64 protein-coding genes and 3 pseudogenes (2 of these 67 cut by a window edge) are annotated in these 52,336 nt (G+C 62.8%); 17 read left to right on the top strand and 50 right to left on the bottom strand.

All coding sequences use genetic code 11. From position 1 onward, the window contains the following. Positions 1 to 357, bottom strand: partial view of a hypothetical protein gene (locus PSK12I2_RS0117865; protein ID WP_007158404.1) — the 5' portion only. 48 nt of this gene lie to the left of the window's left edge; 357 of the gene's 405 nt are visible here — the first part of the coding sequence; the start codon lies at positions 355 to 357; the stop codon falls past the left edge of the window. Positions 358 to 458: 101 nt separating this feature from the next. After that, positions 459 to 1,487, bottom strand: a complete 1,029-nt coding sequence (locus PSK12I2_RS0117860) for an RNA methyltransferase (RefSeq protein WP_027599440.1) — start codon at positions 1,485 to 1,487, stop codon at positions 459 to 461. Positions 1,488 to 1,572: 85 nt separating this feature from the next. Here PSK12I2_RS0117860 and PSK12I2_RS0117855 point away from each other — a divergent pair, with 85 nt between their 5' ends. Beyond that, a complete protein-coding gene (locus tag PSK12I2_RS0117855; protein ID WP_017640573.1) occupies positions 1,573 to 1,875 on the top strand; it encodes a DUF1883 domain-containing protein in 303 nt (100 codons plus the stop codon). 35 nt (positions 1,876 to 1,910) lie between these two features. On the opposite strand, the gene PSK12I2_RS0117850 is transcribed toward PSK12I2_RS0117855, so the two are convergent. From PSK12I2_RS0117850 to metH, 3 genes are all read right to left on the bottom strand, one after another. Next, entirely contained in the window at positions 1,911 to 3,038 is a 1,128-nt protein-coding gene (locus PSK12I2_RS0117850) for a PQQ-dependent sugar dehydrogenase (protein WP_027599439.1), read from the bottom strand. 127 nt (positions 3,039 to 3,165) lie between these two features. Next, positions 3,166 to 3,516, bottom strand: a complete 351-nt coding sequence (locus PSK12I2_RS0117845; protein WP_027599438.1) for a hypothetical protein — start codon at positions 3,514 to 3,516, stop codon at positions 3,166 to 3,168. Between the two features lie 87 nt (positions 3,517 to 3,603). Next, positions 3,604 to 7,320, bottom strand: coding sequence for a methionine synthase (gene metH / locus PSK12I2_RS0117840; protein WP_177324656.1), 3,717 nt, complete (start codon positions 7,318 to 7,320; stop codon positions 3,604 to 3,606). 227 nt (positions 7,321 to 7,547) lie between these two features. Between metH and PSK12I2_RS0117835 the strand changes: the two genes are divergently transcribed. The 3 genes from PSK12I2_RS0117835 to nfuA all read left to right on the top strand — a co-directional run bounded on the left by PSK12I2_RS0117835 (position 7,548) and on the right by nfuA (position 10,183). Further along, the gene (locus PSK12I2_RS0117835) at positions 7,548 to 8,549 is read left to right on the top strand and encodes a response regulator (RefSeq protein WP_027599436.1); all 1,002 of its coding nucleotides are present in this window, start codon (positions 7,548 to 7,550) and stop codon (positions 8,547 to 8,549) included. Positions 8,550 to 8,551: 2 nt separating this feature from the next. Then, on the top strand, positions 8,552 to 9,517 hold the full coding sequence (locus PSK12I2_RS0117830; RefSeq protein WP_007158398.1) for a diguanylate cyclase: 966 nt from the start codon (positions 8,552 to 8,554) through the stop codon (positions 9,515 to 9,517). An 81-nt stretch (positions 9,518 to 9,598) separates the two neighbouring features. Beyond that, the gene (gene nfuA, locus PSK12I2_RS0117825) at positions 9,599 to 10,183 is read left to right on the top strand and encodes a Fe-S biogenesis protein NfuA (protein WP_027599435.1); all 585 of its coding nucleotides are present in this window, start codon (positions 9,599 to 9,601) and stop codon (positions 10,181 to 10,183) included. Positions 10,184 to 10,242: 59 nt separating this feature from the next. On the opposite strand, the gene PSK12I2_RS0117820 is transcribed toward nfuA, so the two are convergent. Continuing rightward, entirely contained in the window at positions 10,243 to 10,653 is a 411-nt protein-coding gene (locus PSK12I2_RS0117820; protein ID WP_007158396.1) for a PA2817 family protein, read from the bottom strand. 142 nt (positions 10,654 to 10,795) lie between these two features. Between PSK12I2_RS0117820 and PSK12I2_RS0117815 the strand changes: the two genes are divergently transcribed. Genes PSK12I2_RS0117815 through queF form a run of 3 tightly spaced genes read left to right on the top strand, consistent with a single transcriptional unit; the run spans position 10,796 to position 13,345 of the window. Further along, entirely contained in the window at positions 10,796 to 11,728 is a 933-nt protein-coding gene (locus PSK12I2_RS0117815; protein WP_027599434.1) for an ABC transporter ATP-binding protein, read from the top strand. Further along, positions 11,725 to 12,504 carry an ABC transporter permease gene (locus PSK12I2_RS0117810; protein ID WP_027599433.1) on the top strand — a complete coding sequence of 260 codons (780 nt, stop codon included), beginning with the start codon at positions 11,725 to 11,727 and terminating at the stop codon, positions 12,502 to 12,504. The genes PSK12I2_RS0117815 and PSK12I2_RS0117810 overlap by 4 nt, the downstream gene beginning before the upstream one ends. A gap of 13 nt (positions 12,505 to 12,517) precedes the next feature. Further along, positions 12,518 to 13,345, top strand: a complete 828-nt coding sequence (gene queF / locus PSK12I2_RS0117805; RefSeq protein ID WP_027599432.1) for an NADPH-dependent 7-cyano-7-deazaguanine reductase QueF — start codon at positions 12,518 to 12,520, stop codon at positions 13,343 to 13,345. On the opposite strand, the gene PSK12I2_RS0117800 is transcribed toward queF, so the two are convergent. Continuing rightward, positions 13,346 to 13,615, bottom strand: coding sequence for a DUF4404 family protein (locus tag PSK12I2_RS0117800; RefSeq protein ID WP_027599431.1), 270 nt, complete (start codon positions 13,613 to 13,615; stop codon positions 13,346 to 13,348). Positions 13,616 to 13,832: 217 nt separating this feature from the next. Here PSK12I2_RS0117800 and PSK12I2_RS0117795 point away from each other — a divergent pair, with 217 nt between their 5' ends. Continuing rightward, positions 13,833 to 14,459, top strand: coding sequence for a VacJ family lipoprotein (locus PSK12I2_RS0117795; RefSeq protein ID WP_371100691.1), 627 nt, complete (start codon positions 13,833 to 13,835; stop codon positions 14,457 to 14,459). 57 nt (positions 14,460 to 14,516) lie between these two features. On the opposite strand, the gene PSK12I2_RS0117790 is transcribed toward PSK12I2_RS0117795, so the two are convergent. Continuing rightward, positions 14,517 to 14,816: a PilZ domain-containing protein gene (locus PSK12I2_RS0117790; protein WP_027599429.1), complete on the bottom strand. Its 300-nt coding sequence runs from the start codon at positions 14,814 to 14,816 to the stop codon at positions 14,517 to 14,519. A gap of 204 nt (positions 14,817 to 15,020) precedes the next feature. On the opposite strand from PSK12I2_RS0117790, the gene rssB reads away from it, so the two are divergent. Together rssB and rssC are read left to right on the top strand one after the other, a co-directional pair. Continuing rightward, positions 15,021 to 16,205 carry a two-component system response regulator RssB gene (gene rssB, locus PSK12I2_RS0117785; RefSeq protein ID WP_007158389.1) on the top strand — a complete coding sequence of 395 codons (1,185 nt, stop codon included), beginning with the start codon at positions 15,021 to 15,023 and terminating at the stop codon, positions 16,203 to 16,205. After that, positions 16,202 to 16,684, top strand: a complete 483-nt coding sequence (rssC, locus tag PSK12I2_RS0117780) for an anti-sigma factor antagonist RssC (protein ID WP_027599428.1) — start codon at positions 16,202 to 16,204, stop codon at positions 16,682 to 16,684. The genes rssB and rssC overlap by 4 nt, the downstream gene beginning before the upstream one ends. Positions 16,685 to 16,696: 12 nt before the next feature. Here rssC and tal read toward each other — a convergent pair whose 3' ends face one another. Both tal and dusA read right to left on the bottom strand, forming a co-directional pair. Further along, positions 16,697 to 17,623: a transaldolase gene (tal, locus tag PSK12I2_RS0117775; RefSeq protein ID WP_027599427.1), complete on the bottom strand. Its 927-nt coding sequence runs from the start codon at positions 17,621 to 17,623 to the stop codon at positions 16,697 to 16,699. Positions 17,624 to 17,670: 47 nt separating this feature from the next. Beyond that, positions 17,671 to 18,681, bottom strand: a complete 1,011-nt coding sequence (gene dusA / locus PSK12I2_RS0117770; protein ID WP_027599426.1) for a tRNA dihydrouridine(20/20a) synthase DusA — start codon at positions 18,679 to 18,681, stop codon at positions 17,671 to 17,673. 102 nt (positions 18,682 to 18,783) lie between these two features. On the opposite strand from dusA, the gene PSK12I2_RS0117765 reads away from it, so the two are divergent. Further along, a complete protein-coding gene (locus PSK12I2_RS0117765; protein ID WP_027599425.1) occupies positions 18,784 to 19,902 on the top strand; it encodes a site-specific integrase in 1,119 nt (372 codons plus the stop codon). Here the strand turns inward: PSK12I2_RS0117765 and PSK12I2_RS0117760 are convergent. From PSK12I2_RS0117760 to PSK12I2_RS0117725, 8 genes are all read right to left on the bottom strand, one after another. Beyond that, the gene (locus tag PSK12I2_RS0117760; protein ID WP_027599424.1) at positions 19,899 to 20,168 is read right to left on the bottom strand and encodes a pyocin activator PrtN family protein; all 270 of its coding nucleotides are present in this window, start codon (positions 20,166 to 20,168) and stop codon (positions 19,899 to 19,901) included. The genes PSK12I2_RS0117765 and PSK12I2_RS0117760 overlap by 4 nt on opposite strands. Then, positions 20,165 to 20,407 carry a hypothetical protein gene (locus PSK12I2_RS0117755; RefSeq protein ID WP_027599423.1) on the bottom strand — a complete coding sequence of 81 codons (243 nt, stop codon included), beginning with the start codon at positions 20,405 to 20,407 and terminating at the stop codon, positions 20,165 to 20,167. Before PSK12I2_RS0117755 ends, PSK12I2_RS0117760 begins: the two co-directional genes overlap by 4 nt. Positions 20,408 to 20,481: 74 nt before the next feature. Next, positions 20,482 to 23,319: a toprim domain-containing protein gene (locus tag PSK12I2_RS24105; protein WP_037007831.1), complete on the bottom strand. Its 2,838-nt coding sequence runs from the start codon at positions 23,317 to 23,319 to the stop codon at positions 20,482 to 20,484. 2 nt (positions 23,320 to 23,321) lie between these two features. Continuing rightward, complete coding sequence (locus PSK12I2_RS0117745; protein WP_027599422.1) at positions 23,322 to 23,561, bottom strand: hypothetical protein; 240 nt, start codon at positions 23,559 to 23,561, stop codon at positions 23,322 to 23,324. A 74-nt stretch (positions 23,562 to 23,635) separates the two neighbouring features. Then, positions 23,636 to 23,992, bottom strand: coding sequence for a hypothetical protein (locus tag PSK12I2_RS0117740; RefSeq protein WP_027599421.1), 357 nt, complete (start codon positions 23,990 to 23,992; stop codon positions 23,636 to 23,638). Further along, positions 23,989 to 24,342 (bottom strand): hypothetical protein, encoded by a 354-nt coding sequence (locus PSK12I2_RS0117735; RefSeq protein ID WP_027599420.1) that lies wholly within the window; start codon positions 24,340 to 24,342, stop codon positions 23,989 to 23,991. Before PSK12I2_RS0117735 ends, PSK12I2_RS0117740 begins: the two co-directional genes overlap by 4 nt. 105 nt (positions 24,343 to 24,447) lie before the next feature. Further along, positions 24,448 to 24,930: a YmfL family putative regulatory protein gene (locus PSK12I2_RS0117730; RefSeq protein ID WP_027599419.1), complete on the bottom strand. Its 483-nt coding sequence runs from the start codon at positions 24,928 to 24,930 to the stop codon at positions 24,448 to 24,450. Beyond that, positions 24,927 to 25,175 carry a hypothetical protein gene (locus tag PSK12I2_RS0117725; protein WP_027599418.1) on the bottom strand — a complete coding sequence of 83 codons (249 nt, stop codon included), beginning with the start codon at positions 25,173 to 25,175 and terminating at the stop codon, positions 24,927 to 24,929. The genes PSK12I2_RS0117730 and PSK12I2_RS0117725 overlap by 4 nt, the downstream gene beginning before the upstream one ends. A gap of 81 nt (positions 25,176 to 25,256) precedes the next feature. Here PSK12I2_RS0117725 and PSK12I2_RS0117720 point away from each other — a divergent pair, with 81 nt between their 5' ends. The 3 genes from PSK12I2_RS0117720 to PSK12I2_RS24100 all read left to right on the top strand — a co-directional run bounded on the left by PSK12I2_RS0117720 (position 25,257) and on the right by PSK12I2_RS24100 (position 27,470). Then, a complete protein-coding gene (locus tag PSK12I2_RS0117720; protein WP_027599417.1) occupies positions 25,257 to 25,607 on the top strand; it encodes a helix-turn-helix domain-containing protein in 351 nt (116 codons plus the stop codon). A 122-nt stretch (positions 25,608 to 25,729) separates the two neighbouring features. Further along, a complete protein-coding gene (locus tag PSK12I2_RS0117715; protein ID WP_027599416.1) occupies positions 25,730 to 25,954 on the top strand; it encodes a hypothetical protein in 225 nt (74 codons plus the stop codon). A 424-nt stretch (positions 25,955 to 26,378) separates the two neighbouring features. Continuing rightward, a complete protein-coding gene (locus PSK12I2_RS24100) occupies positions 26,379 to 27,470 on the top strand; it encodes a DUF4238 domain-containing protein (RefSeq protein WP_059314907.1) in 1,092 nt (363 codons plus the stop codon). A 155-nt stretch (positions 27,471 to 27,625) separates the two neighbouring features. Here the strand turns inward: PSK12I2_RS24100 and PSK12I2_RS24950 are convergent, their stop codons facing one another. From PSK12I2_RS24950 to imm45, 3 genes and pseudogenes are all read right to left on the bottom strand, one after another. Continuing rightward, positions 27,626 to 28,402 carry a hypothetical protein gene (locus tag PSK12I2_RS24950; protein ID WP_156428950.1) on the bottom strand — a complete coding sequence of 259 codons (777 nt, stop codon included), beginning with the start codon at positions 28,400 to 28,402 and terminating at the stop codon, positions 27,626 to 27,628. A 148-nt stretch (positions 28,403 to 28,550) separates the two neighbouring features. Then, a pseudogene (locus PSK12I2_RS0117710) lies at positions 28,551 to 28,790 on the bottom strand (phage late control D family protein); the annotation flags it as partial. Positions 28,791 to 28,821: 31 nt separating this feature from the next. Beyond that, the gene (gene imm45, locus PSK12I2_RS24690; RefSeq protein WP_256203997.1) at positions 28,822 to 29,160 is read right to left on the bottom strand and encodes an Imm45 family immunity protein; all 339 of its coding nucleotides are present in this window, start codon (positions 29,158 to 29,160) and stop codon (positions 28,822 to 28,824) included. Positions 29,161 to 29,267: 107 nt separating this feature from the next. Between imm45 and PSK12I2_RS24095 the strand changes: the two genes are divergently transcribed. After that, a complete protein-coding gene (locus PSK12I2_RS24095; protein WP_051398751.1) occupies positions 29,268 to 29,672 on the top strand; it encodes a DUF4113 domain-containing protein in 405 nt (134 codons plus the stop codon). A 47-nt stretch (positions 29,673 to 29,719) separates the two neighbouring features. Here the strand turns inward: PSK12I2_RS24095 and PSK12I2_RS24945 are convergent, their stop codons facing one another. From PSK12I2_RS24945 to PSK12I2_RS0117635, 17 genes and pseudogenes are all read right to left on the bottom strand, one after another. Further along, the gene (locus tag PSK12I2_RS24945; protein ID WP_156428949.1) at positions 29,720 to 30,427 is read right to left on the bottom strand and encodes a hypothetical protein; all 708 of its coding nucleotides are present in this window, start codon (positions 30,425 to 30,427) and stop codon (positions 29,720 to 29,722) included. Continuing rightward, on the bottom strand, positions 30,420 to 31,223 hold the full coding sequence (locus PSK12I2_RS24940) for a hypothetical protein (RefSeq protein WP_156428948.1): 804 nt from the start codon (positions 31,221 to 31,223) through the stop codon (positions 30,420 to 30,422). Before PSK12I2_RS24940 ends, PSK12I2_RS24945 begins: the two co-directional genes overlap by 8 nt. Positions 31,224 to 31,522: 299 nt before the next feature. Beyond that, positions 31,523 to 31,650 (bottom strand): annotated as a pseudogene (locus tag PSK12I2_RS25310) (arsenical resistance protein ArsH); the annotation flags it as partial. 15 nt (positions 31,651 to 31,665) lie between these two features. Then, positions 31,666 to 32,937, bottom strand: a complete 1,272-nt coding sequence (locus PSK12I2_RS0117700) for a phage late control D family protein (protein ID WP_027599414.1) — start codon at positions 32,935 to 32,937, stop codon at positions 31,666 to 31,668. Beyond that, positions 32,934 to 33,377 carry a phage tail protein gene (locus PSK12I2_RS0117695; RefSeq protein WP_027599413.1) on the bottom strand — a complete coding sequence of 148 codons (444 nt, stop codon included), beginning with the start codon at positions 33,375 to 33,377 and terminating at the stop codon, positions 32,934 to 32,936. The genes PSK12I2_RS0117700 and PSK12I2_RS0117695 overlap by 4 nt, the downstream gene beginning before the upstream one ends. 5 nt (positions 33,378 to 33,382) lie before the next feature. After that, entirely contained in the window at positions 33,383 to 36,388 is a 3,006-nt protein-coding gene (locus PSK12I2_RS0117690; protein WP_027599412.1) for a phage tail tape measure protein, read from the bottom strand. Beyond that, positions 36,378 to 36,497, bottom strand: coding sequence for a GpE family phage tail protein (locus PSK12I2_RS24685; RefSeq protein ID WP_027599411.1), 120 nt, complete (start codon positions 36,495 to 36,497; stop codon positions 36,378 to 36,380). Before PSK12I2_RS24685 ends, PSK12I2_RS0117690 begins: the two co-directional genes overlap by 11 nt. Before the next feature lie 8 nt (positions 36,498 to 36,505). Then, positions 36,506 to 36,811, bottom strand: coding sequence for a phage tail assembly protein (locus PSK12I2_RS0117680; RefSeq protein WP_027599410.1), 306 nt, complete (start codon positions 36,809 to 36,811; stop codon positions 36,506 to 36,508). 62 nt (positions 36,812 to 36,873) lie between these two features. After that, on the bottom strand, positions 36,874 to 37,389 hold the full coding sequence (locus PSK12I2_RS0117675; protein ID WP_027599409.1) for a phage major tail tube protein: 516 nt from the start codon (positions 37,387 to 37,389) through the stop codon (positions 36,874 to 36,876). A 54-nt stretch (positions 37,390 to 37,443) separates the two neighbouring features. Further along, entirely contained in the window at positions 37,444 to 38,610 is a 1,167-nt protein-coding gene (locus tag PSK12I2_RS0117670; RefSeq protein WP_027599408.1) for a phage tail sheath protein, read from the bottom strand. A 151-nt stretch (positions 38,611 to 38,761) separates the two neighbouring features. Next, a complete protein-coding gene (locus PSK12I2_RS25090) occupies positions 38,762 to 39,697 on the bottom strand; it encodes a hypothetical protein (RefSeq protein WP_177324655.1) in 936 nt (311 codons plus the stop codon). A 104-nt stretch (positions 39,698 to 39,801) separates the two neighbouring features. Then, a complete protein-coding gene (locus PSK12I2_RS24085; RefSeq protein WP_051398750.1) occupies positions 39,802 to 40,485 on the bottom strand; it encodes a tail fiber assembly protein in 684 nt (227 codons plus the stop codon). 11 nt (positions 40,486 to 40,496) lie between these two features. Next, a complete protein-coding gene (locus tag PSK12I2_RS24930; RefSeq protein WP_051398749.1) occupies positions 40,497 to 42,974 on the bottom strand; it encodes a phage tail protein in 2,478 nt (825 codons plus the stop codon). Further along, positions 42,974 to 43,540, bottom strand: a complete 567-nt coding sequence (locus PSK12I2_RS0117650) for a phage tail protein I (protein ID WP_027599407.1) — start codon at positions 43,538 to 43,540, stop codon at positions 42,974 to 42,976. The genes PSK12I2_RS24930 and PSK12I2_RS0117650 overlap by 1 nt, the downstream gene beginning before the upstream one ends. Continuing rightward, positions 43,533 to 44,435 carry a baseplate J/gp47 family protein gene (locus PSK12I2_RS0117645; protein ID WP_027599406.1) on the bottom strand — a complete coding sequence of 301 codons (903 nt, stop codon included), beginning with the start codon at positions 44,433 to 44,435 and terminating at the stop codon, positions 43,533 to 43,535. The genes PSK12I2_RS0117650 and PSK12I2_RS0117645 overlap by 8 nt, the downstream gene beginning before the upstream one ends. Further along, a complete protein-coding gene (locus PSK12I2_RS0117640; protein ID WP_027599405.1) occupies positions 44,432 to 44,776 on the bottom strand; it encodes a GPW/gp25 family protein in 345 nt (114 codons plus the stop codon). Before PSK12I2_RS0117640 ends, PSK12I2_RS0117645 begins: the two co-directional genes overlap by 4 nt. Continuing rightward, on the bottom strand, positions 44,776 to 45,333 hold the full coding sequence (locus PSK12I2_RS0117635) for a phage baseplate assembly protein V (protein ID WP_027599404.1): 558 nt from the start codon (positions 45,331 to 45,333) through the stop codon (positions 44,776 to 44,778). Before PSK12I2_RS0117635 ends, PSK12I2_RS0117640 begins: the two co-directional genes overlap by 1 nt. A 100-nt stretch (positions 45,334 to 45,433) precedes the next feature. On the opposite strand from PSK12I2_RS0117635, the gene PSK12I2_RS24925 reads away from it, so the two are divergent. Next, complete coding sequence (locus PSK12I2_RS24925; protein ID WP_156930161.1) at positions 45,434 to 46,129, top strand: hypothetical protein; 696 nt, start codon at positions 45,434 to 45,436, stop codon at positions 46,127 to 46,129. Beyond that, positions 46,126 to 46,824, top strand: coding sequence for a hypothetical protein (locus tag PSK12I2_RS24920; protein ID WP_156930160.1), 699 nt, complete (start codon positions 46,126 to 46,128; stop codon positions 46,822 to 46,824). The genes PSK12I2_RS24925 and PSK12I2_RS24920 overlap by 4 nt, the downstream gene beginning before the upstream one ends. Before the next feature lie 28 nt (positions 46,825 to 46,852). Here the strand turns inward: PSK12I2_RS24920 and PSK12I2_RS0117630 are convergent, their stop codons facing one another. The 12 genes and pseudogenes from PSK12I2_RS0117630 to PSK12I2_RS0117575 form a co-directional block, all read right to left on the bottom strand. Continuing rightward, a complete protein-coding gene (locus tag PSK12I2_RS0117630) occupies positions 46,853 to 47,302 on the bottom strand; it encodes a phage virion morphogenesis protein (protein WP_027599403.1) in 450 nt (149 codons plus the stop codon). Then, complete coding sequence (locus tag PSK12I2_RS0117625; protein WP_027599402.1) at positions 47,295 to 47,825, bottom strand: phage tail protein; 531 nt, start codon at positions 47,823 to 47,825, stop codon at positions 47,295 to 47,297. Before PSK12I2_RS0117625 ends, PSK12I2_RS0117630 begins: the two co-directional genes overlap by 8 nt. Next, positions 47,822 to 48,079 (bottom strand): Rz1-like lysis system protein LysC, encoded by a 258-nt coding sequence (gene lysC, locus PSK12I2_RS25150; RefSeq protein ID WP_218186274.1) that lies wholly within the window; start codon positions 48,077 to 48,079, stop codon positions 47,822 to 47,824. Before lysC ends, PSK12I2_RS0117625 begins: the two co-directional genes overlap by 4 nt. Continuing rightward, positions 48,003 to 48,356 (bottom strand): annotated as a pseudogene (locus tag PSK12I2_RS25305) (LysB family phage lysis regulatory protein); the annotation flags it as partial. The pseudogene PSK12I2_RS25305 and the gene lysC, both read right to left, overlap by 77 nt. Further along, a complete protein-coding gene (locus PSK12I2_RS0117610; RefSeq protein WP_027599399.1) occupies positions 48,353 to 48,559 on the bottom strand; it encodes a hypothetical protein in 207 nt (68 codons plus the stop codon). The gene PSK12I2_RS0117610 and the pseudogene PSK12I2_RS25305, both read right to left, overlap by 4 nt. Then, positions 48,556 to 49,380, bottom strand: a complete 825-nt coding sequence (locus PSK12I2_RS0117605; RefSeq protein WP_027599398.1) for an N-acetylmuramidase family protein — start codon at positions 49,378 to 49,380, stop codon at positions 48,556 to 48,558. Before PSK12I2_RS0117605 ends, PSK12I2_RS0117610 begins: the two co-directional genes overlap by 4 nt. Then, positions 49,377 to 49,691: a phage holin, lambda family gene (locus tag PSK12I2_RS0117600; RefSeq protein WP_027599397.1), complete on the bottom strand. Its 315-nt coding sequence runs from the start codon at positions 49,689 to 49,691 to the stop codon at positions 49,377 to 49,379. Before PSK12I2_RS0117600 ends, PSK12I2_RS0117605 begins: the two co-directional genes overlap by 4 nt. Before the next feature lie 22 nt (positions 49,692 to 49,713). Further along, complete coding sequence (locus tag PSK12I2_RS0117595; RefSeq protein ID WP_027599396.1) at positions 49,714 to 49,938, bottom strand: tail protein X; 225 nt, start codon at positions 49,936 to 49,938, stop codon at positions 49,714 to 49,716. Then, positions 49,938 to 50,399, bottom strand: a complete 462-nt coding sequence (locus tag PSK12I2_RS0117590; protein WP_027599395.1) for a head completion/stabilization protein — start codon at positions 50,397 to 50,399, stop codon at positions 49,938 to 49,940. The genes PSK12I2_RS0117595 and PSK12I2_RS0117590 overlap by 1 nt, the downstream gene beginning before the upstream one ends. 102 nt (positions 50,400 to 50,501) lie before the next feature. Continuing rightward, positions 50,502 to 51,203 (bottom strand): phage terminase small subunit, encoded by a 702-nt coding sequence (gene gpM, locus PSK12I2_RS0117585; protein WP_027599394.1) that lies wholly within the window; start codon positions 51,201 to 51,203, stop codon positions 50,502 to 50,504. Positions 51,204 to 51,206: 3 nt separating this feature from the next. Beyond that, positions 51,207 to 52,223 carry a phage major capsid protein, P2 family gene (locus PSK12I2_RS0117580; protein WP_027599393.1) on the bottom strand — a complete coding sequence of 339 codons (1,017 nt, stop codon included), beginning with the start codon at positions 52,221 to 52,223 and terminating at the stop codon, positions 51,207 to 51,209. Between the two features lie 28 nt (positions 52,224 to 52,251). Then, positions 52,252 to 52,336: the 3' portion of a GPO family capsid scaffolding protein gene (locus PSK12I2_RS0117575; RefSeq protein WP_027599392.1), read on the bottom strand. It continues 761 nt past the right edge of the window; the window shows 85 of its 846 coding nt (coding positions 762–846); the start codon falls outside the window, past its right edge; it ends in the stop codon at positions 52,252 to 52,254.

The following is a 52,336-nucleotide window of genomic DNA, read 5'->3' as shown; positions in this document are numbered from 1 at the left end:
GGGAAAGATGTCGATGCCCAGCGCCGACTTGAGCAGATAGAGCAGCAGCAGACCCACCAGGCCGCAGGCCAGCAGGATCACCGCCAGCACCGTCGCCTTGCCGAGCAGGGACAATTCCTGCTCCAGGCGGGAGAGTTGACGGTAGTTGCGACCGGCGAGGAAGACGAAGTAGTAACGGCGGTGCCAGAATTTGACGGTGCCGCGCAGATCGACGCTGTGCTTGCCCCAGCTGCGGGTGCCGAAGGCCAGCTTGAGGGCTTCCAGCTGCTCCTCGGTAAAGGATTCGCGCAGCTCTTCGGGCAGGCGTTCCTTCAGACCGGCGATGAAGGGGTCGTGGCGTTTGATGCGATCCTGCATGGAAAAAGCTTCCCTCTGAATGGTGCGAGTGCACTCTGAGAGGCCGCCCGGCCTGGCGTTCCGCCAGATCTGATGGGCGGGGCCAGTCGCAGGACGATCGGTCAGACGCTGACGCGCACCGGGCGCAGCACCTCGGCCCGGGCCCGCAACTGGCCACAACCGCCATCGACATCCTGGCCCGCGGAGTTGCGCACCTTGGTCAGCAGACCGCGGCTGTGCAGGTAGCGAACGATCTGCACGATGCGCTCGCCAGTGGGCCGCTGGTAGTCGTCCACTTCCAGGCTGTTGTAGGGAATCAGATTGAGCACGCCGTACTTGCCCTTCATCAGCCGCAGCAGTTCGTCCATCTCGTCCTGGCTGTCGTTGATGCCGGCGAGCAGCGTCCACTGGTACTGGATCGGATAGCCGATCAGTCGGGCGTAGGCTTCCCCCTGCTCGATCAGCTCGCCGGGTTCGTACCGGGGCGCCTTGGGCAGCAAGCGGGCCCTTCGCTCGGCATGGGTGCTGTGCAGCGACAGCGCCAGGGCCGGCCTGACCGCCTGCTGCGGCAGTCGCTCGAATACCCGCGGATCGCCGACGGTGGAAAACACCAGGTTGCGATGGCCGATGCCACCGGCCGTGCCCAGCAGGTCGATGGCTTCCAGCACGTTGTCCAGGTTGTGCGCCGGCTCGCCCATGCCCATGAAGACCACCTTCTTGACCGGCCTGATGCGTCGCGCCAGGGCCACCTGGGCGACGATCTCGGCGCTGCCCACCTGACGCAGGAGGCCGCTCTTGCCGGTCATGCAGAACACGCAGCCCACCGCGCAGCCGACCTGGGACGACACGCAGAGTCCATCACGGGGCAGCAGCACGCTTTCCACCGCCTGGCCATCGCCGAGGGTCACCAGCATCCGCGCCGAACCGTCGGCGCCCGGGTGCTCCGAGGTCACCCGGGCCAGGCCTTCCAGTCGCGCGGTCAGCGCCGGAATGGCGTGGCGCACCTCCAGGGGCAGGAAGTTTTCCGCCTGCTGGCGCCGGGTGCCGGTGTCCAGGGGCAGCCCCTGACACCAGGCGCGCAGGATGCGGGCGCTGTGCTTGGGCTTGGCGCCGGCATCGGCGAGCAACTGGACGACATCGGAGATACGCATGGGAAAAGGGCAGGTCGAGGGCGGGCGGCGATAATAGGACAGGGCAGGGATGCTATCCTAGTCCTTTGCAAGACGAGGACCCGTCATGAAGTTCATCCACCAGCGCGAGCATCTCAACGAGGGCGACCTGGTCGTCATCCAGAGTTCGGGGGTGTGCAACATCCGCCTGATGAACGATGCCAATTTCCGCAGCTTCAAGAATGGCGGCCGCCACACCTATCACGGTGGCGCCTTCGACACCTTTCCGGCGCGCATCACGGTACCGAGCACTGGCTTCTGGAACATCACCCTGGACACCGTCACCAAGCGGCCGATCAGCGTGACCCGCAAGCCCGAGATCAAGCACTCGATCAAGATCGTTCGCCGCTCGCCTTCCGAGCTGCGCTGAGCCGGCGGTCACCCGTCCCTGGGTGACTCCTGCCGCTACTTCGGCTGCAATTCGAGCAGTCGCGCCTTGGCACCGTCTTCCAGCACCCAGAGGCTGCCGTTGGGGCCTTCCTCGACGTCGCGGATGCGCGTGCCCATGGCATAGCGCTCGACCTCGCGCGCCTCTTCGCCCTTGAGTTCGATCCGCACCAGCGCCTTGGACGACAGCCCGCCGATGAAGGCATTGCCCTTCCAGGCGGGGAAGCGGTCGCCTGCGTAGATCATCAGGCCGGCCGGCGAGATCACTGGCGTCCAGGTGATCTTGGGCGGGATGAATTCCGGGCGGGTGTCATGATCCGGAATCGGCTTGCCGCCATAGTGGTCGCCATTGGAGACCTCGGGATAGCCGTAGTTGCCGCCGCGCTGGATCAGATTCAGTTCGTCGCCACCCTGGGGGCCCATTTCCTGTTCCCACAGCCGGCCCTGGGCGTCGAAGGCGATACCCAGCGGATTGCGATGGCCCAGCGACCAGACCTGGGCCGCGACGCCGCCTTTCTGGGCGAAGGGATTGTCGGCCGGCGTGCTGCCATCGTCGTTGAGGCGGATGAGCTTGCCCAGGTTGCCGCTCATGTCCTGGGCCGGGGTGAATTTCTGCCGTTCCCCCGAGGTGATCCATAGCTTGCCGTCCGGACCGAACCTCATGCGATGGCCATAGTGACCGTTGCCGGTGACCTTGGGCGTCTGCCGCCAGATCACCTTGAGATCGCCCAGCGAACCACTGCCGTCCTCCTTCAGGGTCAGCTTGGCCCGGGCGACCGCCGCGCCCTGGGTGCCGTCTTCGCCGGCCTCGGCATAGCTGAGGTAGATCAGCCCGTTGCTGGCGTATTGCGGATGCAGGATGACATCGCCCAGCCCGCCCTGGCCGGCGGCGACCACCTTGGGTACCCCGCTGATATCCTGGGTCTTGCCGGTCTGCACGTTCAGGTGCTTGAGGACGCCGCCTTTCTCGGTGACCAGGGCGGTGCCGTCCGGCAGGAAGGCGATGGCCCAGGGTGCGTCAAGGGTGGCCCGTGGGGTGGCGGTGAAGGGCCACTGAGCTTCACTCAGCGCCTGGGGCGCGGCACTGGCATTCAGGGTGGCGAGACCGAGCAGGAGACTGCCGGCGGCTAGGGTAAGGCCTTTCATGGGCACGCGGTCCTCGTCGATGGAAGTCCCTACACCCTAGTAGGGACGCCCGGGAAAAGGGCCGCGTTTTTGTTACCTGAGGCGTCTAGCGAAGACGTTAGAAGGCGTCAGATGGGACCTGAATAGCCTATTTCGCAGTTCCAAATCCGTTAATGGCTGCCCTGGCTCGCGCTTCGTATATGGCCATCAGTACGGGATCCGAATCCTCCATGTGCGTATAGAGGTACCACTGAGTTGGAGGTGAGGACAGGATCCGATATACCTCGAAAGGCTTTTTGCTGTTCAACCTCGACCCTAGGGTTGTCTGGTCCATAAGAACTTGAGCTTTATCAATCGCGTGTGATGCGAGTGTCGCTTCATATGCCTGATTGATGATGTCCTGATTGCCGCGCTGTCCGCGACGATGTTCGCGATGGAAGACATAGCTTACGGCCAGGGAAAAGACTGTAACGAGAGTGAAATACGCAATGTCAGACATGGCGAGATCTTTGATCCGGGATAACCGGGTATTGCGACAGGGTCAACCAAGGCCATAGCGACGACCTTGGTTGATCGACCCTTTGGGTCAGTTGTCGTACCCAAGATTCGGCGCCAGCCAGCGCTCCGTCACCGCCAGCTCCTGGCCCTTGCGCTCGGTGTAGCTGTCCACCTGATCCCGGTCGATCTTGCCCACGGCGAAGTACTGGGCCTCGGGATGGGCGAAGTACCAGCCACTGACGGCGGCGGCGGGGAACATGGCGTAGTGCTCGGTGAGAAAGACGCCGCTGCGACCGGCCTCGTTGAGGCGGGCCTCGGGGTCCAGCAGCTTGAAGAGGGTGGCCTTCTCGGTGTGGTCGGGGCAGGCCGGGTAGCCGGGAGCGGGGCGGATGCCCTTGTACTGCTCGCGGATCAGCGCCTCGTTGTCCAGGGTCTCGTCCGCTGCATAGCCCCAGTGCTCCTTGCGCACCCGCTCGTGCAGCCACTCGGCACAGGCTTCGGCGAGACGATCGGCCAGGGCCTTGACCATGATGGAGTTGTAGTCGTCGCCCTTGCGCTCGTAGTCCTTGGCCAGCTCCTCGGCGCCGATGCCGGCGGTGACGATGAAGCCGCCCATGTAGTCGGTGACGCCGGTTTCCTTGGGTGCGACGAAGTCGGCCAGGGACAGGTTGGGCTTGCCCTCGGGCTTGATCGTCTGCTGGCGCAGGTGGTGCAGGGTGGCCAGCGGCTGGCCGTCCTCGCCATAGACTTCCAGGTCGTCGTCACGCACCTGGTTGGCCGGCCAGAAGCCGAACACGGCGCGGGCCTTGATCAGCTTCTCGTCAATCAGCTTCCTGAGCATGGCCTGGGCGTCGTGGAACAATGCGGTGGCCGCTTCCCCCACGACCTCGTCGGTGAGGATGCGCGGGTACTTGCCGGCCAGGTCCCAGGAAATGAAGAAGGGCGTCCAGTCGATGTACTCGGCTAGGACTGCCAGGTCGATGTCTTCCAGCACCCGGGTGCCGGTAAAGCTGGGCGTGGGCGCCTGGTAGCCGAGCCAGTTGAAGGTCGGCTTGTTGGCCACCGCCTTGGCATAGGACAGGCGTTCGGTGCGGGCGCTGCGATTGGCGGTGCGCTCGCGGACCTCGACGTAGTCGGCGCGGGTGCGCTCGACGAAGCCGGCCTTGAGTTCCTTGGACAGCAGCTGAGTAGCTACGCCCACGGCGCGGGAGGCATCGGTGACATAGACCACGGCATCGTTCTTGTACTGCGGCTCGATCTTGACCGCGGTATGGGCCTTGGAGGTGGTGGCGCCGCCGATCATCAAGGGCAGGGTGAAGCCCTGGCGCTGCATCTCCTTGGCGACATGGACCATCTCGTCCAGCGAAGGGGTGATCAGACCGGACAGGCCGATGATGTCGCACTTCTCGGCGATGGCGGTCTGCAGGATCTTTTCCGCTGGGACCATGACGCCCAGGTCGACGATGTCATAGCCGTTGCAGCCCAGCACCACGCCGACGATGTTCTTGCCGATGTCGTGGACGTCGCCCTTGACCGTGGCCATGAGGATCTTGCCCTTGGCTTCGGGCTTGTCGCCTTTTTCCGCTTCGATGAAGGGAATCAGGTGCGCCACCGCCTGCTTCATTACCCGGGCGGACTTGACCACCTGGGGCAGGAACATCTTGCCCGAGCCGAACAGGTCGCCGACCACGTTCATGCCGCTCATCAGCGGGCCTTCGATGACCTCGATGGGCCGCGCGCACTGCTGCCGGCATTCCTCGGTGTCCTCGACGATATAGGTGGTGATGCCCTTGACCAGCGCATGCTCCAGGCGTTTGTCCACCGGCAGGCCACGCCATTCCTCGGTCTCGGCCTCCTTGACCGCGCCGCCGCCCTTGTAGTCGTCGGCGATGGCCAGCAGGGCATCGGTGCCGGCCGGGGTACGGTTGAGCACCACGTCTTCGACCCGCTCGCGCAGGGCGGCCGGGATCTCGTCATAGATCTCCAGCTGGCCGGCGTTGACGATGCCCATGGTCAGGCCGTTCTGGATGGCGTGGTAGAGGAAGACCGAGTGGATGGCCTCGCGCACCGGGTTGTTGCCGCGGAAGGAGAAGGAGACGTTGGACACGCCACCGGAGGTCAGGGCGTAGGGCAGGTTGTCGCGGATGAAGGCGCAGGCGTTGATGAAGTCGACCGCGTAGTTGTTGTGCTCCTCGATCCCGGTCGCCACGGCAAAGATGTTGGGGTCGAAGATGATGTCTTCCGGCGGGAAGCCGACCTGGTTGACCAGGATGTCGTAGGAGCGCGCGCAGATCTCGTTCTTGCGCGCCTCGGTGTCGGCCTGGCCGTCTTCGTCGAAGGCCATGACCACCACTGCTGCGCCGTATCTCTTGCACAGCTTGGCGTGATGGATGAAGGCCTCGACGCCTTCCTTCATGGAGATGGAATTGACGATGCCCTTGCCCTGGATGCACTTGAGACCGGCCTCAATCACCTCCCACTTGGAGGAGTCGATCATGATCGGTACCCGGGAAATATCCGGCTCGGAGGCGATCAGGTTGAGGAAGGTGACCATGGCCGCCTTCGAATCCAGCATGCCCTCGTCCATGTTGATGTCGATGACCTGGGCGCCGGCTTCCACCTGCTGCTGGGCCACTTCCAGGGCCTCGGCGTAGTTCTCTTCGCGGATCAGTCGGGCGAACTTGGCCGAGCCGGTGATGTTGGTGCGCTCGCCGACGTTGACGAACAGCGACTCGCGGCTGATGGTGAAGGGCTCCAGGCCGGAGAGGCGGCAGGCCTTGGGAATCTCGGGCAGCTGGCGCGGCGGATGCTTGGCGACCGCCTCGGCGATGGCCTGGATATGCGCCGGGGTGGTACCGCAGCAGCCACCGACGATGTTGAGCAGGCCGCTGGCGGCGAATTCCTCGACCACCGCCGCCATCTGCGCGGGGCTTTCGTCGTATTCGCCGAAGGCATTGGGCAGGCCGGCGTTGGGGTGGGCGGAGACGAAGGTGTCGGCCTTGGTCGCCAGTTCCTCGACGTAGGGCCGCAGCTCCTTGGCCCCCAGGGCGCAGTTGAGGCCGACGGAAATCGGCTGGGCGTGCCGCACCGAATTCCAGAAGGCTTCGGTGGTCTGGCCCGACAGGGTACGGCCGGAGGCGTCGGTGATGGTGCCGGAGATCATGATCGGCAGCTCGACGCCAACCTCCTCGAACACACCCTGGACCGCGAAGATGGCCGCCTTGGCGTTGAGGGTGTCGAAGATGGTCTCGATCAGGATGAGGTCGGCGCCGCCTTCGATCAGGCCGCGGGTGGCCTCGGTGTAGTTCTCCACCAGCTCGTCGAAGGTGACATTGCGAAAGCCGGGATTGTTGACGTCCGGAGAGATGGAGCAGGTCCGACTGGTCGGGCCGAGCACCCCGGCGACGAAACGCGGGCGATCCGGGGTCTCCAGGGTCTTGGCGTCGGCCACCTCGCGGGCGACCCGGGCGCCGGCCAGGTTCAGCTCATAGGTGATGGCCTCCATGCCGTAGTCGGCCTGGGAGACGCGCGTGGCATTGAAGGTGTTGGTTTCCAGGATGTCGGCGCCGGCATCCAGGTAGGCCTTCTCGATCTCGGCGATGATCTTCGGCTGGGTCAGCAGCAGGAGGTCGTTGTTGCCCTTGACGTCGCTCGGCCAGTCGGCGAAACGCTCGCCACGGTAGTCCGCTTCTTCCAGCCGATAGCTCTGGATCATGGTGCCCATGCCGCCGTCGAGGATGAGGATGCGCTGCGCGAGGGCGTGGCGGAGGGCGGCGAGGCGAGAGCTGCGATCGGTCATGGGCATTCCACAGAGATGAAGAGACGCTGGACAAAGGGTGGCAGCATAGCAAAAGCCGGCGCCTGCCCCGGTATTGGCGACGGTCCATGATGAACAGCGCTCATGCAGGGCCGGCGAGTCTTTCATGGCGAAAACGTCTGACGATCTGGCGCGCCTGGTGGGCAAGCCCTTCAAGTGCTGCTTTACTGGCAATTGACCGACGTTTACTGTGCGTCAAAACAGTGTCATGGAAGGTGGCCGTGATTCCTCTGGTGATATGCGACGACTCGAACATGGCGCGCAAGCAGCTGGTTCGCTCCCTGCCCGAAGGCTGGGCGGTATCCATCACCCAGGCCACCAACGGCGAGGAAGCCCTCAAGGCGCTGCGCCAGGGGCTGGGTCAGGTGATGCTGCTGGACCTGACCATGCCGATCCTGGACGGCTACGGCACCCTGGCGGCCATCCGCAACGAAGGCCTGGCGGTCAAGGTGATCGTCGTCTCCGGCGACGTCCAGGACCAGGCGGTGGCCAGGGTGCGCGAACTGGGCGCCCTGGACTTCCTGCGCAAGCCGGCCGATCCCGCCGAACTGGCCGCGGTGCTCGAGCGCCATGGCCTCTATAGCCCCAGCCCTGCGGCGCGGCCGGAACCGGTCGCGCGTCCCGAGCTGGAGGTGAGCTTCCGCGACGCCTTCCGCGAGGTGGTCAATGTCTCCATGGGTCGCGCCGGCGCGCTGCTGGCCAAGGCGCTGGATGTCTTCGTCCAGCTGCCGATTCCCAACGTCAACATTCTGGAAGTCAGCGAGCTGCACATGACGCTGGTGGACGCCCAGCGCGAGGATCGCCTCAGTGCGGTCTGCCAGGGCTATATCGGCGAGGGCATCGCCGGCGAGGCGCTGCTGATCTTCCACGACTCCGAATTCGATGACATGGCCAAGCTGGTGCGCTGGCGCGAGGCAGGGGAGTCCGGTGACATCGAGATGCTGCTGGATCTGTCGAGCATCATCATCGGCGCCTGCCTGGCCGGCATCGCCGAGCAGTTCGACATCCGCTTTTCCCAGGGTCATCCGACCATCCTCGGCCACCATGCGTCCATCGACGAACTCATCGTCGTCAACAAGACCCGCTGGAAGAAGACCCTGGCGGTCGAACTCAGCTACAGCCTGGAAGGCCATAACGTCCACTTCGATCTGCTGCTGCTGTTCACCGAGGATTCTGTGAAGCGCATCACCCGCAAGATCGGCTACCTGATGAGTTGAGCATGGCGGCACAGATCGATATCAACGAACTCCACTGGCTGCTGGACATCGTGCAGAACATCGATGTCGGCGTGGTGGTGCTGGACCTCGACTACCGCATCGAGGTCTGGAACAGCTTCATGGAAAACCATTCCGGACGGATCCTCAGCGAGGTCAGCCAGCAGTCGCTGTTCGCCGTCTTTGCCGAAATCGACGAGGCCTGGTTTCGCGCCAAGGCCGAGAGCGTGGTGCTGCTGGGCACCCGGGCCTTTTCCATCTGGGAACAGCGGCCCTACCTGGTCCACTTCAAGAGCTACCAGCCGATCACCGGCGTGGAAGCCTTCATGTACCAGAACGTCACCCTGCTGCCGCTGCGGGATTCCACCGGTGCCATCGCCCACATCTGCGTGGTGATCTACGACGTCACCGATGTCGCCATCAACAAGCGGCAACTGGAGCTCTCCAACGACAAGCTGCAGGAACTGTCGCGTACCGATCGCCTCACCGGTCTGGCCAACCGTGGTTACTGGGAAGAGCGCCTCACCGAGGAATTCGCCCGCCACCAGCGCTATGGCGGTCGCCTGGCGCTGATGATGCTCGACATCGATCACTTCAAGCGCATCAACGACACCTATGGTCATGCCGTCGGCGATCAGGCGATCAAGGCGCTGGCCGGGGTGATCAAGACCCATGTGCGCAATGCCGACATCGCCGGACGCTACGGCGGCGAGGAATTCGGCGTGGTGCTGCTGGACACGGCGGTGGAAGGCGCCCGGTTGCTCGCCGAGCGCCTGCGCGAGGCGGTCGAGGCCATGCGGCTCGACGTGCTGGGGACGCCCATCGCCTTCACCATCAGTGTCGGCATCACCGATCTGTCGGTGCCCCTGGGCAACCACGAGCAGATGATCCAGCAGGCGGACAAGGCCCTGTACGAGTCCAAGCACAACGGGCGCAACCGAGTGACCAGCTTCGTGCAGCGGCTCGACTGAGACGATTATCCGACTGTTTCACTAGGGCTTTCGTCGAGGGGTGGGGTGGCGTAAACTTGTCACACCTGTTGAGGAGTGACCATGAGCGCCATCACCATTACCGACGCGGCTCAGGATTACCTGGCCGACCTGTTGGAAAAGCAGAACACCCCCGGGATCGGTATCCGGATCTTCATTACCCAGCCCGGCACCCAGTACGCCGAGACCTGCATCGCCTACTGCAAGCCCGGCGAAGAGAAGCCCGATGACCAGCCCATCGGGCTGAAGAGCTTTACTGCCTATATCGACGCCATCAGCCAGCCCTTCCTGGAAGACGCCCTGGTGGACTACGCCACCGACCGCATGGGCGGCCAGCTGACCATCAAGGCGCCCAACGCCAAGGTGCCCATGGTCAACGAGGACAGCCCGCTCAACGAGCGCGTCGACTACTACCTGCAGACCGAGATCAATCCGGGGCTCGCCAGCCACGGTGGCATGGTCAGCCTGGTGGACATCGTCGACGACAATATCGCGGTCCTGCGCTTCGGCGGCGGCTGCCAGGGCTGTGGCCAGGTCGATCTGACCCTCAAGGATGGCGTCGAGCGCACCCTGCTGGAGCGGATCCCCGAGCTCACCGCCGTGCGCGACGTCACCGACCACACCAACCGCGAAAACGCCTACTACTAGAGATAGCGCGTGTTGCGGGTACGAAGGGCTATCGACCGATTCGATAGCCCTTCGGCGTTTCAGTGGCGCGCGGCGTCGTCCGGCAGGGCCATCAGGCGCTGTTCCTGCGCCCAGTCGAAGGCCTCGCCGCGGGATTCCGCTTCGTGGCGACGCTCGTCCAGTCGCTGGTAGAGCGCCAGCTCTTCGTCCGGCATGAAGTGCAGGCAATCGCCGCCAAAGAACCACAGCAGGTCGCGCGGCACCCGATGAGCGATCTGCGGATAGCGGCTGAAGATCTGGCTGAGCAGGTCCTGGCCGAGATAGGCGTACTCTTCGGGCGCCTGCGGCAGGCCGGCGACCAGTTCGTCGAAGCGGTCGAGGAACAGCGCGTGATTCTCCGAGGGCACCTGCTCGGCCGCGCCGACGTCGGCCAGGACCGCACGCAGCTGGGCGAGGAGGGCGACGTGGTGGGCGAGATAGGAAGTGGCCATGGGTGTCTCCTGAAAAAGCGGCTGCGCAGTATAGGGGCACTGTCCGACATTGTCTGGTTCGACTAGGATCGAACCTTTGCCCTCTGCCGGGGTTATAGGAAGTAGCACTTTTCTTTGCGAATCAGTTCTTGCCGGGAGGCACATGAGTCTAGCTCTCTCCATTCGTGGTCTGACCAAGACCTACAACAACGGCTTCACCGCGCTCAAGGGCATCGACCTCGACGTGGTCGAAGGTGATTTCTTCGCGCTGCTCGGTCCGAACGGAGCGGGCAAGTCGACCACCATCGGCATCCTCTCGACCCTGGTCAACAAGTCCGGCGGCGAGGTCTCGGTGTTCGGCAATGACCTGGACAAGGATCCGGCGGGCCTCAAGCGCTGTCTCGGCGTGGTGCCCCAGGAATTCAACTTCAACCAGTTCGAGAAGGCCTTCGACATCCTGGTGACCCAGGCCGGCTACTACGGCATCCCGGCGCGGATCGCCGGCGAGCGGGCCGAGGAGTACCTGACCCAGCTCGGCCTGTGGGACAAGCGCGACACCCCCTCGCGCATGCTCTCCGGTGGCATGAAGCGGCGCCTGATGATCGCCCGCGCCCTGATCCACAAGCCGCGCCTGCTGATCCTCGACGAACCTACCGCCGGCGTGGACATCGAGCTGCGCCGCTCCATGTGGAATTTCCTCACCGAGCTGAACGGGCAGGGGACCAGCATCATCCTCACCACCCATTACCTCGAAGAGGCCGAACAGCTCTGCCGCAACATCGCCATCATCGACCATGGCGAGCTGGTCGAACACACCAGCATGCGCAAGCTGCTGCAGAAGCTCAATGTCGAGACCTTCATCGTCGACGTGGTCCAGCCGCTGACGGCGGCGCCGCAACTGGAAGGCTATCCGACCCGGCTGCTGGGCGATCACTCCTTCGAGGTGGCCATCGACAAGGCCAGCGGGGTCAATGCCCTGTTCCGCCAGCTGGACGCCGCCGGCATCCAGGTGCAGAGCCTGAGAAACAAAGCCAATCGCCTGGAGGAGCTGTTCGTCTCCCTGGTGGAAAAGAATCTAGCCAAGGTCGCCCGATGAGTACCGAATTCCAAGCCAATCTGGTGGCGCTGCGGACCATCGTCCATCGCGAAGTCCGCCGCTTCACCCGCATCTGGGCGCAGACGCTGCTGCCCCCGGCGATCACCATGGTCCTGTACTTCGTGATCTTCGGTAACCTGATCGGCAATCGCATCGGCGGCATGGGTGGCTTCACCTACATGCAGTACATCGTGCCGGGCCTGATCATGATGTCGGTGATTACCAACGCCTACAGCAACGTGGTCTCCAGCTTCTTCAGCAGCAAGTTTCAGCGCTCGGTGGAAGAACTGCTGGTCTCGCCGGTGTCGCCCCACGTCATCCTCATCGGCTATGCCATGGGCGGCATCCTGCGGGGCCTGGCCGTGGCCGCCATCGTCAGCGTGCTGTCGCTGTTCTTTACCCACATGCAGGTGCACCACCTGGGCATCATGCTGCTGGTGATCATCCTCACCGCGGCGATCTTCGCCCTGGGCGGCTTCATCAACGCTGTCTACGCGCGCAACTTCGACGACATCTCCATCGTGCCGACCTTCGTGCTGACGCCCCTGACCTATCTGGGCGGGGTCTTCTATTCCATCGACCTGCTGCCCGCCTTCTGGCAGAAGGTGTCCCTGGTCAATCCGATCCTGCACATGGTCAACGCCTTCCGCTACGGCATCCTCGGGGTGTCCGACATCCGCATCGGGGTGGCGATCGCCTTCATGCTGGTCGCCGTGGTCGTGCTTTATCTGGTCAGCATCCGTCTGCTCGTGAGCGGGCGCGGCATGCGTCATTGAGTGTGTGAGCGTCATGCATAGCGTAGAACAATCGCCCCTGGGCAAAAGCACCGAGTACGTCAGCCAGTACGCCCCGGAGCTGCTGTATCCGATCCCGCGGGCGCCCAAGTGGGCGGAGCTGGGCCTGGACGGCCAGGACCTGCCGTTTCGCGGCGTGGACGTCTGGACCTGCTACGAGCTGTCCTGGCTGCTGCCGTCCGGCAAGCCGGTGGTGGCCATCGGCGAATTCGCCATTCCCGCCGATTCGCCGAACATCATCGAGTCCAAGTCCTTCAAGCTCTACCTCAATTCCCTGAACCAGTCGGCGTTCGCCAGCCTGGCCGACGTCGAAGCCGTGCTGGTCAGGGACCTGAGCGCCGCTGCCAGGGGGACCGTCGGTGTCAGCCTGGTGTCGCTGGACGACTGGGCGGCCCGTGGTGTGCAACGCCCCGATGGCCAGTGCGTCGATGAGCTGGATATCAGCCTGGATCGCTACGCCCACCCGCAGGCGGATCTGCTGAGCGTGGGTGGAGCCCGGGATAGTCAGAGGTTTTACAGCCATTTGCTCAAGTCGAATTGCCCGGTCACCGGTCAGCCGGACTGGGGCACCGTGGTGATCGAGTACGAAGAGGGGTTGGCACTGGAGGCGGCGAGTCTGCTGCGCTACCTGGTCGCCTTCCGCCAGCATGCGGATTTCCACGAGCAGTGCGTCGAGCGCATCTATCTGGATCTGTGGCGGCTGGTCAAGCCGGCGAAGCTGACCGTGTTCGCCCGCTATGTGCGGCGTGGCGGGCTGGACATCAATCCCTACCGAAGCAGTGACGCCATCCAGCCCGCCGCGGAGCGTTACGTCCGGCAGTGATCAGATGCCCATGCTGCTCAGGCTGTTCATGATCGAGCGGAGCGTGCCGGCCATGGTCGGGTGACTGACCTCGAAGCGCTCCACCGCCAGATTGACGCCTTCCACCAGACTGCCATCCCGGGTATGGGTGGCGTCTTCGTTGGCCAGCTGGAATTCGATGTCCCGGATCAGCAGTTCCAGTTCCTCCCGGTCCTCGGTCGAGGCGGGTGGGTCCTGGTCCAGCTGGTGGCGGAGGTGGTCGAGTTGTTCCTGCAGATGAGAGGTGGTCATGGCGTTTCTCCTGTGTCCGGACTCTTTGACCGCAACGTTGGGTCAAAGATCGAGTGACTGAGCCTGGCCCTAAGCCAAACTGGCAAAGCTATGACTATAATCGGCGCCTTTCAGGCGTCTGAGTTCAACGAGGAGAGAAGCGATGACGGTCGAGCGACGTGGTTCCAGGGTCTGGGGAGCGCTCCTTGCAACGGCCCTGACGTTTGCCGGTCAGGCGATGGCGGCCGAAGCCGAGAATCCCGATCCCTGGGAAGGCTTCAACCGCAAGATCTTCGTGTTCAACGATACCCTGGACACCTATGCCCTCAAGCCGGTCGCCCAAGGCTATCAGCGCTTCACGCCCGGCTTCGTGCAGACCGGCGTGAGCAACTTCTTCAACAACCTGGGGGATGTGCGCAACCTGGCCAACGATCTGCTGCAAGGCAAGATCGAGCACGCCGGGGTCGATACCGCGCGCCTGCTGATGAACACCACCCTGGGTGGCCTCGGCCTGGTCGACGTGGCCACCAAGGCCGGCCTGCAGCGCAACGACGAAGATTTCGGCCAAACCCTGGGCAAGTGGGGTGCGAGCAGCGGTCCCTACCTGGTCCTGCCGTTCTTCGGCCCCAGCAGCGTGCGTGACGGCCTCGGTCGCATCCCGGACAGCTACACCAGCGCCTATCCCTATGTGGATGATGTCGCCGTACGCAACAGTGCCTTCGCCCTCAGCACCGTCGACACCCGTGCCGGTCTGCTGCAGGCCGAGCGCCTGATCACCGGCGACAAGTACGTGTTCATTCGCAACGCCTACCTGCAGATCCGTGAGTTCAAGGTCAAGGATGGCCAGGTGGTCGACGACTTCTAGTCCCGGCCCCAATGAAAAAGGCAGCCCTGAGGCTGCCTTTTTTGTTGGCCAGGGCGCCTAGCGCATTTCCAGCACCGACAGGCCCAGCAGCTGCTTGCCCGACTCGGTGGCCTGGACCCGCAGGACCTCGGCGTCCGCTTCCAGGCCGGGGAGTTCGGCATGGCTGGAGGGGATGAGCACGGTTACCTTGTCGCCGACCTGCAGGCGGGTGGCGGCCTCGATCTGGAAACCGGTGCTGGACAGATCGACGCAGCGCGCCTCGAAGGAGGCGTCGCCGACCTTCAATACGGCCTTGGAGTCGACGTGCATGCGAATGAAATCGCGCTTTTCACTGTAAGAACGGTCGATGGTACTCATGGCAATCCTACTGCTTGGGAGGATGGAAGGCGGTTTGTTGGAGGTATAAACTCCATAAAGGCACCCTGTAAAGAAATTCCATCCGGTTGGCAAGCTTGAACGCCCCGGTGGATGGGAGTAGTGTCTCCGCCGTGTCGTAATCACCGTGGCCCGTGTCGGATCCTGTCCGCCGGTTTGCCGTTCGGGTGCATGCCTGGATCCTCTATGTCTAATTCGCCTGCCACGCTCTTGATCATTGACGATGACGAGGTGGTTCGCCTCAGTCTCGCCGACTATCTCGAAGACAGTGGCTTCAATGTCCTGCAGGCCAGCAATGGCCAGCAGGGCCTGGAAATGTTCGAGCGCGAACAGCCCGACCTCATCATCTGCGACCTGCGCATGCCGCAGGTCGATGGGCTGACGCTGCTGCGCCGCATCAGCGAGCTGTCCATCGATACGCCGGTGCTGGTGCTGTCCGGCGCCGGCGTCATGAGCGACGTCGTGGAAGCCCTGCGCCTGGGCGCCGCCGATTACCTGATCAAGCCGCTGGAAGACCTGATGGTGCTCGAGCACTCAGTCAACCGCGCCCTGGATCGCGCACGCCTGCGCCTGGAAAACGATCGCTACCGGGTCAAGCTGGAAAACACCAATCGCGAGCTGCAGGCCAGCCTGAGCCTGTTGCAGGAAGACCAGAACGCCGGACGCCACGTGCAGATGAACATGCTGCCGGTGACGCCCTGGGAAACCGAGGGGCTGAACTTCGCCCACGAGATCATCCCGTCGCTGTATCTGTCCGGCGATTTCGTCGACTACTTTCGCATCGACGAGCACCGCGTCGCCTTCTATCTGGCCGACGTCTCCGGACATGGCGCGTCCTCGGCCTTCGTGACCGTGCTGCTCAAGTTCATGACCACGCGCCTGCTCTACGAGTCCAAGCGCAACGGCACCCTGCCCGAATTTAAGCCCTCGGATGTGCTCGGCCACATCAACAGGGGTCTACTGGATTGCAAATTGGGCAAGCACGTGACCATGCTGGGTGGCGTGATCGACGAAACCACGGGTACCCTGGCGTACAGCATCGGTGGCCATCTGCCCTTGCCGGTCCTGCATACCCCGGAAGAAACCCGGTTCCTGGTCGGCAAGGGGCTGCCGGTCGGCCTGTTCCAGGAGGCGACCTACAATGACCACCAGATGGATCTGCCCGAGCGTTTCAGCCTGACCCTCTTTTCGGATGGCATCTTCGACCTGCTGCCGGGAGACAATTTGAAAGAGAAAGAACACAGCTTGCCCGACTACGTCCGCCGCGCCGGCGGTACACTGGCAGGCCTGAGCGAAGCCCTGGATCTGGCATCCGTCACCGAGATGCCCGACGATATCGCTTTGCTGGTGTTGAGCAGGAACCTGGCATGAGCACCGGAAAAATCCAATTTGCCGAGCAGGATGGCACCTTCGTCCTGAAGTTTACCGGCGAGGTGCGTCTGACCCTCTGCTCGGCGCTGGACGCGACCATCGAGCACATCTTCTCGTCGTTGAATTTCTCGTCCATCGTCATCGATCTGACCGAGACGCAGAGCATCGACAGCACCACCCTGGGCCTCTTGGCCAAGCTGTCGATCCTGTCGCGGCAGCGCATCGGGCTGCTGCCCATGCTGACCACCAACAACCCGGACATCCTGCGCCTGCTGGATTCCATGGGGTTCGATCAGGTGTTCAACATCGTCGAGACCGTACTGCCTTGCCCGGATTGCCTGACCGACCTGCCACCGCAGGACCAGTCCGAAGCCGAGGTGCGCAATCGCGTGCTTGAAGCCCATCGGGTGTTGATGGGCCTCAATGAATCCAACCGCAATGCCTTTCGCGATCTGGTCAGTGCCCTCGAAAGGCACTGACCGCGTCAGCTCTTAGCGCTTGCCGGGCAGCAGCACTTCCAGCTTTTCCTGATCGCGCGCGAACTGGCGAATGCCTTCGGCCAGCTTTTCGGTGGCCATGGCGTCTTCGTTGTGCGCCCAGCGGAAGGCCGCCTCGTTCAGCTGCTGCTTGGGCTCACCGCCCTTGCTGTCGGCGGTCAGCACGCGCGGCAGGTCGCCCTGGGCTTCCGACAGCTGCTGCAGCAACTCGGGGCTGATGGTCAGGCGGTCGCAGCCGGCCAACTGCTCGATCTGGTTCAGGTTGCGGAAGCTGGCACCCATCACCACGGTGTCGTAGCCATTGGCCTTGTAGTACTGGTAGATGCGGGTCACGGACTTCACGCCCGGATCTTCCGCGCCTTCGTAGTCACGGCCTTCGGCCTTCTTGTACCAGTCGTAGATGCGACCGACGAAGGGCGAGATCAGGAACACACCGGCGTCGGCGCACGCGGCGGCCTGGGCGAAGGAGAACAGCAGGGTCAGGTTGGTCTGGATGCCTTCCTTCTCCAGTTGCTCGGCGGCGCGGATGCCTTCCCAGGTGGAGGCGATCTTGATCAGCACGCGATCCTTGCCGATGCCGGCCTTCTCGTACAGCTCGATCAGGCGGTGGGCGCGATCCAGGGTGGCGCTGGTGTCGAAGGACAGGCGCGCGTCCACCTCGGTGGAGATGCGACCGGGGATCAGCTTGAGAATCTCGCCACCGACGGCCACGGCGAAGCGATCGCAGGCCAGGCCGATGTCACCATTGGCGCCGCTGAAGGCGGCCTGCAGGTGCTCTTCGTAGCGGGGCAGGGCAGCGGCCTTGAGCAGCAGCGACGGGTTGGTGGTGGCGTCGTAGGGCTTGAGGCGGGCGATGGCGTCCAGATCGCCGGTATCGGCGACGACCGTGGTGTATTGCTTGAGTTGTTCCAGCTTGCTCATGGCAGGTCTTTCCTTCGGTTAGCGAATGGACATCGTGGAGACGTGACTCAGTGGCCCCTGAGAAGTTCAGTGGCCTCGTCATACAGGCGCAGCGGTTCAGCGCTGCGATGCAGATCGGTGGACAGCAGTTGACGGAAGCGCCGCGCGCCGGGAAACCCCTGCGCCAGGCCCAGGATATGGCGGGTGACGTGGTGGATGAGGCCACCCTGTTGCAGATGCGCCTCGACATAGGGTCGCAGCTGCAGCATGACGTCATGGCGGGTCAGTTGAGGACGGTCGCAGCCGTAGAGCGCTGCGTCCACCTCGGCCAGCAGATAGGGATTCTGATAGGCCTCGCGACCCAGCATCACCCCTTCGAACACCTCCAGCTGCTCGCGGCAGGTGTCCAGGGTCTTGATGCCGCCATTCAGGATGAACTCGAGGTCCGGAAAATCCTGCACCAGTTGCGCGGCGACGTCGTAGCGCAGCGGCGGGATCTCGCGATTCTGCTTGGGCGACAGCCCTTCGAGGATGGCGATGCGCGCATGCACGGTGAAGCTGCGGCAACCGGCCTCGGCGACCTGGCCGACGAAGTCCCGCAGGGCGTCGTAGCTGTCCCGCCCGGAGATGCCGATGCGGTGCTTGACCGTCACCGGAATGGCCACGGCATCGCGCATCGCCTTGACGCTGTCGGCCACCCGCTCGGGATAGGCCATCAGGCAGGCGCCGATCATGTTGTTCTGCACCCGGTCGCTGGGGCAGCCGACGTTCAGATTGATCTCGTCATACCCCGCCTGCTCACCCAACCGCGCCGCGGCCGCCAGCTCGGCCGGCACGCTGCCCCCCAGCTGCAGCGCCAGGGGATGCTCGGTTTCGTCATGACGCAGGAATCTCTGGGCGTCGCCATGCAGCAGGGCGCCGGTGGTGACCATCTCGGTATAGAGCAGGGCGTGCTGGGACAGCAGGCGGTGGAAATAGCGGCAGTGACGGTCCGTCCAGTCCATCATGGGCGCCACGGAAAAGCGGCGGGACGGCTCAGGGCGCGTGGTTGCTGGGTTTGAGGCGGTTTCGGCAAGCATCTCGGTACGTCTGTTCTAGGCTCGTTTTGCTACATTTCAGACGGTTTTTAGAGGTGCGTTGCTACAATGTAGCAATCGCAAACGGTCATGTAGCAAATCGAAATGGGGACGATAACGTCACGCCGCCGGAAGGATGGCAGCACGGGCTATACGGCCCAACTCCGCATCATGCGGGATGGAGTTCGAGTCTATCAGGAAAGCCAGACTTTCGACCGGAAGCAGACCGCGCAGGCTTGGCTGAAAAAGCGAGAAACTGAGCTCGCGCAGCCAGGGGCTCTGGAGCGTGCGAAGCGGAAGGGGTCGACCGTCCAGCAGATGATCGCCCGCTATGTGGAGCAGTTCGGTACCACGCTCGGCCGGACCAAGGAGGCCACGTTGAAAGCCATTGGCGAGACGTGGCTCGGTGACCTGGAGGACCGCGAGCTCAGCAGCCAGCGTCTGGTGGAATATGGTCAGTGGCGCATGGGCCCCGAAGGTGGTGGTGTACAGGCGCAGACGGTAGGCAACGACCTTTCGCACCTGGCGGCCGTACTGTCGATCGCTCGGCCGGCATGGGGCTATGAGATTGATCCGCATGCCATGGCCGATGCCCGGCGGGTGCTCAAGAAAATGGGCATGATCAGCAAGAGCAAGGAGCGCGATCGGCGTCCCGAGCCCCAGGAGCTGGACCTGCTGCTGAAGCACTTCTTCGAGATGCAGCGGCGCCGGCCGGCGTCGATCAACATGCCCAAGGTAATCGCCTTCGCCATCTTCTCCACCCGCCGCCAGGAAGAAATCACTCGGATTCGATGGGACGACGTGGACGAGCGCCGGCAGGCGGTGCTGGTGCGCGACATGAAGAACCCGGGGCAGAAGATCGGCAACCACGTCTGGTGCCACCTCCCAGAAGAGGCCTGGGCCATCCTGCAGTCGATGCCGCGGGAGTGCGAGCGGATCTTCCCCTACAACGGTGACTCCATCTCGGCGTCGTTCACCAAGGCCTGCCAGTTTCTCGGCCTGCAGGATCTGCGCTTCCACGACCTGCGGCATGACGGCGTCAGCCGGCTATTCGAGATGGACTGGGACATTCCGCGCGTGGCCAGCGTGTCGGGCCATCGGGACTGGAATTCGATGCGGCGCTATACGCACCTGAAAGGCCAGGGCGATCCCTATGCGGGATGGCCCTGGCTGGAGAGGATCATCGCGGCGCCAGTGGTGCTCGGCGCACGCGTGCCGCGCTAGCTCGCCCGGTTGTGCAGTTTGTCGTTCTCGCGGACAGCCCGCTCACGCTGCACGTCCAGGTAACGAGCCAGGTCCGTCAGGTGCACGCCCTGGGCGGCTTTCTGGCTGTTCTCGATCCGCACCAGCGGCAGGTCGATGACGCCGGCCACGATCTTGCTGCGCAGCTTGGCGGGCGTCAGATGGCTGAAGTAGTCAGCGCAAAGACGCTCCAGCGGGATGACCGCTGCGCCTTGGTACTGAGCCATGAGTAGGAACGTCGTGTTCAATGGGCGCCTCCAGTGCGGTCCAGGGTCTGGTTGATGACGCTGGCGTCCTGGTCCGTGAGCGCGCCGAGCGTGTTGGCCATGCTGGCCAGGGCCAGCAGGTGGATGCGATCGTCCAGGGCGTTGCTGACCTGGTAGCGGATCAGCGCCTCGCCAAGCAGCGCGGTGGCCCGGCACCGGCGGACGAGGGTCGGATGGAGCGTGATAGGCTGTTGGGTGGTGCTGCTCTGAGTCATTGGCATGATGAATCTCCAGGGGTGGTGGCAGGGCCTGGGGGAGTTACCGCTCTCCCGGGCCTTTTCGTTTCTGGTGTCTGTCAGCGGGTTCTGCTGGCCTTGTCGGCAGGTTGGTAGTGGGGGTTGCTGAAGACCCAGCAGCGAACCTTGCTGGGCCGGTTGTCGAGCGGGGCGGCGGCACGCTGCAGCTCGCGAATGCGGCTGTCGACGGCCTTGTTGTCGAGGTAGCGGAACTGGCGGGAATCCTTGAGCAGCTCGCGCAGGGTGCTCATGTCAGCCAGGCGCTGACGGTGCTCAGCGGCGCGCTCGATGAATTCGTTGAGGTTGATGGCCACCTCAGCCGGGTTCTTGCTGTGGTTGACGACCGGGTGCTCGCTGAGCGACTGCAGGTAGTCGTAGACCTGCCAGAACTCAGTCACCACCGGGTTATCCGCGCTGATGGCCGCCTGGCGTTCCAGGGCGATGCGGACCATGGTGCGCTGAGTTTGGCGGACCATGTCCTCGGGGATGGCGACCACCAGGGCGAGGCAGTCGAGCAGGGCCAGGAACATGGCGTGGTTCTTCACGATCCGCTCGATGCGCAGGTGGCCGACCAGATCGCTCTGGCAGCTGCTGCAGCGATGGCTGTCGCCGCTCAGGCGGGTGCCGCAGCAGAAGCAGGTGTCGCCCAGGCGGCGGAGCTTGGCCTCGTAGCGCGGGAAGAGCTCGTGGAAGCGGGCCAGGACCTCGGCCTCCTTGCGGGTGGCCAGCAGCAGGAAGTGGCTCAGGGCCTCGCCATCCATGCGGCTCAGCGTATCGGCCGCGGCCCGGCTCTCGTCGGTCAACACCGGGCGGGTGAAGTGGAGCTTTACAATCCGGGTGAGGATGGCCTCGGAGGCGCTGACTGGGGCGTTCTGGCTGATGGCGATGGTGCCGCGGAACGGGGGCTCGTAGGTCTCGTTGCCCGCGGTCTTCATGCCGCGGGTGCGCAGGGTGCCGCCGCCGAAGAAGTCCTTCAGTTCGTCCCAGTCGAAGCTCTTGGCGTGGGCCTTCTCCGGATCGTTGCGATCGCCCTCGATCAGGACGATGGGCATGCCGGCGACCTGGCCCATTGCGCGGCTGCGGCCAGCGGTTGAGGACTTGGACGGGTCGAAGCCTTCGTAGCCGGCGCGGCCGAACAGCTTCCAGAGGAAGGTCAGCAGGGTGGTCTTACCGGCGCCGGCCTCGCCGGTGGCTTCCAGGAAGGGGAAGGATTGGTAACGGGCGCGGATCTGCTCGGCGAACAGCGAGCCGAACCAGAAGGTGAGGGCGGTCAGGCCGTTGGCGCCGAAGCAGGTCCAGAGCAGTGGCAGCCAGTCACTGCGGTAGTCGCCGGCGGCGGGGTTGGGCTTCAGGCCGATGGTCTTCTGCAGGGTCTTGAGGCGCAGCTTGCCGAAGTCGAAGTAGTCCTCGTCGTTGACCTGGTGCAGCTGGCCCTCGCGCACCGCCAGGTCGCCGAAGACATAGCAGCCGTGCTCGCGGCTGTAGCCAACGTAGTCCATGGTCTCCACGGTTTTCAGGCCGAAGAGCTGGTCCTTCATGATCTTGTCCAACTGGGTGCCGCTGCCGGTGAAGACGGCGCCAGCGGCCATGCTGAGCAGGCGCTTCTTGAACTCGCTGGCGGCGGCGACCTGGGCCCCGGTGAAGGTGTTCTTCACCGGGGCGCCGTCGTGGGGAAACTCGACGCGGAAGTAGTACCAGGACTCGTCGGTGACCTCGTTGCGCTGGAAATACAGGGCCTGGGGCGCGCAGTTGGCGATCTCCACCACGTTGCCGGCCAGGCGCATGGCCTTATCGCGCTGCTGCTTGGTGGTCAGCTCGCGGTCTTCGTCGCGCTCGGATTCCTCGATGTGGGTGAGGGCCTTGTTGTACTTGTCCAGGTCGAGCTTGAACCAGTAGAGGCGGCTCTCGAAGGTGAAGTGGAATTCGTGGCGCTCGCGCCATTCGTACATCAGCACCGCCTTTTCCGCGGCGGTGTCGGCCAGCAGCAGGGCACCGTGGTACCGCGCCTCCTTGAGGTCCTGATCGCGGCGCTCCTCGCGCTTCGCCTCGTCCGGCTCGAAGGCCCAGCGCTGGTGCAGGTCGTTCCAGTCGACCTTGCGGCTGCCCGGTTGCGGGATCTGCGCGGCCTCGCACTTGAAGCCCAGCTCGCGGGACTGGCGAGCCCAGCGGCGGGTGTAGCGGTGAGCGCCGGGCTCGTTGTCCAGCGCCCAGACCAGTTTCGGCAGCTTGCCTTGGCGGGTGCTGGCCAGGGCCTTGAGCGATTCCTCGGGGTAGGCGTTGCTACTCATGGCCGAGACGGCAGCGATGCCGTGGTGGGTCAGGGCGATGGAGTCGAAGATGCCCTCGACGATCCAGAGCTCCTGAACCGTCTGCAGATCCAGGCTCGGCGGGCACCACCAGACGCCGCGGTAGCTGGCCCCCGGCTGGAAGCGGGCCTTCTGTTTGCCGAAGCGCGAGGGTCGATCGATCAGCCGTTCCCAATAGCCGCCCTTGGCCAGCGGGAAGCGCACGGTGGCCGAGCCGAGGCCCTGGGTGCGATCCCAGTAGTTTTCCTGGCTGTACCAGCCCTTGATCAGACTCAGGTCGAAGCCGCGGGCGAACTGGAGGTAGCCGTCAGCGCTGGCAGGCGGCGCGTCGCTGGTGGGCTTGAAGCGCTCGGACCAGTCCTCGAACAGGTCGCTATAGAGCTCCTTGACGTGCCAGGTCTGGCCGCACTTCGACTCGCGTCCGCATTTGAGCACCCAGGGCGCGCGGTGATCGGTGAACAGCTCGCGCTTGTGGCAGGCCGGGCACTCGCCCTTGCGCATGTAGTTCGTCCCGGCGATGTGCCGCATCCCGAGGTCGCCCTCGAGGCGCTGCAGCACGTCGGCGCGGAGCTGGTGATCCATCGCGTACATGCTCAGCACTCCACCTGGGCGAGCTGAGCGCGGATCTGGGTGGCGGTCTGGTGGGCGGCGAGCATGGACGGGAAGCGGCGCAGGATGGCGGCGCGGCGCTTGTCGGTGTCCTCGATGCGGACATAGCGCGGCTCGTTCCAGTGCTGGTTGACGGTGTAATCGGCGCGGCCCTGGAGCCAGCGGGCGAAGGTTTCAGCGACCGCCGGCGGCAGCTCGATCTGGACGGGAAGGGTGTTCGGCATGGTGGGTCTCGCGGCAAAAAGGCGCAGTTCACCCATACCCACGCAAGGCGGGCATGGATCAGGCAGTCAGGGGGTTAGCGGGTGGCGCGCTGGGTGCCGGGGTCTTCGTCGATCAGGGCGTCGAAGATCTCCTGGACCGGGATGCGGTAGCGCAGGCCGGTGGCCGGGTTGACTAGGACGACGACGTCGCCGGTGCTGGAGTCGATGTCCAGAAAACGATGGCCCTTGAGGGCTTCGAGCTGATCATGGGCGCGGGCCACCAGGCGCTCGGCGGTGTGCTGGGGCACACCCATCAGCTGCAGGTGCTCGGCGGCGCAGGTGAGCAGGGACTGGCTGTGGCCCAGATGCTCGCACTCATGGCGGCGCAGGTAGGTCAGGGCAGCGGCCTGCATGGTGTCGAGGTAGTCAGCGGGGTGGTTGGCGGTAGTCACGATGCGATGTCCTCTCTGGTGGGCTGCTGGGCTTCTTCCTGGTCGTCGAGCAGACCGAGCTGCTGTTCGCGGATGGCGAGATTGCTGGCGTATACCTTCTGCGCCATGGCGTTGAGGTGGCTGGTGCTGGGCGGCAGCTCGCAGGCCGGCGCGTTGGGCAGGCCGCTGGGGCTGGCCAGGTGGGTCAGCTCGGTGTGGGCGTAGAACGACGCGCTGCAGGGCGCGAAGTGACACTGGAATACCTGCTGGCGCAGGAATACGTGGGCGAACCAGCTGGTCCGGCAAACCAGGGGCGCACCGCAGAAGCAGCACCAGAACTGCCCCTTCTTCTGTTTCTTGAACAACGCCATTTCTCTTCCCTGCCGCCTGTAGCGGCTCCGGCTGAGCCGGGTTCTGGCGCTCCGCGCCGACTTCGTGCCCGCCGTCCTGGCAGGCTTTCAGGGTGTGTCTTGTGGCTAGTGCTTGCGGCCGCTGCTTCTCGCCGCATGCAGCGTGATCACCGCCCAGACCTCTTCCTCGCGCGCCGCCAGGTGCCGGCGGTGGGCGCCGAGGATCTGGACGACTTCCTTCTCATCAATGACGCCGTCTTCCAGCGCCTGGCCGATGATCTGGTCCACCAGCCCGCGCTTGACGGCGGTCTTCACGGAGCGGGCGTAGAGATCCAGGTTGTCCAGGTCGCCGACCTCGGCCTGGCGCACGAAGAAGCCGCCGTACTGAGCCGCGAGGTAGTCCACCAAGTAGGTGGTGCCGGTCTCCTGCTCCAGCAGCAGGATCTGCTGGTCATTGAGCGGGCGGCAGCCGGCGGTCTCGTAGGCGTGGTTGTCGAATTTCTTGAGTGGTAGGCCGAGGCGGGCGGCGGCGCATTCACGACCGCCCGGGTAGGCGCAGATCACGGCGCTGATGACTTGGCGGCGGGTCTCTAGGGCAGGGCGTTTCATCTTCCAGTTTCTCTCTGGGCCAGTGGTCCGTACTGTTCTGCCTTAGCGGTGGCTACCTCTCCATCCTTGATGCCCAGCAGTACCGCAGCGCGGTGCGCCATGCCTCTTTTTCCCTTCTTCTTGCCTGCCAGTACCTGGTACACGGTGAAAGCATCAAGGTCATGCTCGCGGCAAAAGTCCGCGATGCTCCTGCCCTCGCGCTCCAAGACCTCGCGTGCTTGTGCCGGCGTGCGTAGCGCTGTCATAGTTCAAATTCGTTCAAATGAGTTAAGTCAGGCGAACTGTATCACTCAAATGAGTTAAGTCAACAGGGTAAGTCTATTCAAATGAGTTCAATCGGCAGCCGGTTGAAGGAGGAGCGCGAGCGCCTCGGCATGTCTCAGGGGGTTTTCGGCGAAATCGGCGGCGTGAAGACAAACGCCCAAGTGAAGTATGAGAAGGATGAGCGGAGTCCTGACGCTCTGTATCTGGAAGCGCTATCCCGCGCAGGTGTGGATGTGTCCTTCGTCATCACGGGACAACGCTCTACTGCCATCAGTGAAGCCTCTGTCGGGCCGCTAGAGGCGGAGATTCTTCTCTACGTCAGAGGTATGTCCGACTACAACAAAGAGTCGGTGCGCCGTATGGCTTTTGCCATGGCTGCGGCGGATGGCAGCCTAGACTCCGATAAGCCCTGAAGGCCTCAAAAAGAAACGCGAAAGCCCAGCCCAGAGCTGGGCTTTTTGGCCTTCGGCGGTTGGCGACCTGCATCACAAAATGTACTGTACTTGCATACAGTAACAAGGAGTGTGCAGTACCTATGGAACAGCTCAAGCAAGCCCCTTTCATGATCTCTGGTCGACAACCCGTGCCTTCGGCCGCCTGTGAATACGAGGCGCAACTGCTGGAGGCTGTAAGGGTGCTATCCCGAGATGATCAGCAACGGGTTTATCTGCTTGTGCTGGACCTGGCCAGGGTCAGCGGGCCACTGATGCGTAAGCGTTCAGCCTCTATGGAAACAGATGTCAGGCTGGGGGCGAAGTGATCCAGACGGGGAGGATACTGCGACTGGTTTCAAGGCACCTCTCTCACCGTCTGAGCTCCACTCGTCGCTTCGTCTGTTGGCCTATTTCTAATAGCGTCTCTTATACTGTTTATACGTACAGTATAAAGGTGCCACCATGGACGCTTTTCAGACACGGGTTCGCAGACTCGCCCAGCTCGCGCTTTCCCAGGCACGGTTGAAGATCACCGGCTTTCAGAGTTCGGCCGAGGATCATGCGCAGCTGCCAATCTCGATCGATGAGGCAATTGGCTGGGGCTCGATTTCAGTAGATTGTGGAAGGCCGCTACCGACCCATAGCAGACCTTCGTCGAGGTCTGCATACGGCCAAAAGAGGAAGCTTAAGTAGTCTAAAGAAGCATGGAGAATCGCAATTATCAAACAACAGTCGTACCGACATCACTACGTGCCCCAGTGGTATCAGAGGGGATTTCTTCTACAGGGTAATACCGCGTTCAAAATACTGGATTTGCGGCCCGAGATTTTCCGCGATGCTAAAGGAGCGATTGTCGGTCAAGCGCGTGCAATTCTAACCAAGGGGCCAGATGCTTGGTTTTTTGAGCGGGATCTATACACCACCCGCGTGCTGGGCGAACCGAATGATGACATCGAAAGATTTCTGTTTGGATCAATAGACAGAACGGGAAAGGAGGCAATTCAGGCGTTACTCGAACGTGACTGGAACAAAGTGCACTTTACATACACCCAAATTTTCGAGTTCCTTGATGCCCTCCGATTGCGCACCCCTAAAGGCCTCCGATTCCTCCAGTCAACACTTGCGACGAAAAATCAGCAAGAACTCATGGTTCGCATGCAGGAAGTTCGCAGGATGCACTGTGTGATGTGGATGGAGGGCGCTATAGAGATTTTTGAAGCTGCCCAGTCAGAGACCAAGTTCATTTTTTCAGATCACCCCGTGACATTTTTCAATCCTCACGTTTTTCCGAAAGATCGTGCCATACCGGAAGGTTTAGACGTTCCCCAGCACTGGTTGGGAACCCAAACCTTAATTCCACTCGATAGCAACCACTTGATGGTAATCACACATAGGGAGTGGGGGCGCAAGCAAGGCGAACTTCGAGCTAGAAGATCACGCACCAATCCAAGGCTTTTTGATAATCCGATAGTTACTTACGATGGAATTCAGAGAGGCAGAAAGCTTTCTGAGAAACAGGTGCGAGAGGTCAACTATATAATTAAAACCCGTGCAGAGCGATACATCGCGAGCTGCAACGAGCAAGACTTGTTCCCCGAACGCCATCTTGAAATTACTCTGTGGAGCAAGCTGGGAAGATTTTTGATGCCTCGAAACTATGCGACAGCGCTTCAGAGCGGTTTCATGACGGTAAAAATGAAGGACGGCTCTTACTATTTTCAAGATGAGTTTGGTCGGCGGCCGAACAGCAAAGCCGAATTTGATAAAGCGGTACAAGACGCTAAATCAATTGAGGAAAATATGAAGAGGGTGCTAGGCGAACGGTATAGCGGGAAAGAGTGAGAGGCTGCTTTCGGGTAAATAATTGATGAGGCGGGATCGCGCTCCGAGACAATTTTCGAGTTGTGTGGAGGTGCTGAAAAGATTCAAAAAGAACAAGCTTGTGTGGCTAAGCACGCGATGCCATGCTTGCGCTATCTGTGGAATTCTCCGCGTGCCTAAAGGCCCAGACGGCGCTTCTGCTCATCTGATAGCGGGTTTTCGACTGCATCTTTATAAGCCGCTTGGCATTTATCCCAAAATGCCCGATGAAACCATCTTAAAGCCTCTCCCGAAATCGGTAGTAATTTAGTCCAAAACCTATACCGAACCGCGCCTAGGCTGATTGAGCTAATGAAACGTGTAGGCCGTCTAGTCATCGAGTCTAGGGGGACGATTAGCCCCCCATGGGCTGCATACTTATGTTCACCGTACACTTCCCGGAAATCGAGATAGGTTGGATCCGAATCAATACTAAGACAAACAACATTACGGTCAACGTCACCAATGGCAAACCGACTGACATCCAACGGTCGAGGGCCGGAGGACTCCGCGACATGGCAGCATAACAGCTTTGAAAAATAGCGGAACACATTGAGATAGGCTTCGCTACCGATCTCATACTGGGGTAGGTCGAAAACTGAAGACGGATCCTCGCCTTTCAGGCAACGCTCTGATACCAGCGCATGAAACCTGTCGAACTCTCTATCGGCTGCTTGTGTTCTCGCTCCATTACACGTCGAGCACATCCGGGCGGTGAAGTGAAAAGCTTCGGATTTTGGGCCTTGCGCGGGACGTACAATGCTCTCGCCATCAAAAATTCCGATGACCATGCGATCGTTTCCGAAGATTTTTCGCAAGGCAGATGCTTTGATCTTGTGTTCACCAGTTAGCGACTCACCAGATCCACACAAGCAACACATCTTCGCCTGATACGACTCAAAGAATACTCCCACCTAGGTCTCCTTCGAAAACGAGAGTAAATGACGTTAGCACTTCGCGGCCAACGGCATCTACGCTTCATCAGTCGGACAGTCATTTTTGGCCACATGCCGCCCGGTGCGAAGGTCAGCTATGGGTCGACAGCGGCCATTTGCATCGGATCTCGCCGACCAGGTTGGCGACTAAGTCCTCAGGCAGCTTGGCCTCCAGCTCTAGCCGGGTGGTGTAGCCGCCTTCCGCGGTGAGGTTTTGCTGCACGTTCCGCCCGTACCAGATGATGGCGTCGATCTCAGCCTTCACGTCCTGCAGGGGGTAGGTCAGCTCAGGCATGAGCTCAGGCCGGCCCAAGGCGAGCTGGTAGGTGAGGATGGAGGTACCGCGCCGCAGGCGGTTCCACGTGGCTAGGTATTTAGAGAGCCCGTGCCTAGGCCTTCTATGCCATCCCATGGGCGCGAACACTGACGCCTGGCCCATAGCCCTCATAGACGGCTACCTGCGATACATCGCAGTCTGGATAGATCCACTTGGCCCAGTTTGCTATTACCCAGTCCTTGCTCAGCCCACACGTACCATGGTTGCTCTCGGCAGGTAGACGGAGCAGGGTCAAGCCAGCTTTATAGCCGGTGGTAACCATCAACCCAAAACGGCGGTCTTCTTCCAGCGTCTCAAAAACCATGAAATCTACCGTTTCTTCGTACGGGTATTTCCCTGGAACCCTAAACACGCTTCCACGCTGAAAAGCATCGCTAATGCAATCTATAAGCTTGATCACTGGCTTCCATTCCGTCCTGCGGACTAGGGAGTGTGCCTCATAGGATGTGCCGCAACCTAGGTGGCCCGAACAGCCGAGAAGCTCCAGGAGCAGGGGCGCTGTGCACCATGCTGCTGGTGAGCGTGCAAACCGGCCAGCACGAACCCGAGGAACGCCGTTACCACCGCAGCCTGGGCATCCAGCTCGCGCATCCGAACGATACCCGCATCCTGGTGCAGTCCGCCCTGGCCGGCTTGGACCCCATCTATCGCGAGGGCTACGCCTATTCGAAGTGCGCGGTGGTGCTGGGCAGCATCGTGCAGACGGACGAGTTCACGCCGGATCTCTCCGCCCCGGCCGGGCAGGGGCAGCCCAGCGAGCTGATGCAGGTGGTGGACCGGATCAATGCCCGGTACGGGCAGGCGGCGCTGCACGTGGGGCGGATGCCTGCCGATCCGGGGTGGCAGATGCGGCGGGAGCTGCTGTCGCGGGGGTATACGACGCGGTGGGGGGAGCTGCCGCGGGCGGGATGATAGGTATGCTGAATCATCGATGCCTTATAAGCTAGATAATCAGATTATCATGCATAGGCTTTAATTAGTTTATCAATGCTTTTTCTTTCGAAAAAACCGCACTCCCGATATGGTTTTAGTATGGGCCATTCCATATGGTTTTCAGCTATACATATTATGTAGTTTAAATGTGTTGGTATAAGTCTATTTAAAATGGATATATACTTTTCGGACGAGCCTTCAGGTGCGTTATTTTTTATGAAGTCGTAAAGGATAGAGAAATTTTTTATAACATTGAAGCAGATGTCGTTGTGGTCGGAATCAAGGTGGGCGAATAGCTCGCCAGGATCCATTCCTCTCGATTTTAAAAATTGAAAATTCTTTTCAATTTCCTCGAAGGCTTTTGATCCTTTGATCGACCGTCCATTTTTTACTATTTCAGTGCTGGAAAAGTCATTTAGACACATGTTGACGATATTGAAAAATGAGGTTTCAAATATCTGAATAGCTGCAGTTTTTGTTTGTTGACGTAGCGCCTCTCTAGCCTCTTTGCTTTCCTCTCTTGCAAGTTTTGCTGCGTGGGATTGGACCACAAATGTTTCGACCAATACAATTGTCGAGATAAAAGTTAGTATTGGATTTATATTTCCGCCGATAAAGTCGCCGAGCGGCCCAAGTTCAGATGGCTCAGGTATGTGTGGGTTTAGGATAAAATAAAAGCTATATGCGGCAATAATTAGGGTTAGTATTGCCGCTATGAAAATAGACTTAGTCATCTATCGATGATACGTCGTGCAGGAAGAAAAATTTAGTCATCCCATTATTTAACGTGACTCTGGTGACTTCGACTCTAACTGGCTCGAATCGCCCTGCCGCTACTCCGTAAAGGCTTCTGGCTAGCTCTCTTTTCTTGTCAGTTCTGAGTGGGTTTGCAGGAACAAAACTGAAGGACTCATCATCTAGGCCGGCAATGAGACGTCCAGTTGCTGTGCGGCCATTAAAGCGACTTATACCCACAATAAGGGTTTCCCTTTCGTCGCTCATTATTTCCTCTTCGAGATAAGAGAGGGTCTGCTGGTTGAAAGTCGCTATAGGCGTTTGGGCAGCATAGAGAGTTGCCTTGTAGCCTTGGTTTTTGATGGGCGCGTGCACATCTTTTAGCGATGTTGAGATTCGATGGCTAATATCTTCGCTAAAATACATATCAGCGAAATTTCTGATGGCGGTTCGCCTGGTCAGATCGATATTGTTTCCTATAACTTCATTTATGGATTTTTTGAGAATTTCAATATAGCTTCGAGGGGTTATTTCGTTGATTCTTCTTATTGTTCTTTCAGTGTTGAATATAACTTTGAAGCGCTGCTTGAAAGATCCTTCGAAGCTTGTTTTGAATTCATTCTTGAAACCCTTTGCAGCTGTGGTTTTTTTTATAAAATGCTTGTTTACAATTCCGTGGGTTGCAATGGCTATTACTTCTGAAAGACCTTGCATGGATTTTGATCCATGATACATGTCAAGGCCATCAAATTCTTCAACTTCGGAGTCATATTTTATTGAAAAATCGAATTCCATTTCGTATCTCTTCTAATATCCGTATCTATGGGTAGGAAGCAGTGCCTATATGCATGTAGACGCGCAGTGCTTCCTTGCTAGGGTCATAAGATGACAGGCGAATGTGAGCTGGTCAACATTCTTGCTGTGATATGAAAATGCCTCTATTGGGTCATTTTGAGTTCCCGCTCAACTGCCCGCCTCGCCGCCGTTTTGGCTACGTAAACATGAGCAATCTCACTGCTTGTTTTGGTGGGTTGAAAGGCCGTCGATCAGATAGAACGCTAATTGACCCGCGCAGCGAGTGCTTCGGCGCTCTCCTAGGGCTCGGAGTAGCGATCAACCAGGTAGGCGTCCCGGCCTCTGGTGAGAAGGGTGAATTTCATCAACTCCTCCATGACATCTATCACCCAGTCGTAGTAGCCGAGGGCTTCATGCGTTCCGCTTCACGGGCGGTCTAGGTTTAGGCTGAGTGACTTTCCTGCAGCCGCTTCCACTCCCGCTCCACTGCCCGCTTCGCCGTCGCCTTCGTGGCATACAGATGCCGCAGCCGCCGCGGCTTACTCTGGTCGCCCTCGCTGAGGGTATGCTCCTTGCCGGTCTTGGGATCGCGGTAGTAGGCGATGATGCCGGTGAAGTCGCTCTGGATCTCGTCGACCAGGTCGGCGACCAGGTCCTCCGGCAGCTTGGCTTCCAGCTCCAGGCGCGTGGTGTAGCCGCCGTTGGCCGTGAGACTGTGCTGGACGTTCCCCCCGTACCAGATGATGGCGTCGATCTCGGCCTTCACGCCCTGGAGGGTGTAGGTGAGTTCGGGCATGAGCTCCGGGCGGCCGAGCGCGAGCTGGTAGGTGAGGGTGGCAGTACCGCGCTGCAGGCGGTTCCACTCGGCCCGGGCGGCGCGCAGCGCGGAGAGCTGGTCGGTGTAGGTGTGGCGCAGGTCCTTCACGTTCTCGCCGCCACCGGCAATGGCCTCCTGTTTCTTGGCGCTGTTGACGTCGTAGTAGAAGGCACGCACGGCGTCGTAGCTCTCGCGATCGGCCTGGAGGTAGTTGTGCTGGTCGCCGTCCTTGCGAGTGAGGGTGACGTGGCCCAGGTCGGCGCCGCTCACGGCCTTGCCGCCGCCGGCCGGGAGGAACAGCAGCCGGCCAGCCTTCACGGTGGCCACCGCGTCGTAGTCCTCGCCCAGGCGGGTCAGGAGGTTGGCGTCCGATTCGCCGGTCTGGTCCAGCTGCAGGACGGGCTGCGCCTCAAGGTCGGGCGCGATGAGCGGGGTGAGGCCCTGGCGTGCGGCCAGGACGCGCAGCACGGCGCCGAGGGTGGTGGCGCTGTAGCTCTGGTCCCGCTTGGTCTTGAGGCCCTTGCGCAGGTCGGCGCTGCGGGCGCGGATGCTGAGCACATCTGGGGCGCCGCTGTGCTCGGTCTCGTCGACGATGTAGCTGCCCTTGTCGATCAGGCCGGTGGTGGACCAGCCCAGCCAGAGGCGGATTTTGGCGCCCCGGGGCGGGATGGCCAGCAGGCCGTCATGGTCGGACAGCACCAGGCTCAACTGGTCGGCCTCGAGGCCGCGGTTGTCCGTTAGATCCAGGCTGATCAGCCGCGGCGCGATGAGGGCGCTGATGTCCTTGCCGTCGACCAGGATCTGGTAGCGCGCCTGGGCATAGGTGGCGCCCTGCACCAGGTCGCGGCCGAGGGTGCGCAGCTGTCCGTAGGCGGTGTCGAGCAGCTCCTGGATCACAACAGTTTCCTCAGCAGGGTGCCCATGCCGGCCATGCCGGCGCCGAGCAGCTCGCGGCCGGTGTCGTCGTCGACGCGCTTGAGGGCGATGCTGAATTCGATGCGTCGCGGGGTGCCGTCCGAGAAGAAGAGCGTCTTGGTCTCCGTGATGCTCTCGATGACCCAGAGGCCATAGATCCGCCCGCTGCCCTCGATCAGCGGCCATGCGCCGCCGGTACCGGCCATGTAGCGCAGCACGTCCAGGCTGCTGGGCGTGCCTGCAAGCTCCGGGGCGAGCCAGCCGGGCAGGGTGATGCTGTCGTCGCCCTTGCCCAGAAATTGGCGCGCCGGCGCGGCGCCCACGCGGGAGCTGCTGGCGTGGCGGTAGTCGGTCTGCCGCTGGAGCTCCTGGTAGGCGAGGGTGTAGAGGCTGAAGATGAAATTGCCGAGGGCCATCATCATGGTCGTCAGGTCCTGTCTCTGAGGCTGCTGCGGCCGCGGGCGGCTTTCTCTGCCTGCAGGCGGGCCAGCTCGGCACGGACCTGACGGGCGATGGCCTGCAGATCCTGCGCAGGAGCGGCGTGGATATGGATTTCGTAATGGTCACCTGCTGCGGGCGCTGGAGGCGGCGCTGGCAGCAACGCGGGCCGGCTATCGAAGGCGATCGGCTCGCGCTCTGGCTGCTGCAGCGTGGCCTGGCGTACCGCATCGATCTGCGTTCCCTGCGGTGATGTGTCCTTGGCGATCGCCGGGACAGCGGCTGCTGCCGACTGCAGGATGGCTTGGCGTACTGACTCGATTTGCCGCTGGAGCGGTATGGTGTCGCCGGCCGGCTGGGCCAGCGCGATGGTTGCCGGCTGCTGGGTGACTTGGCGTACCGCCTCCATCTGTTGCTGCTGGGCAGATGGCAGTGGCTGGGCGGCTGCCATCTGCGGAGCACTGCCGAGGGCAAGCGCCGCCGTTGCCGTAGCTGCAATACGCTTGGCAGTGTCGGCAATCTGGCCCAAAGGGCTGCCTTCGCCTTTGCCCATGCCGACCGCCAGGCCCTGCATGGTGTATTCGCCTAGGGCGGCGAAGACGCGGGAGGGCGAGTGGATGTCCAGCTTCTCCTTGAAGAAGTTGATCGCACTCTGGCCGGCGCCCATCACGGCATCTTTCACCGCGCCCAGGCGGCCGGTGATGCCGCGGACGAGGCCGTCCATGATCATGCCGCCCAGTTCGGTGAATTTGGCCGGGAGGTCGAAGCCGAAATAATTCAGCACGGCAGCGAAGGCCTGGTAGAAGAGCCCGACCGGCGAGAAGTCGAGGATCTGGCGGGCGATGCCGCCGATCCCACCGCTGACGCCCGCTGTGAGGCCATCGAGCAGTACGGCGCCGAGCTCGGTCAGCCGGGTGGGAAGCTCCAGGCCGAAGTAATTCAGCACGGCGGCGAAGGCCCGGTAGAAGAGGCCGATCGGCGAGAAGTCCAGGATTAGCCCAGCGATGCCAGCAATACCACCCGTGGCCCGTGCCTTCATTTCCGCCCATACCCCTGCGAACCACGGACCGATTGTTTTCCAATTGGCGTAGATCAGGGCGCCGGCGGTGACCAGTCCGAACAGGACAGCGCCAATGGGGTTGGCGATCGCTGCCGCACCGATCATGCGAAGGCCAGCCGCTACCAGGGGGAAAGCGCCCTTGCCGAGCTTAAAGAGCAGGCCCAGCAGGCTGGGCAGGCGGATGCCGACCTGAGCAAGCATGAAGCGCAGTGCGAGGAAGGGGCCGAGCACTCCGGCTACGCCCAGGGCGATGGTACCGAAGGCGATCGAAACGGCAGACAGCACCGCGGCCACCTTGACCAGGTTGCCGGCCAGGACTGGATTCTCCCGGGCCCAGGCGCCGGTTTTGCCGGCGAGGCCACCCAGCCAGGTGATGATTTCTTTGAGCTGGGGCGCAACGGCGGCGCCGAAGTCGGCCTGGGCGTTGGTGAAGGCGCCAGTCGCGGCCTCCCAGGTGTTGGAAAGGGTGCCCAGCTGCTCGTTGACGCGCATCTGCAGGTCGGCCTGGGCCTTCATCTTGCTTTGGACTTCCTGGTAGCCGGCCAGGCCCTTGGACATCATGGTGTTGAGCGCGGTGAGTGTCTCCGAGTCATCGCCGAAGACCTGTTTCAGCACGCCCAGGCGGGTCTCGGTGTTGAGCCCCTTGAGCTTGTCCAGTTGGGCGTAGAGCTTCTCCATGCCGCCGAATTCGCCCTTGCCGTCGGTGAAGTCCAGCTTGATGCCCTTGTCCTTTAGGCCCTTGTTGGCCTTGCCGACTTTGTCGGTGTCCATGCCCATCTGGAAGATCTTGCGCAGGGCGTTGCCGGCGGCGCCGCCCTCCATGCCGGTCTGGTCGAGCTGGATCAGCAAGGGGGCCAGGGCGTTGGCTGCCTCAAGGCCTTCCTTTTTGATGATGTCCAGCGCCGGGCTGATCTTGCTGAAGCCTTCCAGCATGTTGTTGGAGTCGACGCCTAGGTAGAAGCCGCGCTGGATGGTGTCCATCAGGCCCATGAGGTCCTTCTCGCTGGTGCGGGTGGCGTCCTGCATCTTGGCGGCGAACTCGGCCGCCTCGGTGACGGGCATCTTGAGCTGGACGCCCAGGTAGGCCGCAGCCTCGCCCATGCCGCCGAGGATGATCTTGGCCGACATCCCTTGGCGCACCAGCATGGTCATCATTTCCTGGAACTCAGCGGTGGTACCGGGCAGGCGATCGCCCAGGCGCGTCGCCAGGTCGGAGATCTCCTTAAATTCCTTGGGGGCGGTGCCGTCGCTCAGCATCAGCGAGGCGCGTAGCTGGGTGGCGGCGTCCTCGGCCGGTGCGAAGGCCTTGATCATGCCCAGCACCGGGCCACCGATCGCGGCGCCGGTAGCGGCGGAGCTGGCCCCGGCCATGGCGGCATTGCCGGCCAGCTCCTGGCCGCGCTTGAGTTTGCCGCGGGCACTGGCCAGCTTCTCCTGGGTGCGATTGAGGCGGTCAAGCTTGCCCCGCTGGGTGTCGATCGCGGCATTGGCGCTGGTGAGTTGCGCCTGCAGCCGAGCCTGGGCGCCGCCGAGGTCGCGGGTATCGACGCCACTGGCGCGCATGATTGGCAGCAGACGCTGCAGCTCGGCGCGCTGGGCGGTGTGCTTGGCCTGCAGCTTGTCGACGGCAGCGGCCGCATTGGCGAAGATCTTCTGGAAGGTGGCGGACGGGGCGTCCATGGCCTTGAGCTGCTCGCGGTAGGAGCGGAGTCTTTCCTGGCCCTTGGCTAGGGCCTCGGCGCTCTGGCGCACGGCCTCGCGTTGGCGCTGGTAGGCACTGATATCCTGCTGCTGCTGGTTCAGCTCCTTGACCCGGTCCCGGGCAGCCTTGAGCGCCCGGGCGGTCGCGTTGCCGCCCCCGGCGATCCGTTTGAGTGGAGCCGTGACCTTGTCCAGGGCGGACAGGAGGACGCGGATCTGCAGGTCATTGGCCATCGGGGGCAACTCGTTTGCGGGCGCGCTCGCGCCAGTCCATCAGTTCGGCCAGGCCCAACTGGTCGAGCTGGGCTGGTTGCCAGTGGAAGGTGATGGCGAGATCCGCCATCGCTTCCTCTACGCGGACGGGGAGAGCTCCGCCCTGACCGACTTCTTGAGCAAAAAACCAGCGATCTTCCCGCCGACGTCGACCAGGTCGGCCGGATCCATGGAGCGGACTTCGGCTTCGGTCAGGCTGGGGATGCTGATGCGCGGGGTCACGCGCATGATCGCGGCGACGTCCAGCTGCAGCAGTTCGGCCAGGGAAACGCCGCGCAGCTCGCCGGCGTTAGGTTTGCGCAGGGTGATCTGGTCAATGGTGGTCTCGCCGCGCGTGATGGGTTGATCGAGGACGACGACGTTGTCTTGGGCGGTATCGCTCATGGTGGTACTCCAGGTAATGGGCTAGGACTGGCCCGCCGCAGCGGGCCGGAAAATGGGAGGGATCAGATGCCGAGGGCAGCGCGCTGCTTGGCCAGGCGGTCTTCACCGCCGACGTTCTCGACGAAGTTGAGGAGGTCGATCTCGATCACGGTCGCGCCTGCCACGATCAGCTTGTAGTAGCTGCAGGTGGTGGTGATCTTGTGCTCGGTGTCCTCGCCCGGAGTGGCCTCGCCCATCTCGATGGTTTCGTGGCGGCCGCGGACCACGACCTCGACGGCGGTGTCCTCGCCGGTGTCGTCCTGCTGGTAGGTACCGGTGAAGCGCAGGGGTACGGCTGCGGCGCCCACGGCGCCGAATTGCTTTAGGGCGGTGAGGTCCAGGCCGCCCAGGGTCCACTCCAGCTGAATGCCGTCGTCGGAGAAACCCAGGTCTGCCTTGACCGGGCCGTTCATGCCGGCGCCGCGGAAGGCTTCCATCTTGCGGCCGAGGGGCGGCAGGGTGCAGGACTTGGCGACGCCCAGGTAGGAGTAGCCGTCGTTGAAAAGCATCATGTTCTTGAGTTTGCGGGGCATAGCCATAAGGGCAGCTCTCCAGAAGGCGCCCTAGGGGACGCCGGATGTTCAGGGTAGGGATCAGGCGTTGACGCGGCTGGCGAAGTCGACCAGGAAGCGGTCGGTGATGCGCTGGCGCAGGGTCAGGTCTTCCAGCGGCGGGACCGGGGTGTAGTCGTAGTCCAGAAAGAGCTTGCCGGCCTTGAGCGTCTCCTTCTCGTTGGCATCGGCGTCGTACCAGCACTCGCCGCCGAGCAGGTAGCCCTGGCGGGTCAGCTCGCGGAACTTGGCGTTGATGCCCTCGACGATGTCGCGCACCAGGCTCGGGTGCATGGGGCGGTCATTGGCCCAGAAATGCGCCTCGGCCATGGTGTCGGCCAGCACCTGGGCGGTGCGGGTGTAGTTCTCGAAGGCGAAAAGTGGATCCTCGCTGGTGGTGCGGGAGCCCCAGAAGCGATAGCCGTCGTGGTTGATTAGCGTGGTCACCTCGTTGCCGTTGAGGTAGTCGCTGTCCGTTGCGGTGTTTTGCAGATCCCAGAAGACGTCCTTGCTGATGCCGGTCACGCCATCCACGGCCACGTTGGACAGGGTTTTGTGCCAGCCGGTGCTCTGGTCCAGCTGGGCGCGCAGGCCCAGCGCCCGGGCGGTAGCGTTGGCGGTCACAGTGGCGTTCTGGACGGTGGACCAGGCTAGGAAGTCCGGCCAATGGAGCATCAGCTCACGGGCGCCGAACTGGTTGCGGTAGGCGACGGCCTCTTCCTTGGTGGCGCAGCCGTTGCAGCTCGCGTATACGAAGCCGCGCAGCTGCTTGGCGATGGCCACCATGGCGGTGGTGACGGCCTGGGTGTCGAGCCCGGGCACGCCCAGGATGCGCGGCGTGATGCCCAGCTGGGCCTTGGCCGCGAGCAGCGCCTTCATGCCGGTGTAACGGCCATTGGCGACGCCGCCGATGATGTTGCTCTGCAGCTCGGCCGCGTTGGCGCCATCGGCCACGCGGACCACGACGGTGACGGGCTTGGACTGGTCGGCGATCGCCTGCAGCGACTCGGCCAGGGTGCCCCTGGTGCCGGCTTTGCCGATAGCGCCCTGGACGTTGGTCAGCAGGACGGGATTGTTGAGTGGGAAAGCGGTGGCATCGGCATCGCTGCCGGTGCAGACCACGCCGATGACGGCGGTGGAGACGGTGGAAATGGAGCGGGTGCCCTGATTGATCTCGAGGACACGCACGCCGTGATGGTAGTCAGCCATGAGGGGTTGCCTGCGCAGGTGGGTAGGTGACGCTGCACAGGCTGGCGGATCCGCGCGCGCGGGTCGCGGGGCGGGGTTTGTAGGGGCGGGAGCTACAAAATCACGCGATGTGGCTCTGCATGGTGGGCGGAAAACGCTTCTGCATCGCCTGTCAGGCGTGAGACCGGCGTCGTTTCGCCAGCCTTACTGATCGGCGCTTATTTCGCCATAAGCGGGGTACGTCGCGAAGCGGAGCAGTGCCGATCCGGAAGGACCAGTATGCCCAGCCAGTGGTGGTCATCAGCCCGCGGCGTTGTTTGTGCTCCTCGAGTAGAACCAGCTCCTTGATGAATCTGTAAAAGCCCGCATCGCTGAGATAGTCGTCGTTGGCGCGCTCGACCACTCGATGCCCTAACCCGGTCACCATATCGAGAATGCACGCGGCAGGCAGGATGCACGCGGCTATCGGCACCACGATGATTTGGAACAATGCCGAGTAGGCGGAGGAAAAATCCGACCAGAGCGTTGGAAGCGCAGGGTAAAAGGTTTCCTTGTCGATAAGGGCCACGACCACAGCCGCTATCACGGCGAGAAGCCCACCGAGATACGTCGCGAAATTACCTGCACTCGGTAGGCTGAAAAAGTGACGGGTGCGAAGGGTTGCCGGACTACCAGCGCGTCGCTCCAGTGACTGACGCCACTCCCATTGTTCGATGAGCTCTCTGGCCAGCTCGACAAAGTCTTCCCGGCCAGCAAAGTGCTCGGAAATCATTCGCCGCTTCGCTCGATCCGTTGCCGACATTGCCTGCCGGATGCCCAAGATTCTCTTACCTGGGTGATTGCGGGCGAAGCGACGTCGGTCAACCTCTATCAGGATCTGGGCGAGGCCTAGCAGCATTGGCATCTCCCAGAAGAGGGTCCAGTAGGAGAGATTCGCGTAGGTCGGAAGCTGCAGGTAGACGTGGTGGTAGAAGAAAAGCGCTATCGAAAGGATGACAAGCAACATCGATAAGGCGAAGAGAATGAAGATTCGCGATCCCCAAACGAAGCTGGGTATTAGGCGAAATTCGCGTCTGAAATTCTTGGCGTGGTGGGCAACGGTGCGCATTCTTGGCTTCCCTGCTAGCAGAGCACTGAAGATAGGCCAGGGCTTGCGCCTATCACCAGCTGCCCACAACCCTGCGCTGGCATAACCGCGACAGCCGGCGTTATCTATGTATTTGCTGCCAGATAGCCAGACGTTGCGTCCGGATCCGGGCTTGCCGGCCAGTCGCCTTCGGCCGGAACGGCGCCGATGGTGTCAACGCGATTGAGCAGCACCCGGTAGGTCTTCCAGGACTTGAGCGCCTTGGTCTCGGCCTCCGTGGCGATCTCCAGATCCACGGCATCCTGCAGGGCGTTGACCTGGTTGCTGGCGTACTGCAGCAGCAGGGCGCGCTTGCGGGTAGCCAGGGCCTTGGCCGTGGCCAGTTGCGCGGCTTCGTCCAGCTGCCAGTGGTCGTCCTGCCAGGTGTCGAATTCGCTCAGGGGCGCCACCAGGGTGTAATCGCTGGGCAGTGGGCCCAGCAGCGTCCACTGGTGGGGCTCACCGCTGCCGGTGTGGTAGACAGTGGCACCGCGGTGGTCCTCGACCTCGATCCAGGCCCCATCACGGCGCACCAGGACCAGGCCGGCGCTCGGCTCGGGCGGGTTGTCCAGGGTGCTGTGGGCCGGGATGAGCCAGACATCCGGCTCCAGCGGGCTGGGATCCGCCGACGTTTTGCCCAGGAGCTCGCCGGACACCGAGTCGAAGGTGGCCACCTGGGGAGCCAGGCGGTCTTGCCACCAGGGAAGCGCAGTGGCCTGGGTGGGAAGGTCCAGGCTGACCAGCAGGTTTTCAGAGTCGGTAACTGTCATGGGGGCGATCCTCAATACTTGATGCAGGCCAGCAGCGCGATGTTGCGCGGGCGGGATTCGGTACCGCCGCTGAAGTTGACGGTGATGGTGTGGGTGTGATCGCCCGCAGTGCTGGTGCCCTGACTGGCTTCACCGGAGTAATAGGCCTCATCGCCATACACCGCATTACCAGCGCCTTCAGGCGCGCGGTCCTGCTTGAACGACATGGTGTGCTGGTGAGCACCGGAATACGCCGCGGTAGCAGAGTGGGTGTGGTTCAGGTTCTGGCTGGCCTGGCTGCTATTCAGGACCCGACCACCATCGACGCCGCGCCCATCGTCCCAGGCGCGCAGGAACTCACCACGCAGGTCCGGCAGGTTGAACGTGGTGGAGCCATCCCCTGCGCCGAAGTTGGTACCGATCACGGCAAACAGCGCGGCGTAGGTGGAGCGCGATACCGCTGCGCCGTTGGCTTTGAGGAAGCCGGCCGGTGCCGAGCTGTTGGGGAAGAAGACGATCTCGGCGGTGCGTGTGCCGGTGGCGTCCTGAACGAAGGCAGTATTGGCGCCATCGTTGCTGTTATCGCCGCGAGCCTTGGTCGGCATTTCGATGCCGTTACCCACTACGACCTTGCCGGTATCGAGCTTGACCGACAGCGGGCGGAGCGAGTTGTAGCCGCCATACGGATCGCCCGAAGCGGTGAGCATGAGCCATAGATAATTGCCGTCATTGCGCCAGAAGGTGCCGTAGTTGCCGGACACGATCCGATAGGCGTTCTGCGACAGCGACCGAACCTCACCGCCGGGGGTCACGCTCAGCAGGGACGGGTTCCACGTTGCCCCGTTGTCGCCGTTGTCCCACTCCAGAAACAGGTTGTTGCCGTCGGTCTTCCAGCGGGAGGACTTGGCGCCGCCGGTCCGATCCAGCATGGCCACGGTGGGCGCGTAGCTCATCACGGAGAGGCCACCAGTGCCGTCGCCGGCATCGCTCTGGACACACAGGCTGGCCCCGCTGGGATCGTTGGTCCAGCTGCTACCCGGCCGGATTCGCGTCTTGACCACGTACTCCAGCTGGTCTTGGTCATTGAGGCCGCCGAAGTAGGCGCGACGGTCTTCGGTTGCCGAGCCGCTGGGGGTGAAGAACCAGCGAGGCCTCCAGCCGCCCTTGCCGTCGTTGACGCCCTGATAGCACAGCGTGGTGATACCGACATAGTTGCGGTATTCCAGCGACAGGTTTCCAGCGGTCTCCAGGTTCTGCAGCGTGACCAGCTTCCAGCCATTGCCCGTCGTCGTGCCTTTCAGCACATGATCAGTCTGGTCCTGAAGGTCGGAAAACTTGCCGGTTCGGGCAACGTTGGCCAACTGGTCGGCGAACACGAATTCGCGCCATGCATACCAGCTCGCGTCGTGCCGCACCCGAACGAACGTCCGCCCACGACCGCCCGAGGCGCCGAAGACTTCGGTAGCCACCTGGGTCAAGCGAGCACCAGAGCCTGGCTGGCCGTGGGTGAAGACCTCGAACGCCACCCGGGCGGCATCCGCCGCGCCGGTCACAGGCCAGTTCAAGGCTGCGCCGGCGGTCACGGCGTCTTCGCACCGGATCATGCCTCCTACCGGTGCGTCGTTGAGGTTTATCGCGTTGTTCTGTACCGGCGCCGCGCCGGCCAGGCCGTAGGCCGCCATCACGGCCTGCACGAAGGCGGTGGTGGCGATCTGGGTGGTGTTGGTGGCGATGCCGGCCGTGGGCGCCTTGGGCGTACCGGTCAGGTTCGGCGACTCGCTGTTGGCCTTGAGCCCCAGCGCCGTGGCCATATCGGTGGCGTAGTTCGGGTTGTTGCCCAGGGCGGCCGCCAATTCGTTCAGCTGGTTGAGCGCTTCCGGCGAGCCATTGACCAGGGCAGCGATCGCGGCCTGGACGAAGGCCGTCGTGGCGATGCTGGTGTCATTGTCGCCGGCGGCCGGGGTCGGCGCGCGCGGATCACCCGTCAGTACCGGCGAGTTGAGCGGCGCCTTGCTGTCGTCGGTGATGGCGATGTTTGCCGTTCCGTCGAAAGGCACGCCGTTGATGGTCCGGGCGGTGGCCAGCTTGGTGGCACTCGGTGCCTGGCCGGTGCTGTTGCCGGTACCGCCATTGGCCACGGCCGTAATGACCGCCCCGGCCGTGACGCGGCCCTTCTCGTCGACGGTGACGCTGCCGTAAGTGCCGGCTGCTACGCCAGTCTTGGCCAGGGTCACGGTGATGCTGGCGTTGGCCGAGCCGTCGAAGTTGGCTGAGCCGCCGGCATCACCCGTCAGGTTGATAGCCCGCGCGGTGGCCAGCTTGACGGCCACCGCAGCGCTGCGTGCTCCGCTGAGCAGGCCGTCAATTAGGCCTTTGAGGTACTTGGTGCGGTTGGCCAGCTGCTGGCCCTGGCGGTTGGAGAGCCCTTCGGGGCCGCCGACTACCGGATCGGTTTTCTCGATCTGGTAGACGCCATCCTCCCACTGCTCTTTATCGGTGAGGTTCGTCATCAAGCGACTCCGTAGGTGAAGGTCCCGTCGTAACGGAAGGTGCCGCTGTGATCGTTGAGCGCAGCGGTGAAGTTGAGGGCAATGAGCTCGCAGCGCGCCGGGGCGACGTCGGCGAGGGTTTGGCGGATCCGCGCGGCCTGGGCCACGCTGATGGGCTGGGTGACGTACACGCTGTACTTGGCCCAGTGCTCGTCATGGCCATAGAAGCGGTCGCCGTTGTAGGTGCGGCTGGCATCGTGGAGGCCGCCCGTGGCGCCCTCAATGAGGGTGAAGGCCTCGGAGCCGAGCAGGTTGGTCAGGGCGCGGCGGACGGCGCCGCGGGTGCCCTTGTGCCGGTGGACGGTGACGGAATCCGCAATGATCTGGCGCTTGGCGTCCTCGCCCCAGTTGACGTCCCAGTCGTCGACCGATACCGCCCAGGCCAGCCAGGGCAGCACCGCGGCCGGGCACTTCCAGGGGTTCCACAGATCGCGGATCGGCACCGGCAGCGCATCGAGGCCGGCGCCGCTGGCGGTGATCGCACGCTCCAGGGGCAGGCTGTTGGGTGGCAGCAGGACGCTACTCATCGGTGCCGCCCTGGGTCAGGGTGATGCCGGTGCAGTAGGCGGCCTGGTGCGGGGCGACCTCGAGGTCGGTGGCCGGGCTGGTCAGGATGACGTTCTGCACGCCGCTCTGATGCAGCGCGGCGAACAGGCCCGAGCGGGAGACGTCCTGGCCCATGGCGTGGCGCTCGGCCACGTAGGCCTGCGCCTTGGCCAGGGCCGCGGCTTGCACGACGGCCATATCCGGGCCGCTGTAGAAGATCAGGGTGGCCGCCACTTGGTAGGGCAGGATCTCGGCGGCGACCACTTCGACGGTGTCGCAGAGTGGCCGGACGTCTTCGTCGTTGAGCGCCGCGGTCACGGTGGCCAGCAGCGCGGCGCTCGGCGTGCCGTCGCCTTCGGTGCTCAGGACCACGACCCGCACGGTGCCCTGGATGGGACGCAGGATGGCCACGTCCTTGACCTTGGCCGAGGCGGACAGCGCGTGATAGCGGTAGGCGTTGCGCGGGCCGGCGGTGGTGAAGCCTTCCAGGGCGAGCTGGGTCCGGTACCGCAGGCGATCGTCCGTCTCATAGACGGCGGGGATGGCCGGGGTGACGCGGGTGTCGGCCGGCGTCACCAGCAGGCGCTGGACGCCGTACCAGGCAGCGACGTTCTCAAGGTCCGCGCCGGTGGCGTAGGCCAGCATCACCGCCTTGGCGCCGTCGTTGATGCGCTGGCGGAGGATGAGCTCGCGGTAGGTGTTCTCCTGGAGCAGCTTGTTCAGCGGCTGCGACTCCAGCTCCAGGCGCGCGGCGATGTTGGCCTGCTCGGCGGCCGGATACAGGCTGACCAGGCGGGCCTTGCGGGCGGCCAGCAGGGTCTCGAAGCCCAAGGACTCTACGACGTCGGGCAACGGCAGGAGGGAAAGGTCGATCATGCGAGGCCTCCAAAGACCAAGGGGGCGCGCAGGCTGACGGCGGCGTTGGTGACGGTGCTGTAGCCCTCCAGGTCGACGAAGGCCTGGCCCGGGGCGTCGCCCAGGGTGAGCGCGATGCGGGTGAGGTTGAGCCGCGGCTCCCAGCGCATGAGGGCAATCACGGCCACGGCCTTGGCCTGCAGCGCGGTGGCGTCGTTGAACGGCTGATCGATCAGGCTGAACAGGTCGCAGCCATAGGGGCGGCGCATCACGCGGGTGCCGATCGGGGTGGTGAGGATGTCGCCGACCGATTGCTGGAGCTCCTCGAGCTCGGTGATGGCGAGGCCCGTTGTGCGGCTCATCATGGCGTGGGCGCTCCGGTCTTCGCGTTGCCGGCCTGGACGCCCCCGTGCGGGTGCTTAACCAGGCTGATGCCGGCGGCGACGACGTCGCGGGTCACGGTCACCAGGCCGTCGATGTCGACGTCGCCCTGCAGCTTTAAACCTCCCGGGGCGACGATCTCGACACGTCCGCCGGCGGGCAGGGTGGCCAGCAGCTGGTGGGCTTCGCTGTCGTACTCGACGACGGCGCCGTCCGGGTAGGTGCGGCGGTGCAGGCCGGCGCGATCGCCGTTGGCAGGAATGAGGGCGCTGAACAGGCCGGTAATGGCGATGCCCTGGGCGGTCTGGCCGCTGGGGCTGAGGACCAAGACCTGCTCGCCCACCGTGGGCGGATCCCAGTCGCGCGAGGTGCCAGCGCGCAGTGCGGCCCAGGGCAGCCAGCCGGTCAGCAGCTCGCCGCTCTGAACCCGAACCCGGGCAGGGCGCTTGTCTGGGAGACTGCCATGGTTGACCTCGGCAATGGTGCCGAGGCGGATCAGGTTCTCAATGAGGCGGGAGAGGGCGGCGATATCGGTCATGCCGCGGAGGATGGCGACCGCGCGCGCGAGGTGCAGCTATCCTGTGATGTAGCATTGATTGCTACAAGAAAGGATAGTTAGGTGACTGAGGAGAAAGGTTATGCGTATTGCTATCTATTGCCGTGATTGCATTGCTGATGTAAAGACTAATTATATGCCCGCGTACATGGAGCTCCGCGATGACGGGGTTTACGAAACCACCTGCCCATTTGGCCATAAGTCGGTGCATATCTTACAGCCTCAACGGTTTGAGGTGCTTTCTGAGCTCGCTGTATCTGCTATCGTAGATGGTTACTATCGTGAGGCTGTAGCAAATTTCACTTCCAGTATGGAACGCTTTTTTGAATTTTTTATTAGGGTAAAGTTGAATTCGACAGGGGTTGCGAAGGAATCGGTAGAAAATTTTTGGAAGGAAATATCGTCTCAGTCTGAAAGGCAGTTAGGTGCTTTCCTTTCGGCTTACACTGATGCATTCGGCATGCCGCCGCAGTTGCTGCACAAAAAAAAGGTAGAGCTTCGTAATGCCGTAATACACAAGGGAAGGATTCCATCCAGGGACCAGGCAATTGAGTATGGTCAGGCTGTAATAGATGTTATGCGTCCGATAAAGTGGTGCATGAAAGATAGCTTTGAAGAAAGCGTGCAAACTTTAACTACTCAATATTTATACGAGTTAACTTCGAATCCCGATCTGCCGCGCACGACTACTTGGGTCAGTACCCTCTTCAGTTTAGTTGAAAGCCGGGATCAAGAAGTTACTTTGATCGAGGCTATTGCTAAACGGGTACAGCTATGAAATATGTATTTACCGGTGTTGTGAGGCCAGAGAGGGCTTCAATTTCCACCCCGAAGGTAACCAATATTCTAGATAGCGGTGAGGTGTTTAGCTTGCTGTGTCATGGTTCTCAATTCAAAGTAACGGTAGAAAGTGAAAAGCTAGATGGCTATTTTGCTGCCAAAATTCTTGCCCAGAATTTTGCTTCCACTGTGATCGTATCTTTGGGGTTTGCGCGTGGTATTAGCCTATCTGTTGAAATACTGCAATACACTGCAGAGGATGATGAGTTTTTTTTTGGTGCTGATCCTATAAGGCCAAGCGTCAGTGATTCTCTCGGTTACGAAAATGAATTAGCGGAGTTCGGTCGCGCTCTTGATCTTGCTTGCGCAGATGTATTCTTTAGATTCGCTCTTAGAGACTATTCGCAAGCACTGATAAATGAGACCGACTGCGCCACCTATTGTTATAGGGCGATAGAGAGTATTCGGTGCGCATTTGACTTTGAGACTGGGCGAGAAAAGAATTGGCGTGCGATGCATGATGCATTAGGCACTGACAGAGAAGAGATTCGCCTTAAGGTAAAGGAGTATTCTGATCCGGTAAGGCATGGTAACTGGCTTGGCGCGAAGGAAACTAATACTGAAATTAGGTGGAAAATGTTTGAATTGACTAGGGATGTATTAGGAAGGTATTTGACATATCGTGGTCGATGAAGTGACAGCGATATTCTGCCAAGAGATTTTAGAGGTTCAGTGCGTCTAGTACCATTTCTTCTAGGGCTTTGACGTCTCTCTCCATAAGGCCGAGGATCTGGCGGCGAGGATAGCGAACCTCAGGTGCCCCACGCTCGGCGCGGTCTTTCAGACCGTACTGGTGGACACGAGCAATGCGGGAGACGCGACCGGCGAAGCCGATCACCGCCTGTTGCGGCGTGCCCTTGGCCTTGAGGTATCGGGCCATCTTGAGCTTCTCGAACATGCGCCGCTTGATTCGGCCCTTCTTGCCACGCAGATCCCGCGGCTTGCGCGCCTCGAACGGTGAGCCATCCGGGTTCACCTGGGCGCGGATCCGCTGCTGCTGACCGCGGCGCAGCTGCTGGGCAGCCTTGCGAGCCAGTTGAGCCCGGCCGCGGCCATCGAGCTTCTGCAGCAGCGGCGAAAGCCAGGTCTCCAGCGCCTCGAGGTCAGCCACGGCTGCGGCCCGGATGTGGCGTTTCCAGGGCCAGAGCGTCACCGGTGGATCCGGATTGCCACTCGGCGAGCAGCTCACCGCCAGCGAAGACCTGCCAGGTGGCCGGCTCCTGGTACTCGGTGTATTTCGATTCTGGAACGTGGCTCAGCTGATAGGTGCCGTCTGGCTGGCTCTTGACGACCACGCGCTCGGTGAGGGGCAGGGTGATAGCTAGATCCACCTTGGAGTTGTCCAGGATGTCAGCCTCGAAGCCGATGCCCTGGGCGGACTTGTCCAGGTTGACCAGGAGCTCGGACTGGTTCGTCCGGACCCAGGCCAGCAGCGGCAGCATCACGGCGTCCGGGTGGCCGGCGAAGTCGGTCAGGATGATCTGCAGCTCGTAGCCGTATTCCCAGGACAGGCTGGCCGCGGCGGTGCAGCGCAGCTTGCCCTTGTCGATGAAGACCAGCAGCCGGTCCGGGCTGTGGCGCAGCTCAGGGACGGCGGCGAGCAAGTGAGCGCGCAGGCTCTCGGGCTTGTTCATGGCCGGGCCTGCTGGGCGTCATAGACCATATCGACCTGGGCGGCGCAGTCGGCCCAGGCAGCCTCCAGGGCTTCGCTGTCGTCCAGGAGCTCGCCGTTATTGCGCGGGGCGGTCGACGGCAGCTGGCAGCGCGTTACCACTGGACAGCCACTCACGGTAAGCCGTGGCTCCGGTGAGGACGGGCCGCTGGCGCAGCCGGCGAGCAGCAGCAGGCAGAGGCTGACCAGCCCAAGCCTTGAGTTCGGCGTTTTCATCTTCGAGCTCCTGGATCCGGCGCCGGCGAACATCGATCTCGCGGCGCAGGTTTTTCTGGGTGGTCTGCAGCTGGGCCTGGGCGGCCCGCTGCTGGGTGAGGGTGGCGGTGAGGTCGTCCCGCTCACCAATTAGCTGGGTGACCTGGTCCTCGGCGGCCTCGCGCTGCTGGTTGGCCTGGTCTATGCGCAGGCCCTGCGCATAGAGGGTCAGGCACAGCACGGCGATCGTCAGGGCCAGGGCGAGCGAGAAGAGCGCCTTCTCCTTCCAGCTGATCATTGGCGGTACCAGCCAGCGCGGTTCATCGCCGCCTGGTCCAGGTGCTCGAGCTCGCCGATCACCACGACAGCCCGCACGCCAGGCTTTGCGGTCTGGATGGCTTCGCAGAGGCGCTCGGCTTCCTCAAAGGACGCGCCGGCCGGCAGGATGAAGACCTCCCCATCCTGCGGATCCAGGCGCTGCACGTCGGTGACGGGTGTCATGCGGCGTCCTTAGCCGGGGCGGCAGCGCTGTAGCGGGTGAAAGCGCGCTCGAGCTTCACGTCGTAGAGGTTGCGGGCGTAGGCCGGGCCGTTGTAGCCGCGGGCGAAGTCTGCCCACTTGCCGGCCTTCAATGCCTTGAGCAGCGCGGGCTCCGCCTTGACAAGGCGGACGAAGGCGTCGAGCTGCTCGGCTTCGCTGGTCTGCATGCGGGTGACGAAGTCCTGGACGCTGGCATAGCCGAGGTTCTGCCAGTGGTAGCCCATGATCTGGAACAGGCCCCAGCTGCACGACTCCAGCGCGCAGGCCTCGTCGATCTGCCGGGCCGAGGTCAGGCGCTGCCACTCGGCCGCGCCGCCAGCGTAGCCGCCGGACTTCGGGTTGATCAGGCTCGGGTTGAGGGCTGCCAGGCGATCGGCCTCGGCCTGACCGTGGGCCTTGACCAGGCGCTGGTAGAAGACGTGGCGCTCGAACAGGATCACCACCTTGCCGTTGTCCAGGAAGCCTTCGCCCTTGGACTCGACCTCATTGACCGCCTGGACGGCCGCGATGGGGACGCCCAGGGTCTTGCCGGCGAGCTCGAGGTCGGCGTAGCCCAGGTGGAGCGGGTCGCGCTTGCCCAGCAGGGCGGCGAAGGTCTTGGGGCCAGCGATGCCATCGGCCACCAGTCCGACCGAGCGCTGGAAGGCTTCGACTGCTTGCTCGGTGTCTTCGTCGTAGGCGCCGTCCAGGTCGACGGTGAAGCCGGCCGCGGCCAGGGCTTTCTGCAGGTCGCGCACGGCGAGGCCGTGGGCGCCGATGAGCAGGATCTTGGGCTGGTTCATTGCGTTTCCACCTTGCGTTCGACGAAGCGTTTGGCCGCGGCGCGAGTGCCCTCGACGCCTAGCAGTCCGATGATTCCGCCCCAGAAGGGGCCGGTGCTGGCGGGGATGCCCAGCAGGGAAAGACCGTGGCTTGCGGCCAGGGCCAGGGCGCCGCAGAGCGGCGCTTCGAGCAGCACGCGCCGCAGGGTGCCGCCGCCGTAGGCGATGCGCAGGGCGGCAATGACGCCAGCTACCAGCCCGGCGTAGAGCGCAGGCCAGTTGTGTTCGAGCCAGGCGGCGAGCCAGGCCCAGGTGTCGGGACGGTCGGGCATAGGAGGTTTCTCGTGCATGGGGTCAGTCCCAGAGGTTCACCGGCTGCTGCGCAGCAATGCCGGCAGAAGCTTGGGCGGGGGCGCCTGGCAGGGTGATAGGTGTGCCGATTGGCAGGATGGGGCCGAGCTCGGCCAGGCCCGGGTTGGCTTCGAGCGCGGCCTCGGTGACGCCCTGGGTGCGGCCGTAGTGCCGCAGGCAGACCCGGTCCAGGGTGTCGCCTTGCTGGGCGCGCACGACGGTGGCCATCAGATGAGCTCCACGGTGGTCCGGGCCAGGCCCAGGAAGTCGCGGATGGCCCAGCGCTGATCACGCCGGTACTCGTCAATGGTGGGTGTCTGCGCCTCGGCGTCCTTGTCGCCCTTGGCGGTGCTGTCGTAGCTGCGGTACCGCTCGGCGACCTCGGCCGCGGTGCCGGCATCAATCGCACGCAGGTATAGGTGGGCGCGCTCGCTGACGCCGTCGACCTGGGGCCCGGGCACGGCGGCCAGGGTCGCGTAGCCGCGGGTGGACTGGGCGAAGCGGTAGCCGGCGAGCTCGCGGTTGACGCCGATGGCCGCGGCGATCACCGCGGCTTTCAACTTCTCCGTGCTGACGCTGCTATCGATCCGCAGCCGCGCGCGGACCTGGTCCAGATCGATCAGCGGCCAGAAGGGGTCGGACACCACCTGACCGCTGGCGACGGTGCCGCCTGCAACGAATCCGCTCATGGTGCTGCTCTCGAATGGGTCGCCGGTGGTCGGGGCTTCACGGTCCCAGGCAATGCCTGGCCGATCCGCCCCGAGCCGGCGGGGTTGCGGGGGACCGCTCGGTTAGCCGCCTGGGGCGGCATGTTTCTTGGCCAGGCGCTCGGCCCGTTCCAGGTCTTTCTTGCCGCCGCAGCGGTCGTGCAGGCCGATCGCCTTGCGCAACATCTCGATCGCCGAGACCAACTGGCCCGGACGACCTGGGCGATCCTCGTCGACGCCGGCCAGCTCAGCCCGGCCGATGGCCAGATAGAGCTTGGCGCGCGCCTCGTCGGGCATGTCGTGCTCATCGGTGAGTACGGCGGTGCGGACCAGGATGTCCAGGTCGAAGATCTGGCCGGCCTTCTGCGCCGCCAGTGCGCCTTCGGCGACTTCCTCGGCTATCAGGCAGCCCGGGGTGCGCTCGAAGCGATCGGGCATCAGCAGGCCGTGGCGCAGCACGTAGGCGGCGATGTCCAGGGCACCGGCGAACTCGCCGGCGTCGATGCGCCAGATCATCACCGTGACCAGCACCTCGTCCTGGGCGCCATTGCCGCCCTCGAGCACGCCGCTGACATAGTCCGCGTAGGCGCCGAGCAACTGCCGCTTGAGCTCGGCCTTGGCCTGGGTGGATTGCACTTGCTTGAGTCGCAGCCGGTCCTGCAGCAGCTGGGCCAGCTGCTGCTCATACACGGTGCGGCCCGCCATGCTATCGGCCGGCCCGGCGGCTGCGGCGGCGAGCGCCGCTGCAGCCGCCTGGAAGTGGCTTTTCGCGGGAGAGGAGGCCATGGCTTACACGCCCGTCACGATGTTTTCGATCAGGCAGCCGAAGCCGTAGTCCTCGACCACGTAGGCGTCGTTGCTCGACTCGTAGTTCTCGATGCGGTTCTTCTCCGGCGCCTCCTTGACGAAGCGGCGGCGGCCACCGGTTTGGTAGTACAGCGACAGGTTCTGCAGCGAGGTGATGAGCATCCCGTTGTCCGGGCAGTACGGCACCTCCACCGGCTGCAGGCCGCCCATGCGGCGCTGGGCCAGGATCACGTCGGTGGCCAGCTTCTCGGAGGCTGGCTGCTCCTTGTTCACCAGCGGGAAGTACTTGTCGTGCACCAGGTCGCGGCCGAGGATCACCACCAGGCCCGGATCCTTGCGGTACCAGGGGTCGATCAGGTTGCTGACCGCGTCGAAGACCAGGGCGTCCAGGTTGTTGTAGTCGGCGTCGCTGCCGGTACCAATGACGATCTTGCCTTCGGCCTTACCCGACTTCAGGACGCGCTGCGGTGCATTGCTGCGGTACTGCTGCAGCCAGCCGATGTTCACGTCCTGGAGCAGCGGGTTGGTGGCGCGGTTGGTGGTGGGCGCGGCGCTGGTGCCGTTGAAGCCGATCATCAGCCGGTCCAGGGCCTGCCGCTTCACGATGGCGTCACGCAGGCGAGACTGGAAGTCGGGGAATTTGGCCCAGGTATCCAACAGCTGGTAGGTGATGGCGGTGTCGAAATCGGTCTTCTTGCACTCGTACCCGCGATTGTCGAGCGCCTGCATCTCGCGGGGTTGGCGGGTGGCGGTGCCGCTGGTGTCGGTGCGGCCAGCGATGGTGCCAGAAACGCCCAGGCCGACCTTTTCGCCCATCAGCTCGTCAACGGGGATGACGTTGACCTTGCTCAAGAAGTCGCTGGACTCCTGGATGCGGGTTTCCAGCTTCTGCTGCACGGTGGGCGCTACGGCGAAGGTCGCCGCGGAGGAGGAAACGCCGGACAGCTTGGCGACCTGCTCCAGGTATTGGTTGAACAGCACACGGGTATCGTTACGCATGGATCTCTCCGGAAAGGTGAACGGCTGATCAGCAGTCGGTCAGGTTCTGGCCATCGCCGCCGGTGACCGGAGGGCGCTTGGGTTGGTTGGGGTCTTGCGTCTGGCTGAGCTGC

It is taken from the genome of Pseudomonas sp. MOIL14HWK12:I2 (assembly GCF_000510745.1).
GTDB classification, from domain to species: domain Bacteria; phylum Pseudomonadota; class Gammaproteobacteria; order Pseudomonadales; family Pseudomonadaceae; genus Chryseomonas; species Chryseomonas oryzihabitans.
The sequence above is the reverse complement of the archived record's forward strand: the minus strand, read 5'-3'. Positions and strand labels throughout refer to the sequence as shown.

Coding starts and splice junctions, on each gene's coding strand:
- PSK12I2_RS24930 (WP_051398749.1), bottom strand. CDS start 42,974: ATGACGAACCTCACCGATAAAGAGCAGTGGGAGGATGGCGTCTACCAG.
- PSK12I2_RS0117745 (WP_027599422.1), bottom strand. CDS start 23,561: ATGCCGAACACCCTTCCCGTCCAGATCGAGCTGCCGCCGGCGGTCGCT.
- PSK12I2_RS0117830 (WP_007158398.1), top strand. CDS start 8,552: ATGGCGGCACAGATCGATATCAACGAACTCCACTGGCTGCTGGACATC.
- PSK12I2_RS24685 (WP_027599411.1), bottom strand. CDS start 36,497: ATGGCGGATCTCGCCATCACCTTCCACTGGCAACCAGCCCAGCTCGAC.
- PSK12I2_RS0117650 (WP_027599407.1), bottom strand. CDS start 43,540: ATGAGTAGCGTCCTGCTGCCACCCAACAGCCTGCCCCTGGAGCGTGCG.
- PSK12I2_RS0117845 (WP_027599438.1), bottom strand. CDS start 3,516: ATGTCTGACATTGCGTATTTCACTCTCGTTACAGTCTTTTCCCTGGCC.
- PSK12I2_RS0117600 (WP_027599397.1), bottom strand. CDS start 49,691: ATGCCCGACCGTCCCGACACCTGGGCCTGGCTCGCCGCCTGGCTCGAA.
- PSK12I2_RS0117695 (WP_027599413.1), bottom strand. CDS start 33,377: ATGATGATGGCCCTCGGCAATTTCATCTTCAGCCTCTACACCCTCGCC.
- PSK12I2_RS0117765 (WP_027599425.1), top strand. CDS start 18,784: ATGGGGACGATAACGTCACGCCGCCGGAAGGATGGCAGCACGGGCTAT.
- rssC (WP_027599428.1), top strand. CDS start 16,202: ATGAGCACCGGAAAAATCCAATTTGCCGAGCAGGATGGCACCTTCGTC.
- PSK12I2_RS0117645 (WP_027599406.1), bottom strand. CDS start 44,435: ATGATCGACCTTTCCCTCCTGCCGTTGCCCGACGTCGTAGAGTCCTTG.
- PSK12I2_RS24940 (WP_156428948.1), bottom strand. CDS start 31,223: ATGGAATTCGATTTTTCAATAAAATATGACTCCGAAGTTGAAGAATTT.
- PSK12I2_RS24925 (WP_156930161.1), top strand. CDS start 45,434: ATGCGTATTGCTATCTATTGCCGTGATTGCATTGCTGATGTAAAGACT.
- PSK12I2_RS0117800 (WP_027599431.1), bottom strand. CDS start 13,615: ATGACCACCTCTCATCTGCAGGAACAACTCGACCACCTCCGCCACCAG.
- PSK12I2_RS0117635 (WP_027599404.1), bottom strand. CDS start 45,333: ATGACCGATATCGCCGCCCTCTCCCGCCTCATTGAGAACCTGATCCGC.
- PSK12I2_RS24945 (WP_156428949.1), bottom strand. CDS start 30,427: ATGACTAAGTCTATTTTCATAGCGGCAATACTAACCCTAATTATTGCC.
- rssB (WP_007158389.1), top strand. CDS start 15,021: ATGTCTAATTCGCCTGCCACGCTCTTGATCATTGACGATGACGAGGTG.
- nfuA (WP_027599435.1), top strand. CDS start 9,599: ATGAGCGCCATCACCATTACCGACGCGGCTCAGGATTACCTGGCCGAC.
- gpM (WP_027599394.1), bottom strand. CDS start 51,203: ATGGCCTCCTCTCCCGCGAAAAGCCACTTCCAGGCGGCTGCAGCGGCG.
- PSK12I2_RS0117625 (WP_027599402.1), bottom strand. CDS start 47,825: ATGAACAAGCCCGAGAGCCTGCGCGCTCACTTGCTCGCCGCCGTCCCT.
- PSK12I2_RS0117855 (WP_017640573.1), top strand. CDS start 1,573: ATGAAGTTCATCCACCAGCGCGAGCATCTCAACGAGGGCGACCTGGTC.
- PSK12I2_RS0117640 (WP_027599405.1), bottom strand. CDS start 44,776: ATGAGCCGCACAACGGGCCTCGCCATCACCGAGCTCGAGGAGCTCCAG.
- PSK12I2_RS0117580 (WP_027599393.1), bottom strand. CDS start 52,223: ATGCGTAACGATACCCGTGTGCTGTTCAACCAATACCTGGAGCAGGTC.
- metH (WP_177324656.1), bottom strand. CDS start 7,320: ATGCCCATGACCGATCGCAGCTCTCGCCTCGCCGCCCTCCGCCACGCC.
- PSK12I2_RS0117820 (WP_007158396.1), bottom strand. CDS start 10,653: ATGGCCACTTCCTATCTCGCCCACCACGTCGCCCTCCTCGCCCAGCTG.
- PSK12I2_RS0117725 (WP_027599418.1), bottom strand. CDS start 25,175: ATGACAGCGCTACGCACGCCGGCACAAGCACGCGAGGTCTTGGAGCGC.
- PSK12I2_RS0117715 (WP_027599416.1), top strand. CDS start 25,730: ATGGAACAGCTCAAGCAAGCCCCTTTCATGATCTCTGGTCGACAACCC.
- tal (WP_027599427.1), bottom strand. CDS start 17,623: ATGAGCAAGCTGGAACAACTCAAGCAATACACCACGGTCGTCGCCGAT.
- PSK12I2_RS0117860 (WP_027599440.1), bottom strand. CDS start 1,487: ATGCGTATCTCCGATGTCGTCCAGTTGCTCGCCGATGCCGGCGCCAAG.
- PSK12I2_RS0117670 (WP_027599408.1), bottom strand. CDS start 38,610: ATGGCTGACTACCATCACGGCGTGCGTGTCCTCGAGATCAATCAGGGC.
- PSK12I2_RS25090 (WP_177324655.1), bottom strand. CDS start 39,697: ATGCGCACCGTTGCCCACCACGCCAAGAATTTCAGACGCGAATTTCGC.
- PSK12I2_RS0117690 (WP_027599412.1), bottom strand. CDS start 36,388: ATGGCCAATGACCTGCAGATCCGCGTCCTCCTGTCCGCCCTGGACAAG.
- lysC (WP_218186274.1), bottom strand. CDS start 48,079: ATGAAAACGCCGAACTCAAGGCTTGGGCTGGTCAGCCTCTGCCTGCTG.
- PSK12I2_RS0117790 (WP_027599429.1), bottom strand. CDS start 14,816: ATGAGTACCATCGACCGTTCTTACAGTGAAAAGCGCGATTTCATTCGC.
- PSK12I2_RS0117605 (WP_027599398.1), bottom strand. CDS start 49,380: ATGAACCAGCCCAAGATCCTGCTCATCGGCGCCCACGGCCTCGCCGTG.
- PSK12I2_RS0117815 (WP_027599434.1), top strand. CDS start 10,796: ATGAGTCTAGCTCTCTCCATTCGTGGTCTGACCAAGACCTACAACAAC.
- PSK12I2_RS0117680 (WP_027599410.1), bottom strand. CDS start 36,811: ATGAGCGATACCGCCCAAGACAACGTCGTCGTCCTCGATCAACCCATC.
- PSK12I2_RS0117590 (WP_027599395.1), bottom strand. CDS start 50,399: ATGAGCGGATTCGTTGCAGGCGGCACCGTCGCCAGCGGTCAGGTGGTG.
- PSK12I2_RS0117735 (WP_027599420.1), bottom strand. CDS start 24,342: ATGGCGTTGTTCAAGAAACAGAAGAAGGGGCAGTTCTGGTGCTGCTTC.
- PSK12I2_RS0117795 (WP_371100691.1), top strand. CDS start 13,833: ATGGCGGCCGAAGCCGAGAATCCCGATCCCTGGGAAGGCTTCAACCGC.
- PSK12I2_RS24105 (WP_037007831.1), bottom strand. CDS start 23,319: ATGTACGCGATGGATCACCAGCTCCGCGCCGACGTGCTGCAGCGCCTC.
- queF (WP_027599432.1), top strand. CDS start 12,518: ATGCATAGCGTAGAACAATCGCCCCTGGGCAAAAGCACCGAGTACGTC.
- PSK12I2_RS0117675 (WP_027599409.1), bottom strand. CDS start 37,389: ATGGCTATGCCCCGCAAACTCAAGAACATGATGCTTTTCAACGACGGC.
- dusA (WP_027599426.1), bottom strand. CDS start 18,681: ATGCTTGCCGAAACCGCCTCAAACCCAGCAACCACGCGCCCTGAGCCG.
- PSK12I2_RS24085 (WP_051398750.1), bottom strand. CDS start 40,485: ATGACAGTTACCGACTCTGAAAACCTGCTGGTCAGCCTGGACCTTCCC.
- PSK12I2_RS24920 (WP_156930160.1), top strand. CDS start 46,126: ATGAAATATGTATTTACCGGTGTTGTGAGGCCAGAGAGGGCTTCAATT.
- PSK12I2_RS0117810 (WP_027599433.1), top strand. CDS start 11,725: ATGAGTACCGAATTCCAAGCCAATCTGGTGGCGCTGCGGACCATCGTC.
- PSK12I2_RS0117730 (WP_027599419.1), bottom strand. CDS start 24,930: ATGAAACGCCCTGCCCTAGAGACCCGCCGCCAAGTCATCAGCGCCGTG.
- PSK12I2_RS0117720 (WP_027599417.1), top strand. CDS start 25,257: ATGAGTTCAATCGGCAGCCGGTTGAAGGAGGAGCGCGAGCGCCTCGGC.
- PSK12I2_RS0117755 (WP_027599423.1), bottom strand. CDS start 20,407: ATGCCAATGACTCAGAGCAGCACCACCCAACAGCCTATCACGCTCCAT.
- PSK12I2_RS0117595 (WP_027599396.1), bottom strand. CDS start 49,938: ATGGCCACCGTCGTGCGCGCCCAGCAAGGCGACACCCTGGACCGGGTC.
- PSK12I2_RS24095 (WP_051398751.1), top strand. CDS start 29,268: ATGCTGCTGGTGAGCGTGCAAACCGGCCAGCACGAACCCGAGGAACGC.
- PSK12I2_RS0117610 (WP_027599399.1), bottom strand. CDS start 48,559: ATGACACCCGTCACCGACGTGCAGCGCCTGGATCCGCAGGATGGGGAG.
- PSK12I2_RS0117850 (WP_027599439.1), bottom strand. CDS start 3,038: ATGAAAGGCCTTACCCTAGCCGCCGGCAGTCTCCTGCTCGGTCTCGCC.